The following is a 57,671-nucleotide window of genomic DNA, read 5'->3' as shown; positions in this document are numbered from 1 at the left end:
AGACCATCAACGATGAACAGATATTAAAGCTGAACCTGCTTCTGAACACACAGCTCAATGGCCTGACCATTGAAGAAATCAATCTTGGCATGATCAAGAAGATGAAAGAGCAGGCAGGCATCCACTCCGGCATCATCAGCAAAGTGGTCGATACCGTAGCGGAAGCCATCGCAGTCAGCGAAGAAGATGTGCCGGTGTACACCAGCGGCGCAACCAACATTTTCAAGTACCCTGAGCTTTCCGACAGCAGCAAAGCCAGCCAGCTGATCTCCACATTCGAGGAACGGCAGAAACTGGTCGATATGATCAAAGGAGCTGCCGAGGAGCAGGACGGAGAGGAAAATACCGGTATTCAGGTATACATCGGAAATGAATCTTCGATGGAACCCTTACGGGACTGCAGCGTGGTCACCACCACATACGATATGGGAAACGGTATGCGCGGAACAATCGGTATCGTGGGACCAAAGCGGATGGATTACGAAAATGTGGTAGATAACCTGAAAACATTAAAAGTTCAACTGGACGCCGTCTTCAAAAAGCCGGACACAGGTGAGTAGAAAGGTGGAATGATCAGTGAGCGAAGAAAATAGAAAGAAAGAGGAAACCATGGAAGAACCTACACGCGAGATGGAAAAAGAAACCGGAGCAGAGACCGATCTGCCGGAAACCGAACCGGCTGCGGAGCAGGAAGAAGCAAAGAAAGCAGCAGAGGCAAAAGAAGCGGAAGCTGCAGAAGAAACTGCTGAGGATGGCAAAGAACGAAAGTTCTTCAAAAAGAAAAAAGATAAAAAAGATGAGAAAATCGAAGAGCTGACTGACCGCCTGACCCGTCAGATGGCAGAGTTCGATAACTTCCGCAAACGCACCGAAAAAGAAAAAGCAAATATGTATGCCATTGGAGCAAAAGACATCATCGAGAAGATTCTTCCGGTTGTTGACAGCTTCGAGCGCGGACTTGCAACGGTGGAAAACCCGGAGGAAGATCCGTTCGCAGACGGCATGAATAAAGTATACAAACAGTTTACCACAGCACTCGATGAACTCGGTGTAACCGTGATCGAGGCCGTTGGAAAGGAATTCGATCCGAACCTGCACAACGCAGTGATGCATGTGGAGGATGAGGAAGCCGGCGAGAACATCGTCGTAGAAGAGTTCCTGAAGGGCTACATGTACAAAGGCTCCGTAGTCCGTCACAGTATGGTCAAGGTGGCTAATTAAGCCTTGAAGATAAATAAATAGAAATTAAACCATTTTTTAGCATAATTCATTGAGGAGGAAACAACAATGGGCAAAATTATTGGTATTGACTTAGGAACAACAAACAGCTGTGTAGCCGTTATGGAAGGTGGAAAACCAACCGTTATCGCAAACGCAGAGGGTGAAAGAACAACTCCATCTATCGTAGCATTCACAAAAACAGGTGACCGTCTGGTCGGCGAGCCGGCAAAACGTCAGGCTGTAACAAACGCAGACAGAACCATCCGTTCTATCAAACGTGAGATGGGTACTGACTATAAAGTAGACATCGAAGGAAAGAAATACTCTCCGCAGGAGATCTCCGCTATGATTCTTCAGAAACTGAAAGGTGATGCAGAGAACTACCTTGGTGAGAAAGTAACAGAAGCAGTTATCACAGTTCCGGCTTACTTCAATGACGCACAGCGTCAGGCAACCAAAGATGCCGGTAAAATCGCAGGTCTTGATGTAAAACGTATCATCAACGAGCCTACCGCAGCAGCTCTGGCATACGGACTGGACAACGAAAATGAGCAGAAGATCATGGTATACGACCTTGGCGGCGGTACTTTCGATGTTTCCATCATCGAGATCGGTGACGGCGTTATCGAAGTTCTTTCCACAGCAGGAAACAACCGTCTGGGCGGTGATGACTTCGACCAGAAAGTAACAGATTATATCCTTGCTGAGTTCAAGAAACAGGAAGGCGTAGATCTTTCCAATGATAAAATGGCTCTGCAGAGAATCAGAGAAGCAGCAGAGAAAGCAAAGAAAGAGCTTTCCAGCGCAACTACAACCAACATCAACCTGCCGTTCATCACTGCAACCGCAGATGGCCCGAAACATCTCGATATGAACCTGACAAAGGCTAAATTCGATGAGCTGACCCACGACCTGGTAGAGAAAACCGCAGAGCCGGTACAGAGAGCACTTTCTGATGCAGGCCTTCAGGCATCCGAGCTTTCCAAAGTCCTTCTGGTAGGCGGATCTACCCGTATCCCGGCTGTACAGGATAAAGTAAGACAGCTGACCGGACACGAGCCGAGCAAGAGCCTGAACCCGGATGAGTGCGTAGCACTTGGTGCTTCCGTACAGGGTGGTAAACTTGCAGGAGACGCCGGCGCAGGCGATATCCTTCTTCTGGATGTAACTCCGCTGTCTCTGTCCATCGAGACCATGGGAGGTATTGCAACTCGTCTGATCGAGCGTAACACCACAATCCCGACCAAGAAGAGCCAGATCTTCTCAACAGCAGCAGATAACCAGACAGCAGTAGATATCAACGTAGTACAGGGTGAGCGTCAGTTCGCGAAAGACAACAAATCCCTCGGCCAGTTCCGTCTGGATGGAATTCCGCCAGCAAGAAGAGGCGTTCCGCAGATCGAGGTTACCTTTGATATCGATGCCAACGGTATCGTAAATGTATCTGCAAAAGACCTTGGAACAGGAAAAGAGCAGCACATCACCATCACCGCAGGCTCTAACATGTCCGACAGCGAGATCGACAAAGCAGTCAAAGAAGCTGCTGAGTTCGAGGCTCAGGATAAGAAACGAAAAGAAGCAATCGACGCAAGAAACGATGCAGACTCCATGGTATTCCAGACCGAGAAAGCAATCGAGGAAGTCGGCGACAAGCTTGATGCAAACGACAAAACAGCAGTAGAAGCTGACCTGAACGCACTGAAAGATCTCATTGCAAAATGCAATCCGGAAGAAATGACCGATGCACAGGTAGCTGATCTGAAAGCAGCTCAGGAAAAACTGATGACAAGCGCTCAGAAACTGTTTGCAAAACTGTATGAGCAGCAGGGCGGAGCAGCAGGCGCTGGTGCCGGAACAGCAGGTGCAGGCCCGGATATGGGAAATGCAGGAGCAGCAGGCGGCCATGACGACGATGTCGTAGACGCTGACTACAAAGAGGTTTAATTTTCGGCATGTCACACTCCGTGAAAATACCGACTGTGAGTTGAAACAATAAGTAAATAAACGCAAAAAGCCCTGTGAGGCGAATGTTTGCAGGGGACGGAAAATACATTCCGCCCCCTGTATTTATGCTGGTATTGCTTTCGGAAAAGTGCTATACTGGAGCGTGCGGAAAAACATTTCTGCAAAGATGAAATTTGTGGAACAGAAATGAAAAGGTGAACATAAATGGCAGAAAAAAGAGATTATTACGAGGTCCTCGGCGTAGACCGCGGAGCGGACGATGCAACATTAAAAAAAGCATACCGTAAACTGGCCAAGAAATACCATCCGGATATGAACCCGGGCGACAAAGAGGCCGAGGCAAAATTTAAAGAGGCGACAGAAGCCTATGGCGTGCTGAGTGATCCGGACAAACGGCGTCAGTACGATCAGTTTGGCCACGCTGCATTTGAAAACGGCGGTGGCGGCGCAGGAGCCGGCGGATTCGGCGGCTTCGACTTTGGCGGCGGAGATATGGGTGATATCTTCGGCGATATTTTCGGCGACCTGTTCGGTGGCGGCGGAAGCAGAAGAAGAGCAAACAATGGACCTATGAAGGGAGCAAACCTCCGCGCTGTTGTCCACATTACGTTTGAGGAAGCTGTTTTCGGATGCCAGAAAGAGCTCGAGATCAACCTGAAGGATACCTGTACAACGTGCCACGGAACCGGCGCAAAACCAGGAACTTCACCGGAGACATGCTCCAAATGTAACGGAACTGGTCAGATTACGTACACACAGCAGACCATGTTCGGTTCTGTGAGAAACGTGACGACCTGTCCGGATTGTAACGGAACCGGAAAGATCATTCGCGATAAATGTACCGCATGCCACGGCACGGGCTATACATCCAGCAGAAAACGCATTCAGGTCAACATTCCGGCTGGAATCGACGATGGACAGAGCATCCGGATCCGTGAAAAAGGCGAGCCGGGTGTAAACGGCGGACCGAGAGGAGATTTGCTTGTCGAGGTTCAGGTAACCCGTCATCCGATCTTCCAGAGACAGGATATGAACATCTTCTCTACCGCACCGATTACATTTGCGCAGGCAGCGCTCGGCGGTGATGTGAAGATCAGCACCGTTGACGGAGACGTTCTCTACACTGTAAAACCGGGAACCCAGACCGATACGAAGATCCGTCTGAAGGGAAAAGGTGTTCCGTCCCTTCGCAACAGCAATGTGCGCGGTGATCACTACGTAACACTCGTAGTCCAGACTCCGACGAAACTGAATGAGAAAGCAAAAGAAGCCCTCCGCGCCTTCGACGAAGCCTGCGGAAACCGCCCGGCAGCAGAAGCAAAAGCAGCCGACGGCGAAACTGCAGAGCAGCCGAAGAAGAAAAAAGGCTTTATGGATAAAGTGAAAGAGGCCTTTGAGGACATCGATAAATAAAGAACGGCGGCAAGCCGGAAAAGAAAGAAGAATCTGTGGAAAAAGCAGGTTCTTCTTTCTTTTCTATGAAAGAACCATGAAAATTTGGTGAATTTATACACAGAATGGTCGGATTTTGATATAATGTGGAAAACTTAAGGGGAGAGAAAAGAAAGGAAACGGGGAAAATGAGATTTCGACCATGTATTGATATTCATAACGGAAAAGTAAAACAGATTGTCGGGGGATCGCTGAAAGATCAGGGAAATCAGGCGAGCGAGAATTTTGTCTCGGAGCAGGATGCGTCGTATTATGCGCAGCTGTACGAAGAGCAGGGTATTACGGGCGGCCATGTGATTCTGCTGAACAAGAAAGGTACCGAGTTTTACGAGGAGACGAAGCGCCAGGCATTGCTGGCACTCTCGACGTACCCGGGCGGCCTGCAGGTGGGAGGCGGCATTGATGCGGAGAATGCGTGCGAGTTTCTGACAGCGGGGGCAAGCCATGTGATTGTGACTTCGTATGTGTTCCGCGGCGGCCATGTGTTCTATGAAAATCTGGACAAGCTGGTGACGACGGTAGGAAAGCAGCGGCTGACACTGGATTTAAGCTGCCGGAAGCGGGACGGAAAATACTATATCGTGACGGACCGCTGGCAGAAGTTCACGGACGAAGAAGTGACAGAGGAACTGCTGCATCACCTGTCAGAATACTGTGATGAGTTCCTGATCCATGCCGTGGATGTCGAGGGAAAGGCTTCCGGCATTGAGACGGAGCTGGTGGAACTGCTTGCGAAGATGAAAGATTTTCCGGTGACGTACGCCGGCGGCGTGGGAAATTTTGAAGACCTGGAGCTGCTCAAAAAACTGGGAAACAACCACGTCGATGTGACAATTGGCAGCGCACTGGATCTGTTCGGCGGCAAAATGAAGTTTGAAGACGTGCTGGCAGTATGCCGCCGGTAAGCGGAAACGGACGTTCACCCGCGCCATTCGCAAAACCGCGCTTTCAGCGCTCTCCGCTGCTGCGCAGCTCCTTTTTGCTCATAACCAGGCGCTCCCTTTGTATCTTATTCTCGACAGATTTTCATGCGAGTATGAAATCTGTCAAAAATAAGATACAAGTGAACTGTAACAGAAAAAACTCTAAAATATTCATGAATTTTCTAAATACTATTGCAAATAGAGACAACTATTGCTATAATTAGAGTTACTTACAGGGGAAGTGAAGAGCCTGTAAAATTTGAGAGCAAAGGGGTTGGGCATAATGAAAATTACCATCAGCGGAAAAAATATTGACGTGACAGAGGGATTAAAAGCCGCGGTCAATGAAAAACTTGGCAAACTGGAGAAATATTTTACGCCTGACACAAATGTCATTGTAACCTTAAGTGTAGAGAAAGAAAGACAGAAAATTGAGGTTACCATTCCGGTAAAAGGAAACATCATCCGTTCCGAGCAGGTAAGCAACGATATGTACGTATCCATCGATCTGGTAGAGGAAGTCATCGAACGCCAGCTTCGCAAATACAAAAACAAAATTGCCGACAAACAGCAGGAAGCAGGAAACTTCCAGAAAGAATATCTGGAGCATGACTATCTGGAGGACGAAGACATCCAGATCATCCGTACGAAAAAATTCGGCATGAAACCAATGTATCCGGAAGATGCCTGCGTACAGATGGAACTTCTTGGACACACCTTCTTCGTATTCCGCAATGCAGAGACCGACGAAGTAAACGTCGTTTACAAGAGAAAGAACAACACCTACGGTCTGATCGAGCCGGAGTGCTGAAAAGTAAATAAAGAATGAACAGTCACCCTGTTTCCAGCTTAGAAAAGCTGTGAAACAGGGTGACTTTTTCGCGGAAAGGGCCGGAAAGTCCGGGAAAAGCCGTAAAAACAGCGGAAAACCGGGGAACGGCACCAAATGTTTACGAAAAATTCATTGTTATCTTGTGCCAGAAGTGGTAGAATAGTACCATATGTTAATATGGCAATTAATAGAGAAAGCAGGAGCAAACATTCTATGAAATTCACAGAAAAACTTTTTGGTACGCACAGTGAGCGCGAGCTGAAACGAATCTATCCAATTGTAGACAAAATCGAAGCTCTCCGCCCGACCATGCAGGCGCTGACCGATGAAGAGCTGCGTGCCAAGACAAAGGAATATAAAGACCGCTACAACGGAGGCGAATCCCTGGATTCCATTCTCCCGGAAGCATTCGCAACCGTCCGCGAGGCAGCAAAACGTTCCCTCGGTATGGAACACCACCGCGTACAGCTGATCGGTGGTATTATCCTCCATCAGGGCCGTATCGCCGAGATGAAAACCGGTGAAGGAAAAACCCTCGTTTCCACCCTTCCGGCTTACCTGAATGCACTGACCGGACGCGGCGTCCACATTGTTACCGTCAATGATTACCTGGCAAACCGAGATGCTGAGTGGATGGGCAAAGTCCACAGATTCCTCGGTTTGACCGTCGGTGTCGTTCTGAACGATATGAAGAACGATGAGCGCCGCCAGCAGTATGCATGCGACATCACCTACATCACCAACAACGAACTTGGTTTCGATTACCTGCGTGACAACATGGTGATCTACAAGGAGCAGCTCGTACAGAGAGAGCTTGCTTACTGTATCATCGACGAGGTCGACTCCGTCCTGATCGACGAGGCAAGAACACCTCTGATTATTTCCGGACAGAGCAGCAAATCCACCAAGCTGTACGAGACCGCAGATATTCTGGCACACCAGATGCAGCGCGGCGAGGCAAGCGGCGAGATGACCAAGATGACCGCGATCATGGGCGAGGAGATCGAGGAGACCGGAGACTTCATCGTCAACGAGAAGGACAAATTCGTTACCCTGACCGATGACGGTGTGAAGAAAGTCGAGAACTTCTTCCATATCGAGAATCTCTCCGATCCGGAGAACCTGGAGATCCAGCACAACGTGATCCTGGCGCTGCGTGCCAATTATCTGATGCACCGCGACAAGGACTACGTAGTCAAAGACGACGAGGTTCTGATCGTCGATGAGTTCACCGGCCGTATCATGCCGGGCCGCCGTTATTCCGATGGTCTGCATCAGGCAATCGAGGCAAAAGAGCACGTTAAAGTAAGAAGAGAGAGCAAGACTCTGGCAACCATCACGTTCCAGAACTTCTTTAACAAATACGAGAAAAAAGCCGGCATGACAGGTACTGCCCTCACCGAGGAGCAGGAGTTCCGTGACATCTACGGCATGGACGTTATCGAGATCCCGACCAACCGCCCGGTCATCCGTGTGGATATGGACGATGCCGTATACATGACGAAAAAAGAGAAATTCCACGCAGTCGTAGAGGAAGTCAAAGAGGCACATGCCGTGAACCAGCCGGTTCTGGTTGGTACCATCACCATTGAGACTTCCGAGCTGATCAGCAAAATGCTGCGCCGCGAGGGAATTCCGCATCAGGTCTTAAATGCGAAGTTCCATGAGCTCGAGGCAGAAATCGTAGCGCATGCCGGTGAGGCAGGAGCCGTTACCATCGCGACCAACATGGCCGGCCGTGGTACCGATATCAAGCTGGATGATGTGGCAAAAGCTGCCGGCGGCTTAAAGATCATCGGCACCGAGCGTCATGAGTCCCGCCGTATCGACAATCAGCTCCGCGGTCGTTCCGGCCGTCAGGGAGACCCGGGTGAGTCCCGTTTCTACATTTCCCTGGAAGACGATCTGATGAGACTCTTCGGTTCCGAAAAACTGATGGGCATTTTCAAATCCCTCGGCGTACCGGAAAATGAGCAGATCGAGCACAAGATGCTTTCTTCCGCCATCGAAAAAGCGCAGAAGAAGATCGAGGGCAACAACTACGGAATCCGTAAAAACCTGCTCGACTATGACCAGGTCAATAACGAGCAGCGTGAGATCATCTACAAAGAGAGACGCCGCGTTCTGGACGGCGAGAGCATGAGAGACACCATCTTCAAGATGATTGCCGACACCATCGACAATACTGTGGATCTCTGCATCGGCGAGAACACCGAGCAGTCCGAGTGGGATCTGACCGAGTTAAATGAGATGCTGCTCTCCATCATGCCGGTGAAGGCAGTGACAAAAGAGCGCGTAGAGAAGATTTCCAAAAACGAGCTGAAACAGCAGTTAAAAGAGGAAGCTGTTAAACTCTACGAGGAGAAAGAAGCAGAATTCCCGGAGGAGGAGCAGATTCGTGAGCTTGAGCGTGTCGTTCTTCTGAAGGTTATCGACCAGAAGTGGATGGATCATATCGATGATATGGATCAGCTCCGCGAGGGTATCGGCCTGCAGGCATACGGCCAGAGAGACCCGAAGGTTGAGTACAAGATGGCAGCTTACGACATGTTTAACGAAATGCTCGAGTCCATCCAGCAGGATACCGTCCGTCTCCTGTTCCATGTACGTGTTGAGCAGAAAGTAGAACGTGAGCAGGTAGCCAAAGTGACCGGAACCAACAAAGACGAGTCCGGCCCGAGAAAACCGGTACAGCGCGCAGAGCGTAAGATCTATCCAAACGATCCATGCCCGTGCGGAAGCGGCAAGAAGTACAAACAGTGCTGCGGAAGAAAACCGGTTTGATAAAAGCAGAACAGCAGTGAGACGGATGAGCACGATCCGTTTGACAAAGCACGCAGCTTCCCTACCAGAAGCTGCGTGTCATACAAAATATAAAACAGAAAGCAGGTGAAGCTTGTGGTAGTTGAATTAGACCAGTTCAAAATGGAACTTGGCACATACGATAAACCATTAGTGGAAGTGAGGGATTCACTTTGACCTCGCTAACAAAGAGCAGAGGATCGAAGAATTAGAGCGTAAAATGGAGGAACCCAATTTCTGGGACAACCCCGAAGAAGCGCAGGAGCAGATGAAACAGCTGAGCAGCATGAAAGAGGACAGAGATACGTATCAGAAACTGGTATCCGCCAAAGAAGATATGGAAACTCTGATCGAGATGGGACAGGAGGAGGATGACGATTCCGTTGTTCCGGAAATCGCGGAAATGATGGAAGAGTTCAAGGCATCCTTCGATGCCATCCGCATCAAAACCCTGCTGTCCGGCGAATTTGACAAGGACAATGCGATCATCAAACTGAACGCAGGTGCAGGCGGAACCGAGGCGTGCGACTGGTGCGGCATGCTGTACCGTATGTACACCAGATGGGCAGAACGCAAAGGCTTTACGATCGAGGAACTCGACTTTCTGGACGGTGATGAGGCCGGTGTGAAGTCCGTGACATTCCAGGTCAACGGCGAAAACGCTTACGGTTATCTGAAATCCGAAAAAGGCGTTCACCGTCTCGTCCGTATTTCTCCGTTCAACGCGGCAGGAAAACGCCAGACATCGTTCGTATCGTGCGATGTTATGCCGGATATCGACAAAGAGATCGATGTTGAGGTTCGTGATGAGGATATTCGTATCGATACGTACCGTTCCAGCGGTGCCGGCGGACAGCACATCAACAAGACGTCATCGGCGATCCGAATCACGCATATGCCGACCGGCATCGTGGTTACGTGCCAGAATGAGCGTTCCCAGTTCCAGAACAAGGACAAGGCAATGCAGATGCTGAAAGCAAAATTGTATATGCTGAAACTCCAGGAGCAGGCAGATAAGCTGAGCGACATCCGCGGCGAAGTAACCGAGATCGGCTGGGGCAACCAGATCCGTTCTTACGTTATGCAGCCATACACCATGGTCAAAGACCACCGTACCAACGCAGAGACCGGAAACGTCGATGCAGTCATGGACGGTGGAATTGATCTGTTTATCAACGCATATCTGAAGTGGATTGCCCTCGGAACCGGAGCGAAAGAGGAAGAAGCATAATTCGGCTGTGGGCAGAGCACAGTGACAAGTAAAATAAGGAGCATTTTCACCAACAGAGGACGGAAATGCTCCTTTCTGTTTTGAAGCCAAAGGCAAACAGGAGGTAAAAGTATGGGTATTATCAGAGCAGCAGTCAATGCAGTACACGGCAGTCTCGCCGATCAGTGGCTGGAGACCGTGGAACCGTATGAGATGGGGGAACATACGGTATTTACAGAGGGAATTCTGGTAAGAAAAGGCCAGAATAAAAAGGGAAGCCAGACGATTTCAAACGGTTCTGTGATCCATGTCTATGACAATCAGTTTATGATGTTGGTGGACGGCGGAAAGATTATTGATTACACCGCAGAGCCGGGCTACTTTACCGTAGACCAGTCATCGTCTCCGTCGATGTTCAGCGGATCGCTTGACGCAGCCGTAAAAGATACGTTTGAGCGCCTGAAATTCGGCGGCCAGACCCCGCATGAGCAGAGAATTTTCTATATTAATCTGCAGGAAATCAAGGGAATCAAATTCGGAACGAGAAATCCGGTCAACTATTTCGACCAGTTCTACAATGCCGAGCTGTTCCTTCGGGCACACGGTTCCTATTCCATCCGCATCGTCGATCCGCTCCGCTTCTACGCAGAGGCTGTGCCGAGAAACGCATCCCGCGTGGAGATCGAGGATATCAACGAGCAGTATATGAACGAATTTTTAGAGGGCCTGCAGTCCTCGATCAATCAGATGGCAGCCGACGGCATCCGCATTTCGTTCGCAGCATCCAAGAGCGCCGAGCTGTCCCGCTACATGGCAGATGCGATGGATGAGAGCTGGCGGGCAATGCGCGGCATGGAGATCCAGTCCGTGGCAATCGCAAGCCTTTCCTACGATGAAGCTTCCCAGAAACTGATCCAGATGCGCAACGAAGGTGCGATGATGTCTGATCCATCGATCCGTGAGGGCTATGTACAGGGAGCGATGGCACGCAGTATGGAGAAAGCAGCAGCCAACCCAAACGGAGCCATGAACGGCTTTATGGGTGTTCAGATGGGCATGAATGCCTTCGGTTCTTCGTTTGCATCGGCGTCCGCTTCGAATCAGCAGCAGATGCAGCAGCAGGCGGCAGCCAAGGCACAGCAGGAAGCCGCAAAAGGCGTATGGAAATGCTCCTGCGGAACGGAGAACACCGGCAATTTCTGCTCAAACTGCGGAAGTGCAAAGCCGATGGTGTGGATCTGCGGCAAGTGCGGAACGGAGAACAGCGGGAAGTTTTGTTCGAACTGCGGCAGCCCGAAACCGGAAGCGGCAGGAAAATGGGTCTGCGCATGCGGAACGGAGAATACCGGCAAGTTCTGCTCGAACTGCGGAAAACCAAGACAGTAAAAGAAAACAGATAACCATCCAATACAACAGCGGCTCCGGGGAAGGAGGGATAGAATATGGAGGTTATTACATACAAATGCCCGAACTGCGGAGGCGATCTGACCTTCGATCCGGCAAGCGGAAAGTATAAATGCGAGTACTGCCTGTCCTCGTTTACACAGGAAGAAGCCGAAAAGGCGAACCCGAAAGCAGCGGAAGCGCTGAACGGGGAGGACGATGCTGCCGGTGCACAGGAAGCATCCGATGCACAGAAGGAAAGCAGTACGGAGGAAACAAAAGGGGAAACAGAGCAGGGCGAAGCAGTTGTCTACACCTGTCCGAACTGCGGCGCCGAGATTGTGACCGATGCGACGACGGCAGCGACATACTGTTTCTACTGCCACAACCCGGTGGTGCTTTCCGGCCGGCTCTCGGGAGAATATATGCCGGATTTCGTGTTGCCGTTTAAGATCAGCAAGGAGCAGGCAATCGAGAAATTTTTGTCATTTGCGCGGAAGAAACGCTTTATTCCGAAGGACTTTTTCGAGAAAAACCAGGTACAGAAGATGACGGGTGTCTATTTCCCGTACTGGATTTACGGCGGAGACTTTGAGACGGATTACATGGCACGCGGCCGGAAGGTGAGAGTCTGGCAGACCGGTGATGTGGAGTACAAAGAGACCAGCATCTACGATGTCCGCCGGGAGGGCGAGGTCCGCGTGGACGGTCTGTCGCGCAATGCACTGAACAAGGCCGACCGCGATCTGATCGAATGCGTGCAGCCCTATCGTCTGGAGGAGATGCAGCCGTTTTCTATGGGCTATCTTTCCGGATTTCAGGCGGAAAAACGTGATATCGAACAGGCGCAGATCGCACCGGAACTGAAAAAAGAACTGGAGACGATGGCGCGCGGCGCAATGCGGAACGAGGCGAACGAGTATCTCTCCCTCGAGCAGGAGAAAATGAAGCTTTCTCCAAAGCGGGAGAACTGGCGTTACGTCCTGTTTCCCGTCTGGACGCTGACGTATCCGGGAAAGGACGGGAAGGTTTACTACTATGCGATGAACGGCCAGACCGGAACGATCAACGGCGATTTTCCCTATGAGCGGAAGAGAGCCCTTCTGACGTCGGCTGTGAGTGCTCTTCTGGTCCTGATTGTGATGCTGATAGGAGGGTATTTCGCATGAGAAGAATGAAAAAAGCAGGACAATATCTGCTCGGAATTTTTGCGGCCCTTCTGCTGTGCGGAGTTTTTTCTGTGAATATTGTAAAAGCCGAATCCCAGTATGTCTACGACAATGCATCACTTCTTTCCGATGAGGAGGAGCAGGACCTCGAGAGATCCTGTACAGAGTTCGAGCGCAATACAAAGCTCCATATGGTCATCCTGACCGAGCGCAGCAGTGGTTCCGAGGACTGTCAGGCGATTGCAGATGATTTTTATGACAAAAAGTATCCGAAAGAGCCAAACGGTGTCTGCTTCCTCATCGATATGGGACAGCGCCAGATTGTGATTTCGACATCTGGTATTATGCAGTATTACATGTCCGATGCGGAAATTGATGATATCCTGCAGGCGGCGCAGGGCTACGCGAAAGACGGCGACTATGCGGGAACCTTTGCAAAAATGATTACGATGACGCAGGAATGCTTCGACCGAGGCGTTTCCGATGCGGACTATCTGATTACAGAAGATGGTTCCATTATTCATTACCGTAAGATCAACAGCACGGAGGCTCTTATTGCTGTTATCGCAGCTGCTGCGACAGGAATTCTTGTTTATTTTGGAATTTGGAAAAGCTATCGACGAAAGAAAAACCGTGGTGCAAAGAGTTATGCGGATCTGAAGCGCGTGAAAATCAGAGACCGCAGGGATGCACTGATCGATCGCCATGTATCGATGCACAAAATCCAGAAGGATGATGGCAACCACGGCGGAGGCGTTTCTGGCGGCGGAGGTGGCGGTGGAAGCACCGTTCACACTTCGTCAAGCGGAAACAGCCACGGCGGCGGAAGCATTGGCTTCTGAAAAGCGATTCGAAAAAATTCCTTGCGTATTGTGTCGGAATATGGTACGATCTTTCCTGTGAAAACAAATGTATTTCCTGGAAAGAGTATAAAGGTAGAGGATTGCCATGAGAGAAGAAAAAACAAAGTACTATGTAATCAAAGAAAAAGCGGTTCCCGAGGTCCTTTTGAAGGTCATCGAGGCCAAACGGTTGATGGATATGCAGGAGCTTACCGTGCAGCAGGCAACGGAAAAAGCGGGAATCAGCAGAAGCTCTTTCTATAAATACAAAGATGATATTCTTCCTTTTCATGACAATGCAAAAGGAAAAACGATTACGTTTATTCTGCAGATGGACGATGAGCCGGGACTGCTTTCCGATGTGCTGAAGATTATCGCCGAGTTTCACGGAAACATTCTGACCATTCATCAGACGATTCCGTTAAACGGCGTGGCGTCACTGACAATCAGCGTGGATATCGCGGAAGACCGGGGAGACGCCTCGGAGATGATCAACGAGATTGAGTCCAGACAGGGAGTTCATTATTTTAAAATCTTAGGACAGGAGTCCTGAAAAAGAAAAAGCAAGAGAGGGACAAAAGAGATGATTCAGATTGCAGTATTAGGATATGGCACCGTTGGTTCCGGCGTGGTAGAAGTCATCAACACGAACCATGACAGCATCAACAAGAGAGCAGAGAACGAGATTAATATCAAATACGTTCTGGATTTAAGAGATTTCCCGGGAGATCCAGTGGAAAAAGTGCTGGTACATGATTACGAAGTGATCGCAAACGATCCGGAGGTTGATATTGTTGTCGAGGTCATGGGCGGCGTTGAGCCGGCTTACACCTTCACAAAACGTGCGCTGGAGGCTGGAAAGAGCGTCTGCACATCCAACAAAGAGCTGGTGGCAAGACACGGTACCGAGCTTCTTGCAATTGCAAAAGAGCACGGCGCAAACTATCTGTTTGAGGCAAGCTGCGGCGGCGGTATCCCGATCATCCGTCCGTTAAACTCCTCCCTGACTGCAGATGAGATCGATGAAGTAACGGGTATCTTAAACGGTACGACAAACTACATCTTAAGCAAAATGGCAAGCGACGGTTCCGATTTTGCCGATGTGTTAAAAGAGGCACAGCGCCTTGGCTACGCAGAGCGCAACCCGGAAGCAGACGTAGAAGGCTACGATGCCTGCCGTAAAATTGCGATTCTTTCTTCTCTTGCCTATGGAAAAGAAGTCAATTACGAAGAGGTTTACACCGAGGGAATCACAAAGATCACCGCAGAGGATATCAAATATGCGACCTCGATGGGAACCGCAATCAAACTGCTCGCAACAAGCCGCAAGGTGGGTAATCAGTATTACGCCATGGTAAGCCCGGTGATGATTGACGCGAAAAACCCGCTGTACAGCGTAAACGGTGTCTTCAACGCCATCTTCATCCACGGAAATGTACTGGGTGATGCGATGTTCTACGGAAGCGGAGCAGGAAAGCTTCCGACCGCAAGTGCCGTTGTAGCCGATGTCGTAGACTGCGCAAAGAACAAAGGCAGAAACATCATGATGAGCTGGAGCGAGGAAAAACTGGACCTGCTGCAGATCGATGATGTAAAGAGCCGCTTCTTCGTCCGCGTGTCCGGCCACGCCGCAGAGCGCCAGAGTGAGATCGAGGAGCTGTTCGGAAAAGCAGAAATCGTAGCAGTTCCAAGTCTGTCCGAGGAGTTCGCATTCATCACAGGCGAAATCACAGAGCAGGAGTACAGAGAAAAAGCAGAGAAACTCGACGGAATCCAGAGTAGAATCCGCGCGAGAATTTAAGATCTCGAAATAGACATAACTAAAAAGACGTTTCACAGCCGTAAAGCAAGGGGTGTGAAACGTCTTTTTAGTTATCTTAAAATTTATTTTTAAAGATCTGTGCCGGATCCAAAGGAATCCGTATCATATCCCACCGGTTCCGATGCCGGATACAGGACATCTTTCCGTTCCTGATAGAACGCAGCCATCGTGATCTGCATATAGGGCATTACCCACAAAAAGCCGATGGCACAGGAACAGGATGCGAGAATCTCAAGCCCTAAGAAACTTAAGAGAAGCAGAATGTAGCGGAAAAAGTTCTTCTTCATCATCGCAAAGCTCTGACGGATCGCCTGGATCGGGCCGATGCCGGGAGCGTCGTTCATCACAAAGGTGGAAAGGGAAAACGGAACCAGCACCAGCGTGGAAACGAGAGAGCCGATCAGCTTGTAAACGTAAACGTTCATCAGAGAAGAAAGCTCGGCTTCGATGGAAAGTGCTGTTCCAAGCGTCAGTTCCGCACTCGGGGAGGAAAGATACTGGAAGCCCGGAATGCTGGAAATCAGGGCGATCACGGAGCTGATGCCGTTGATGATAAGGAACATCAGCACGTACTGGTCCGGGTGGTGATAGAAAGCGTAGAGCATATCACCGACGGAAATCGGTTCCCCGCGCAGCGTTGAGAGGCAGATCTTTAAGTAGCCCGCCTGAAAGAGGCTGAGGAGCAGGGAAAACAGGAACAGCGTCAGATTCAGGAAAATGATATCGTACAGCGTTGTGCCTGAAAAAATCAGCGTCGGGATGAGGGAGCAGGAGAAGGTGAGAAACAGGTTGATCGCGGTTGCGCCCACCAGCGTGCCGCATCGGCCTGCCATGGCCTCACGGGCCTGCTTTTTCAGTTCTGAAAATTTCTGTTTTTGTCCGTTCATGAAAAATCCTTTCTGGTACCTAGATGGTATTTCCGTCGGTGGTTGTTCCGTTATCCGGTGTCATCTGGTATTCCTGCATGTACTGATTGTAATACCGCTCAAGCAGGTTGGTGCTGCCGCCGCTGACCATGTTGAAAAGCAGGAAAGCATACATGCAGATACCGACAATTATGCCGATGGTACAGCCCGCCAGACCGGCTTTTGCCGTGCCGCTCATGCGTCCTGCGCCGCGGCTTAAAAGGGCGAAGATCACGCCGAGCGAGCCGAAAAACAGGGAACCCATGTTGAGCATGAACAAAAAGGAGCAGATCGCCATGACCATCGAAGCGGCCGCAAGGGCCTGCGAACCCGTCCTGCGCGGCGGCTGTACGGGAGGCTGCTGCTGGTAATGCTGATACGGTCCGGGACGCTGGCCCTCAGGCACGCCGTACGGATGGGAGGACTGATAGGAATCTCCGGACTCATTGGTGTTTGGATCGTAATTTTCTGGTGTCATAAAATGTCCTTTCTTCTGCAAAAAAGCGCGGTTTCACACGCAGTCTGTCAAAAAAGCTATAGTAAAGATTTTATCATGTAAGGTTGACAAAAACAAGACCTATTGATAAGGTAATAGAGTGGCTGTTCCGCCAAGGGTCCCGCTTTTTATGCGGGAAAAACAGAGAAGGAACAGCGTGTTTTGGAAGAGACAACAGGAGGAATTTACCTATGGATATGAATCAGGTATTGGCAGCCGAGCTGAACGTCAAACCGTGGCAGGTAGAAGCTGCAGTGAAACTGATTGACGAGGGAAACACGATCCCTTTTATTTCACGATATCGAAAAGAAGCAACAGGTTCCTTAAACGATGAGATACTGCGAAATCTGTACGATCGTCTGATGTACCTGCGCAGTTTAAATGACCGCAAGGCCGTTGTCCTTGCGAGCATCGAGGAGCAGGGCAAGCTGACCGCAGAACTGAAAAAATCCATCGAAGAGGCCGCAACTCTCGTGGTCGTAGAGGATTTATACCGCCCGTACCGTCCGAAACGCCGGACGCGTGCGACGATCGCAAAAGAAAAAGGACTGGAGCCGCTGGCGAATATCATTCTTCTGCAGATGACAAAAGAGTCGCTCGAAAAAGAGGCAGAGGCTTTTGTTTCAGAAGAAAAGGAAGTCAAAACGGCAAAAGACGCCATTGCTGGTGCCTGCGACATCATCGCCGAGAGCATTTCCGATGAGGCCGATTACCGTATGGAGATCCGCCGCAGAACCGAGGCGAAGGGCCTGATCGTCTCGACAGCAAAGGATGAGAAAGCAGAGTCCGTTTACGAGAATTACTATGAGTTTTCCGAGCCGGTATCGAAAATTGCCGGACACCGTGTGCTGGCACTGAACCGCGGTGAGAAAGAAAAATTCCTGAACGTCAAAATTGAGGCGCCGACGGAAGAAATCCTGCGTTATCTCGAGAAAAAAATCATCACCAAAGAGAATCCGCAGACAAAGCCGGTTCTGCAGGCGACCATCGAGGATGCCTACAACCGTCTGATCGCTCCGGCCATCGAGCGTGAGGTCAGAAACCAGCTCACCGAAAAGGCAGAGGATGGTGCGATCAAGGTCTTTGGAAAGAATCTTGAGCAGCTTCTGATGCAGCCGCCGATTGCAGGCCAGGTTGTCCTTGGATGGGACCCGGCGTTCCGTACGGGATGCAAGCTGGCCGTTGTCGATGCGACCGGAAAAGTGCTCGACACCACCGTGGTTTATCCGACCGCGCCGACGAACGAGAAGAAGATTGCAGCAGCAAAAGCGACCGTAAAAGATCTGATCCACAAATACGGCGTCACCCTGATTTCTGTCGGAAACGGAACTGCAAGCCGTGAGTCCGAGCAGATCATCGTCGAGATCTTAAAAGAGATCCCGGAGAAGGTTGCGTATGTGATCACAAACGAGGCGGGAGCGTCCGTTTACTCCGCAAGCAAGCTGGCAACCGAGGAATTCCCGAACTTTGATGTCGGACAGCGAAGCGCCGCTTCCATCGCACGCCGTGTGCAGGATCCGCTGGCAGAGCTCGTCAAAATTGATCCGAAATCGATCGGCGTCGGCCAGTATCAGCACGATATGAACCAGAAGAAGCTCGGCGAGGCGCTCGGCGGTGTCGTTGAGGACTGCGTGAATAAAGTCGGTGTCGATCTGAACACGGCATCCGCGTCGCTGCTGGAATACATTTCCGGTGTCAGCAAGGTGATAGCAAAAAACATCGTGGCATACCGCGAGGAGAACGGCCGTTTCGAGAGCAGAAAAGAGCTCCTGAAAGTGGCAAAACTCGGACCGAAGGCGTTTGAGCAGTGCGCGGGTTTTATGCGCATCACCGGCGGCAAAAATCCGCTGGACGGCACAAGCGTTCATCCGGAGAGCTACGAGGCAGTCGAGAAGCTGTTTGCAAAGTTAAATATGAAGACAGAGCAGATCAGCGAGGGACCGACGGCGTTCTTCATCAAAGATTACAAGAAGATGGCAGAGGAGATCGGTGTCGGCGAGATTACGCTGCGCGATATCATCAAAGAGCTGCAGAAGCCTGGCCGTGACCCGCGTGACGAGATGCCGCGCCCGATCCTGCGCACCGACGTGCTCGATATGAAGGACCTGAAGGTCGGCATGATCTTAAAGGGAACCGTGCGCAACGTCATTGACTTCGGTGCATTCGTCGATATCGGCGTGCATCAGGACGGACTCGTCCACATTTCCCAGATGACGAAACGCTTCATCAAGCATCCGCTGGAGGCTGTGAGCGTCGGCGATATCGTGGAAGTGAAGGTCATCAGCCTTGATCTGGCGAAGAAGCGGATCGGGCTGTCGATGCTGCTGGATAAATAAAGTGTGATACGTGGGCTGCCCGAAAGAAAACAGGGGCAGCCCGCGGTGTATCAAAGGGGGATTACCATGAATGAGGAAGAAGTGCTGGTCGGACGGATTCAGGATCTGGCAGAGCAGTGTTATCACAGGGATGTTCCGTCACACACGGAGTTTCTGACGCTGGCGGAGCAGGATCTGTTCTACCGTACGGTAAATAAAATCCCGGGCGTGCGTTACGTGCTGTCCGGCGGATACGAGGCGGCAGAGCGGAAAGCGGCGCTGTTTCTGCCATCCTATGCAGAGGACGGTGATGCGTCGATGCTTCCGATCGCAGTCGTGCGCATCAGCCCGCTGAATGAAAAATTTGCGGATGCGCTGTCACACCGTGATTTCTTAGGATCACTGATGAATCTCGGCGTTGAGCGGTATAAGCTGGGAGACATTCTGATCGATGGAAACCAGGCGTATCTGATCTGTATGGCGGATATGGCGGACTACATCTGTGCGGAGCTGAAAAAAGTGCGCCATACGAGCGTGTACTGTGAAGTCGAGGCGGGACTGCCGGAGGAGCTGACGGAGCCGAAAACCGAGCGGAAAGAAGGCTCCGTCGCTTCCGTGCGGCTCGATGCGGTGCTGTCGCTGGCGTTCAACAGTTCGCGGAGCAAAATGGTGCCGCTGATCGAGGGCGGCCAGGTGTTTATTAATGGAAAACTGGTGACGTCGCCGAGCGCGTCATTAAAAGAGGACGATCTCGTGACCGTGCGCCATATGGGAAAATTCCGCTATGTTGGCGTGCAGAATCAGACGAAAAAGGGAAGGCTGTACGTGGCTGTTGAACGATTTGTCTCATAATAGATATTTTGAGGGATTTTACCGGAAAAGACCATTGACAGTGTTTGTAAAAAGACGGTATTATAGAGGGTATGTAGAAGGTCCGCAGTTATGAGAATTTTCATGAAATTTTTCATACAGAAGCGGACTGCGAAGATTACGTATCAGGAAGGCAGGAAGAAAAATGGGAAAAATTATACTGACCGGTGACAGACCGACCGGCAAGCTGCATGTAGGACATTACGTTGGTTCACTGCGCCGCCGCGTAGAGCTGCAGAACTCCGGTGAATTCGATAAAATTTACATCATGATTGCAGACGCACAGGCGCTGACCGACAATGCGGACAACCCGGAGAAGGTGCGCCAGAACATTCTGGAGGTAGCACTGGATTACCTTTCCTGCGGACTTGATCCGGAAAAGAGCACCATCTTTATCCAGTCTCAGATTCCGGAACTGTGTGAGCTTTCTTTCTATTATATGAATCTCGTTACGGTTTCCAGACTGCAGAGAAACCCAACCGTAAAATCGGAGATCCAGATGAGAAACTTTGAGGCGAGCATCCCGGTTGGATTCTTCACCTACCCGATCAGCCAGGCAGCCGATATCACTGCATTCAAGGCAACGACCGTTCCGGTTGGAGAGGATCAGATGCCGATGATCGAGCAGACACAGGAGATCGTCCACAAATTCAATACGGTTTATGGCGAGGCACTTGTGCAGCCGAAGATTATGCTGCCGGAGAATGATTCCTGCAGACGTCTGCCGGGTATCGACGGAAAAGCGAAGATGAGTAAATCACTTGGAAACTGCATTTACCTGTCCGAGGAGCCGGATGAGATCAAGAAAAAAGTCATGAGCATGTACACCGACCCGGATCACATCAAGATCACCGACCCGGGCAAGATCGAGGGAAATACCGTATTTACTTATCTCGATGCATTCTGCCAGCCGGAGCACTTCGAGCGCTATCTGCCGGATTACGCAAATCTCGACGAGCTGAAAGCACATTACCAGAGAGGCGGCCTTGGCGATGTCAAAGTGAAGAAGTTCCTGAACAATGTACTGCAGGAGACCTTAGAGCCGATCCGCAATCGCAGAAAAGAGCTGGAAAAAGACATTCCGGCGATCTACGAGATGCTGAAAAAAGGCAGCGAAGAGGCAGAAAAAGTTGCCGCTCAGACACTGGCGGATGTCAAAGCAGCCATGAAAATCAACTATTTTGATGATCTGGACCTGATCCGTTCCCAGGCAGAGCGTTACGGCAAATAATTACCAATAGAAGATAAATGGAAAAAGCGGACATTATGGTTCCGCTTTTTCTGTTGCAGGGCGGACGAAAGTTCGGAGTCCTGCGGTCAGAGAGGATAGCATATGGTCATACATGGATTTCAAAAGCTGACGCTGCTGGATTACCCGGGCAAGGTGGCGTGCACATTGTTTTCGGGCGGATGTAATTTCCGCTGCCCGTTCTGCCAGAACGGAAATCTCGTGCAGCATCCCGAATGGGAGCCGGTGATTCCGGAGGAGGAGATTTTTGCAGTGCTCGAAAAGCGGCGCGGCGTGCTGGACGGCGTCTGCATGACGGGCGGTGAGCCGACGCTGGATCCGGATCTGGAGCAGTTCGTGACGAAAATTAAGGAACTGGGATATCTTGTGAAGCTCGATACGAATGGATACCGGCCGGAGATTTTGAAAAAGCTGGTGGAAGAGAAGAAAATCGACTACGTCGCCATGGACATCAAAAACGCGCCGTCCCGGTACGGCGAGACGGCGGGCGTGAAAAAGATCGATGTGATGCGGATCAATGAGTCGGTCGAGTTTTTAAAGAGCGGCGTGGTGGACTATGAGTTCCGGACAACGCTCTGCAAGGAGCTGCATGGAAGGGAAGAGATCGAAGCGATCGGAAAGTGGCTTTCCGGGGCAAAACGGTACTTCCTGCAGAATTACCGGGAATCGGATTATGTGATTGATCCGAGGTTCTCGGGGTATGCGAGGGAGCAGCTCGAGCGGTTCTGCGAGATCCTGCGCGGAAAGATTGAGACGGTGGAGATCCGCGGCGTGGATTAAAAAACGCTTTAAAGCGTGCGGTACCAGTAGCCGAAGCGGGCATCGGGCGCGAGCTCGGAGGGGCGCATCGCCTGCCTGAAGTGGAAAAAGCCGAAGAGGCTTGCCATGAACTGCTCATTCGGCGTGTAGACGCCGGGGACGCCGAAATACCAGAGTTCCTGCTGGTCGCGGTTCCGGGCGAGGAGCAGATGGCGATAGGACGAGGAGCCATGGAGGACGAAGCGGTTCGCATCCACCGAAAGACCGACGGCGCGGAGCTGTGGAAGATCGTCGAGTGAGAGGCGCAGGCAGTCGGTCAGATCATCATCTGGGAACGGGTGGAACTCCGGGAACTGGTCCTGAAGCTGGAGATAGAGAGCAGCGCGGGACGGCGGCACGGCTGCTGCGGCGGGAAAATCGGCGGAAGTCATATGTAGCGGCTGGGCGGCAGAATCCGGGATGGGCTGCGGCGGTTCCGGGTTGGCAGAGGGATAGCTTTCTGCGGTTTTCACAGATTCCGCGGATGCGGGATGGAGTGTGTTGGCGGATGATTGCGTGATCCGGTCTGCAGGAACGGTGTTTACCGTGTCAGTTGATGTGGATTCTGTGGAGACGGTGGATTCCGGGCTGGAATTTTGTGGATAAAGTTCGGAATTGCTGCTGAATTCTGTGGAAAGTTCATCGAACTGTGCTTTGGAAGCGTCTGATGATGGCAGGGACTGCGCAGGTACGGCGGGATCCAGAGGTTCGGGTGTTTCGGCAGTTTTCTCTTCGGTCGGTCTGGCACCATTGTCTGCGGATGCTTTGGGCTCCTGCGGGAGCGTGGGAGCGAAAAACTCCGGCTGAATCGGAAGATCGTCCCACTGGGTGGCGATGACGCCGGTCTGGCGGCAGAGCAGGATCAGACCGCCAAGCTCGTCGAGCGTGACATCCGTCTGCCCAATGGCATCGGAGTGCGTGAAGAGTTTTCCACTCGTAGAAGAGCGCCCCGCAAGGAGATTTCCGAGCGGAATGCCGTACATCCGCCCTGACCGGCGGATAAAACCGTAGACCGTGACCGAGGTCTCCGGCGGAAGAGACGGCGATTTGATCTGGAAGTCCATGCGGCAGAAGCCGTTCTGCGACTCCACGCGGACAAAGCCGCAGCATCCGCCCTTGCGGTTGTTCGGGTATTCGTATAGATAGGCAATGAAACGCCGGTAATCAGACATAAAAACCTCCTGCATAGAAGTAAAAAGAGTAGAAAAAGATACTGCGCTACAGTTCACGATATGCGGGAAGGACAGAAAATATACGCAGAGAAGAAAGGAAGTGCACAATGGAAGAAGAAACAAAGCTGGAAACGCCGGAGGAAAAAGCGCACCGGAAAGAACGGGAACGCTTCATGCGCCAGGCGATTACGCAGGCGAAGAAAGCAGAAAAGCTGATGGAAGTGCCGATCGGCTGTGTGATTGTGTATGAGGGAAAGGTGATTGCGCGGGGCTATAACCGCAGAAATACGGATAAAAACACGCTGTCCCACGCGGAACTGAATGCGATCCGGAAAGCAAGCAAAAAGCTCGGCGACTGGCGGCTGGAGGGGTGTACGTTGTATGTCACCCTGGAACCGTGCCAGATGTGCGCCGGTGCGATCGTACAGGCGAGAGTCAGCGAAGTCGTCATCGGCAGCATGAACCCGAAGGCGGGCTGCGCGGGATCGATCTTAAATATGCTGGAAATGCACGAGTTTAACCATCAGGTGAAGGTCGAGCGCGGCGTGCTGAAAGAAGAGTGCTCGGAGATGCTGAGTGCGTTTTTCCGGAGACTGCGGGTGGTGAAAAAGAAGAAAAAAGAAGAGAGGAAGAGGGCGGAAGAAGGGAAAGAATAAAAGAAGAGGCAGCATCGGGATGGGATGCTGCCTGAGGAAGATTATTTGTTTGAGTAAGTTGCACTTTCGAATATTTCCGTAAAAAATACAATCCCCGTATTTCCATCGGAAACCATCGAAAAAATCATTGACGAATCCCGAAAAAAGCACTATAATATATGATGTATTTGACAAAATACGGAGAAGTACCCAAGAGGCTGAAGGGTCTGGCTTCGAACACCAGTAGGTCGGAAACGGCGCAAGGGTTCAAATCCCTTCTTCTCCGCTATGCAAAAAAGAGACAGCAAAAAGATTGAAAAATCGAAAAAGCTGTCTCTTTTTCTGTGAGAAATTATGAAATAGATGCAAAACAAAAGAAACAAAGACAGAAAAAGCATCGCCAGTTCACGAAAAGGGACCGATGCACAACAAAGCAAAATAAAAAGGAGAGACAATACATGGCGCAGTTACCACAGGAATTTCTGACCCGCATGCAGGACATGCTGGGCGATGAATTTGATGCATTTTTAACTTCCTACGACGCACCCCGCACAGCAGGCTTGCGTGTAAATACAAAAAAATGCCGGACCGAAGATTTCCCGCCGCTTGTTCCGGGAACGTGGAAGAAAATTCCGTGGATTCCAAACGGCTATTTCGTGCCGGACGGCATGCGCATGGGCCAGTCTCCGCTGTATGCGGCAGGCGTCTTCTATCTGCAGGAGCCAAGCGCCATGACCCCGGCGTCCCGCCTCCCGATCGAACCGGGTGAGCGTGTGCTCGATCTCTGCGCCGCACCGGGCGGCAAGGCAACCGAGCTGAATGCGCGCCTGAAAGGAACCGGCCTTCTTGTCGCCAATGACATCAGCAACGCCCGCGCCAAAGCACTGCTGCGCAATCTGGAGCTGTTCGGAAGTGAAAACGTGCTTGTCACCAATGAGACACCGGCAGGCCTTGCAGACGTCTTCCCGGGCTTCTTCGATAAAATCCTCGTGGATGCACCGTGCTCCGGCGAGGGCATGTTCCGGAAAGATGAGGCAGTCATCGGCACCTGGACCCCGGAGCGGCCGGATTTCTTTGCGGATCTGCAGCGCGAGATCACCTCGAATGCTGTCAAAATGCTGCGTCCGGGCGGCCTCATGATGTATTCGACGTGTACCTTCGCCCCGCAGGAGGACGAGGGAACCGTTTCTTTCCTTCTGGAAAACTTCCCGGAAATGGAACTGATCGAGATGGAAGGCTACGAAGGTTTTTCAAAAGGCAATCCAGTCTGGGGAAACGGCGATCCGGAGATCGAAAAGACCGTGCGCATCTGGCCGCATAAAATGAACGGCGAGGGCCATTACCTTGCCCTGTTCCGCAAAAAAGGCGAAGCCATTCCTTATGAGACAGAAGAAAAACCGATCGAAAAGAAAAACAAAAAACAGAAAAACCGGAAAAAAGACCGTGGAACGGAAGCACCGGGTCCGTCGAAAGCAGAAAAACAGATCCTTTCCGATTTCCTGTCCCGGATGACAGCACCGATCCCGGTGGAGGAACTGGAAGTCCGCGCCGGAAAAGTATACCATTCCCCGTCCCTGCCGGATGGCGTGCGGAATCTTCATTTCCTGCGGAACGGTCTGTATCTCGGTGAACTGAAAAAAGACCGTTTCGAGCCGTCACAGCCGTTTGCCGTGACACTCTCCGCGGACAAGTTCAAAGATTACATGAATTTAAAGGCAGATGACGAGCGTACCGAAAAATATCTTCACGGTGAGACAATTTCCGTAGAGCCGGGAGAGACCGCATCGCCGTCGGGCTGGAAGCTGGTCTGCGTCGATGGATTCGGCCTTGGATGGGGCAAACTGGTCAATGGAACCTTGAAAAATAAGTACCCTGTTGGATGGAGAAAGTAGAAAAATCATGCCAGTTTTTGCAGGAAAAACGTCGAAATATTACAAAGTTATTAACAGAAATTAAAAAAGACTTTCATTTCAGACATACTTGTGTTATAATGGCAAAGTACGGCGGGAAAAAAGGCCCATTTTCCGCAGTAACTTGGAGTGACAATCAGCAACAGAACGTAATAAGTATGAGGTGTACGACATGAAAAAAAAGAAATTATTCAGCCTGGTTTTGGCCACAGTGCTTACGGCAGCAACCGTTCTGCCATGCTATGGTGCCAGTACAAAGGAGAAAATTTCAAATGCTCAGGCAGAACAGGCTGCCGCACAGTCTCAGCTTGACAGCATACAGAGCAGGATTGACGAACTCAATTCCAAAAAGGGACAATCAGAAGAATATCTTTCCGAACTGAACCAGCAGCTGGACGATCTGCAGAACCGTCTGCAGGAGCTTCAGGATCAGTATGATGCGAAGCAGAACGAACTGGTACAGATTCAGGCAGATCTGGAAGATGCAAAAGCAAAAGAAGAAGAGCAGTACGAGGCGATGAAGCTCCGTATCCAGTATATGTATGAAAATTCCTCCGGAAACGGATACATGGCAATGCTCTTTTCTTCCAAAAGCATTTCAGAGCTGATCAGCCGGGCAGAATACATACAGAAAATTTCCGATTTCGACCGCGATCTTATGCAGGAGTATGAGGACACGGTAGACCAGGTAAAAGAAAAAGAAACACAGGTGCAGGAAGAGCAGGCAGCGATCGTAGAACTGCAGCAGCAGAGCAGCGATCAGCAGGAAGCCATTCAGGAGCTGTACGCAGCAGCTTATCAGGAACTCCGTACCTACTCCGCAGAGCTGGACGATGCAAAATCCAGCGAGAGTGCACTGGTAGATGAAATCAACAGCAAAGCAGATGCAATCAACGACCTGATCCGTCAGGCGAAAGAAGAGGAGATTGCAGCGCAGAAGAAAGCAGAAGAGGAAGCAGCCGCCGCACAGCAGGCTGCCGCAGAAGCTGAGGCAGAGGCCGCCAGAAAACAGGCAGCCGAGGCCGCAAGAGTCGCAGCCGCAGAAGCAGCAAATGCCGCAGCGAAAGCAGATACCGATACAAGCAGCAGCTCCGGAAGCAGTTCTTCGGACAGCAGCGCATCCTCCACGACAACGGGGAGTCCATCCGCGTCAGATACTTCCAGCAGCTCCTCCAGCGGAACATACCTTGGAAGATTTAAACTGACAGGCTATTGCTCCTGTTCCATCTGTACCGGACAGTGGTCCGGCGGATCCACCGCGAGCGGAACCACACCGACCGCCGGCAGAACGATTGCCATGGGCGGTGTACCATTCGGAACGAAACTGATGATCAACGGCCAGGTTTACACGGTAGAAGACCGCGGAACCGCTTACGGCCACGTAGACATCTTCTGCAGCAGCCATTCCGAGGCGCTGAGCTTCGGCGTGCAGTATGCAGATGTATATCAGCTGAGCTGAGAAACAAAGATAAGAGATATGCCGGAACAGAACTTCCGGCATATCTCTTTTTTTGACTTTCTCAGAAACTGTCATTCTAAAAGAACACCAAAAAGGCCGCAAACCCGTGTGAAATGTACCTTTTGAAGCAATAATAAAAAAAATTAAAAAAATTTCAAAAAAGGTGTTGACATTCCTATAGACATCATATATAATAGCTATTGTTGACGGACGAGAGTTCAGAAAACAAATAAAATCGAAGCGTGGCTCAGTTTGGTAGAGCGCTGCGTTCGGGACGCAGAGGTCGTGGGTTCGAATCCCGTCGCTTCGACTGGAATGAAAATGCCGAAAGCCTTGACAATCAAGAGCTTCGGCATTTTTTCGTATGTCAGAAAGAGAACAGGAAACAGTACACGAGGAGGAAATTTTTGTGAAAGCATTATTTTTTGATATTGATGGAACGTTACTGAGTGAGATTACAAAAGAAATTCCGCAGAGCGCGCTCGATGCATTGAAAAAGACAGCGGAAAAAGGAAATCTTACGTTTATTAATACCGGCCGCACCTGGTCGGAGCTGCCCGAGGAGCTGAAAAAGCTTCCGTTTTCCGGATTTCTGTGCGGCTGCGGGACCTATCTGCGCCGGGACGGCGAAATTCTGATGCATCAGACGATTCCGAAAAAGCGCTGTGAGGAAATCCCGGTTATTTTAAAGGCGTGCAGGATCGGCATGATTCTGGAGGGAACGGATAATGTTTATTTTTCGTCGGAGGTATCCCGTTTTCGGGAGGTCGAGCAGACCCGTGCCTATTTCGCTGCTGTCGGAATCGGACTCGCGGAGACAGCGGAGACAAAAGGAATCATTTACGATAAATTTTGTATCGTAACCGATGCACAGTCTGATATAGAACGTATGTACCGTGAATTTGAGCAGGAGTTTGATATCATGGATCGCCGCGGCGGTGTATACGAAATCGTTCCGCACGGCTGCAGCAAAGGAACAGCTGTGGACTATGCGCTGAAACAGTTTCAGCTGGAGAAAGAAGATGCATACGTATTTGGCGACAGCAGCAACGACCTTACCATGTTCCGGTGCGGCGCACACACCATTGCGCTTGGAAAACATGATGAGATTCTGGATCCGTACACAGAGTATGTAACCGATACCGTCGAGCGGGACGGCGTGGCAAAGGCGATGGAGCATTACGGATTGATCTGACAGAAAAAAAGAAAGCGAAGGGGCGCATTTGAAAAGAAATTTTCAGGTGCGCCCCTTTGGTTGCAATTTTCTGAAAAAGGAAACAAGAAAAGCAGCGTCTGAAAAGGTATGTGCATTGCAAAGTAAAAAATTTCATGGTAATATAAAAATGAGTTTTTATGTATATTTGTAATGATACCAGGAGGTGAGCGTTCAGAAGTTCCATGGAAACAGAAAAAAATCAGATAAATAAAAAAAGCCTCAGATACCGTTTTACAGCAGGAACGATCGGAGTAAGTGTCTGGCAGCAGGAATGAATGCTCACTTGGCAAAGCCTATAAAAATTGAAAACATAAAGAGAATTTTGTGTGAATATTGTGTGTAGCGGCTGCAACTTCTCAAATCCGTATACCTGTTTTTCACGTTTTGTAGGATATTATAACGTAAATGTAAAACTGGCAGGGACAGGTTCTCTGTATACAGATAAAAGCAGGATAATGAAGTATAAAACAGAGAGAGGATTTTTATAAAATGGAAAAGTATGAAGACAAAATATATTCTTTAGGTGAGGCTGTAACGGGACAGACACAGGCTATGTCACAGGCCGTACAGAAAACACTGGAAAATAATGGCGGGGTAGGTATAATGACAGGATCTTATGACCAAAACCTGTCTATTTTGTCTGTGAATAATCTGCTGTTGCATAGTACAGGATATACATTCGATACTTTCATGGAACAGACAAAAGGCTCATTGAGAAACTTCTTTTATGACGAGGAAGATAGACTGGAGCGAGACCGTTTTTTGCAGCTTCACGGAACAGGGGAAGCACAGATCCTTACAGCAGACGGTACAGTGAAAAATGTACGGCTTTGTAAAGAGGATGCGACAGATGAGGCGGGCAGACAGATCTGGGTTATGTCCGTACAGGTCAACTGGGATCATGTAAATTTGACACTGCTCAATGAGGCTATCTGTTCCGGCTTCTGGTATTTTGACTGTGACGAAAACAGTGAGATTGTGAATGCAAACTGGAGTCATGAATTCCGAAAAATGCTTGGCTATCATGACACTCTGGACTTTCCGAATAAACTGGAATCCTGGTCAGATCTTCTGCATCCACAGGATAAAGAAAGAGTAATGGTGCAGCTTCAGGCGGCAATTAAGGATAAGACGAACCAGATAAAATACCAGGTAGAGTATCGTATGAGAATGAAGGATAATCAATACCAGTGGTTTCGGGCATCGGCAGAAGTAATACGCCGTCTGGATGGTTCTGCCAGCAGGATTGCCGGGATTTTTATTAATATTGATGCGGAAAAAAAAGAGGCCATGCAGGCACAAAAATCTGCTGCTTTCCACCGGGCTTTTACGAAAGCAGACCTGTGTGAGTATTATGTAAATCTGGAAGCGAATACTTTTGATACCTTTAAGGTTGAACCGTCCCTGATGACAGTCTTTGAACAGAGTCATACATGGGATGAACTGATCCGTCATTTTGTGGATTCCTATGTTGTGGAGACAGATAAGAAGGCGGTATCCTCTTTTTACGACCGTGGTTATATTGCAGAAAGGCTGAAGGGTCTGGAAACCGAATTGGCTTTAGAGTGCCGTATCACTCTGAATGGAGAAGAACGATGGGTCCGCAATGTGGTCATACGTGGCGAAATAGAGGATTCAGAATATGCCATGATCTTTCTGCGTGATATCACAGAGACAAAGGTAGAGAGCGCACGGCATCTGCAGATGGCAGCGGATAATGCTTCCATGGAGCAGATAATTCAGAGTATTGTGCGTCTGGTTGACCGCTTTGTTGTCTGTGATCTGGAAAATGACAGATATGAATTCTATAACCTGAATGGACAGATGATATATAAACCTTTGGGATTCTATCATGATTTTCAGATGCAGGTTCTTGAAAAATATAAGACACTGGAACCATTGGAAACTATGGACATCCTGATCGCACCGGAAAATATCCGGAAGAATCTGAAAAGTGAAAATGATATTTATAAGTTTGAGTATTGCAGCCTGGATGAAAAGACTTATAAGATCGCTTCTTATATTCCTTTGGAATGGAAGAATGGAAAGCTGGAAAAGGTATTGCTGGCATCCATGGATGTGACACAGGAGAAGAAAGCAGAGATTGAATCCCGTCAGGCACTGAAAGAGGCTTACCGGTCTGCAGAAAATGCAAACCGTGCGAAAACAGAATTCCTTTCCAATATGTCACACGATATCCGGACACCGATGAATGCCATTGTCGGCCTGACAGCAATTGCAGGAGCAAATATTGAGAGCCAGGACAGAGTCATTGAATGTCTCAGCAAAATTACAAAATCAAGCCGTCATCTGCTGGGGCTGATTAATGAAGTGCTGGATATGGCACGTATTGAAAGTGGAAAAATGACGCTGGCACAGGAGGATTTCAATCTGCCAGATTTGGTGGATAATCTTATAACACTCACAAAACCGGTGATTGATGAACATAAACACAATTTAGATATACACATTAATCACATTGAACATGAGAGTGTCTGTGGTGACAGCCTGAGAATCCAGCAGGTATTTGTGAATCTGATGAGTAATGCGGTTAAGTATACACCGGATGGCGGGAATATTACTTTTTCTATAGAGGAAAAGCCAAACGGATTTTCGGAACTTGGATGCTATGAATTTACGATTGAGGATAATGGGATCGGTATGTCACCGGAATTCCAGAAAATCATGTTTGATCCTTTCAGCCGCGCAGATGACCATCGGACAACCAGAGTCCAGGGAACAGGTCTGGGAATGGCAATCAGCAGAAATATTGTGAACCTGATGAATGGTAATATTAAAGTGGAAAGCACCTTACATAAGGGAACTAAAATTACAGTAACAATTTATCTGGAACTTCAGGAAAAAGAAAAAGAACAGGACAGAAATCTGATGAATCTACCTGTTCTGGTTGTGGATGATGATAAGACATGTTGTGAAAGTACAGTTGCCACATTGAAGGAGATTGGGATTACAGGCGAATGGGTTCTCTCCGGCAGAGAAGCCGTTGAGCGCTGTTATGCACATCATGAGCTAAAAAATGATTACTTTGCTGTTATTTTAGATTGGAAAATGCCGGATATGGACGGAATTGAAACAGCCAGACAGATCCGGAAACGGATAGGGAAAGAGATTACCATTATTGTACTGACATCTTATGAATTCAGCGAGATCGAAGAAGAAGCAAAGGCTGCAGGCGTAGATGCTTTTATTGCAAAACCGCTGTTCCGTTCCCGTTTGGCGGCTACATTGCGGCAGTTTACTTCTGGCAGAAAAGAAAAAACAGCAAGAAATTATCTGGATGAGCTGTCTGAAGCAGATTACACAGGAAAAAGAATTCTGCTGGTCGAGGATAATGAGTTAAACAGAGAAATTGCTGTTGAAATTCTGCAGATGACCGGGGCGGAAGTGGAAACGGCAGAAAATGGAAAAATTGCAGTTGAAAAAGTAGAAGCTTCTCCGAAAGGCTTGTATGACCTTATTTTTATGGATATCCAAATGCCTGTCATGAATGGTTATGAGGCAACCGCAGCAATCAGGAGCCTTCCGGGTGAACAGGGAAAACTACCGATTGTTGCCATGACAGCAAATGCTTTTGCAGAAGATGTACAGCTGGCAAAAAATACAGGCATGAATGGACATATCGCGAAACCGCTGGATATGAATAAGCTGAATGATGTTCTGGAAAACTGGCTGTAATTGTTTCCCAATTATTGAATTAATGATTTTATCAGGAAAGAATGAGGAAAATACGAGGATGAAAAAGGCAAAACAATGTCTGATAGCATTACTGCCAGGTGTGCTTTTAACAATTACTGTTTTGTCTGGCTGTGGACAATCTCAAAAAGCAGTATCTAAAAATGACGATCACCTTACCGTGTATCTGTGGGAAAATCGTTTAATGAAAAATATTGTACCCTATATCCATGAGCAGTTTCCAGATCAGGATATTGAGTTTATTACCGGTAACAATGATACCGATTTATATAGCTATTTTGAGGAACATGGTGAACTGCCGGATATCATAACCGTACGTCGATTTTCTGGAAAAGATGCACAGGATCTAGAGCCATATCTAATGGATTTTGCTTCTTATGACGTGGTTTCCAGGTATTACTCCTATGCATTGCAATATTATAAAAATTCAAAAAATGAGATTCAGTGGCTTCCTATCTGCGGTATACCGCAGACGATTATTGCCAACAAGACATTGTTTGAACAGTATGGAATCAAGATACCGAAAAACTATAAGGAATATGCACAGGCATGTCAGCAATTTTATGATAATGGTATAAAACCGTATTCCCTGGATCTTGCAGAAGACTGGTCTGCTCATGAGGTGATTCAGACAGGTGCAATTAGGGAATTCATGAGTCTGGATGGAATCGAATGGAGAAGCTCAGCTGAAAGTGCATCAGGGGATATCGCATTTGATGATGCGTTATGGAAACGTATTTTTTCAGAAACCAATACATTCTTGAAGGACTCACATTTTACAAGTGATGATATCAGCGTCGATATTAATACTGCAACGCAGATGTTCCTTGAGGGAAAAGCAGCAATGTTTCATGGTTATCCGGCACTTATGCAGGAATTTCAGGAACAGATGGATGCAGAATTAACTCGTATACCGTTTTTTTCACAGATTTCGGATGAAGCTTTTATAAATATGACCCCTTCTCTGAATATTGCATTTAACAAAGAACTGGAAAAAGATCAGGAAAAACTGGACCTGGCATTCGATGTCCTGGAGTGTATGATTTCAAAAGAAGGACAAACATTGATCGCAGATGGAAAGGGTGTAATTTCATTAAATGTAGATGTTCCAAACATGATGGAAGATGTACCTGGACTGGAAGATGAAATTAATAATAATTCTGTTTATATCCGATATTCTGCTCAAAAATCATTTTATGCCAGTCTTGAGGCTGTTCACGGATTATTGTCAGGGGAAATGGATGAAACACAGGCTTATGATGCTTTTCGCAGCACAATGAACAGTAAGGATTCAAAAGAAGAAACCACAGTTAATTTTGAAAATGAATATTCCATTTCGCTAAATGATAAAAACGGTCGTGATGCGGCATCTTCTATTTTAACTACGATTAGAGAAGAAAAGGATGCTCAGCTGGCTTTGGCACCATATTATTATTTTACTTCCTCCATTTACAAAGGGGAGTGTACCTGCAGCCGGGTTGGTCTGATGACAGCAAAGAGTTTAGATACACCATTATACCTGGCAAAAATCAATGGCAAAGAGATTTATGAACTTGCGGAGAAATATCTTGCTGATTCTGATGAGAAATTCCATATAACCAATAAATATGAATTACCAATTGCATCCGGTATGAAAATAATCGTCAGGCAGGAGGAAAATGGATTCTCATTAAAGGACATAGAAGTAAATAAGAAAAAAATCGACAAAGAAAAGGAGTACTCTATTCTTCTTACAGACACCACAATGTCTGTTTTGAAAAAAATAAATCCGGGATGTGAGATCGAGCAGATTAAGGACACAACATTATCAAGTGCATGGACCGCAGCAATGGAAAACGGACAGCAGCCGTCAGCACCGGAAGATTATATAGAGGTTGAAAAATAAAAGTGGGAACAGAACAGGCGAAAACAAAAAGAAAAAAGATGATAGTACCATTGTTCTTTTTAATTCTTATCTTTTTAAACTTAATTTTTGTAAAGCTCCTTTTGAACAGGATGAACAGCTATATCGCAGAAAACGGGAAAAGCAGTATGGGAGCAGTTGTTGAACAGATACAGCAGACCTATGATCTGCAGGTGAATGGATACTACAGTCGGCTGCATATGCTTGAGGATTTTCTTACTCAAGAGGGAGTGAGATCTATTGAACTGGATAGAAACAAGAAGTTCTTTGAGGCATGGCAGAAAGAATCTGAAAGTACACTTATATTTCTCCAGGAAAATGGAAAGGCAATAACCACTGATGGAACAAAACTTCGGGTTGACATGCCAAGTAAACTTTTGTTGGATTTGAGGAACGGATATAATATTGGAAAATTGGTTTCTCTTGATTACAACCAGAAGAAAAAAGATGGTTATCTGGTTGCAATTCCATGTCAGGAATATACGATTAAGGGGGAAACTTATACGGCAATTGGAACCTTGTATGATCATTCAAAATTAGATTCCATGTTAAGTGTGAAAAGCTATAACGGGAATGCGTATCTGTTTATGCTGGATAACGACGGAAATATTACTTATACAAATCAGAAAGAAGATAAATTTTTCAGGAACTATTTCTTGTTAAAGCATTTAAAAGGAGATCAGGCTATCACTGAGGAAGAGGCTGATTCTCTTCAAAAAAAGCTGGATGGCAGAGAACAGGGGGTAGAACTTGTGGAAAGTGACAAACCTTACTATCTGGGATACTGTCCGATAGAAAATAATAACACCATGCTGATTTGTATTGTAGAAAAAAGTGTTGTAGATAATGTACTAAGAGATTATCAGAAAACAATAGTGTTTGAAACAATACTCATGGCAGGTTTTATACTTTTGCTTTTTGCCGGATTATTCTACAGTATTTCCAGACGCAGTCTTGCTGAGCAAAAAGCTGAATACGAAAAAAGAAATAATGAGATTCAGACGCAGGCAATGAAGGATATGGAGGAGTCCAATAAAAAACTGAAAAAAGCAAAGGACATTACAACGGAAGCCTTGCAGACCGCTGAAAATGCAAATAAGGCGAAAACGGATTTCCTGTCCAATATGTCACATGATATTCGTACACCAATGAATGCAATTATCGGCATGACATCATTGATCAGACATGATGCCGGTAATAAAGCGAAAGTAATAGAGTATGCAGATAAAATAGACATTTCATCACAGCATCTGTTAGGAATTATTAATAATGTTCTGGATATGAGCAAAATTGAGGCAGGAAAAACAGTTTTTAAGTATACCGATTTTTCCATCTTGGATTTTATTACAGAACTCAATACCATATTCCATTCACAGATAGACGAAAAAAATCAGACTCTTACAATCATAAAAGAAAACATCCGGCACGAGTGGGTGAACGGAGATCAGGTTCATCTGATGCAGATTTTCAGCAACTTGGTTTCTAATGCAGTGAAGTACACGCAGGAAGGTGGAAAAATTCAGTTTCTGGTAGAAGAATGTGAGACAAAATCATCTGTCTACGCAAAGTACCGTTTCTTAGTCAGCGATAATGGCATGGGAATGTCGGCAGATTTCAAAGATACAATTTTTGATGCTTTTACTCGTGCTGAAAGTTCTATGACGAATAAGATACAGGGAACTGGTCTTGGAATGGCTATTACTAAAAATCTGGTTGAAGCAATGGGAGGCACCATTGATGTGGAGAGTGAACTGGGCCAGGGAAGCTGCTTTGAGGTTCTTATAGATCTGAGAATAGCAGAAGATAGATTTGTTTCTTCAGCAGAACAGGCAGAAAAGGATGAACCGGCTGGCAATGTCCTGAAAGAAATGAGGTTTCTGTGTGCAGAGGACAATGAGCTGAATGCAGAAATCCTGATGGAATTGTTAAAGATTGAGGGTGCAGAGTGTACAATCTGTGAAAATGGTAAAAGGGTCTTAGAGGCATTTGAGCAGTCTGCTCCGGGGGATTATGACATGATCCTGATGGATGTACAGATGCCGGTTATGAATGGTTATGAGGCAACAAAAGCAATCCGAAGAAGCTCCCATGAACTGGCAAAGACAATTCCAATCATTGCTATGACCGCCAATGCGTTTTCTGAGGATATCCAGCATTCTCTGGCAGCCGGTATGAATGCCCATGTTTCAAAACCGGTTGAGATGAAGGTACTGGAAAAGACGATCAGAAGCATAAAATCCGGCGGGGGGCACCGAAATGCAGCTCATTGAACAGTGACAAATGGATATGGAAAAGAGCTGATGAAAGAATCTGGCATTGCCAGAACTTTCAATCAGCTCTTTTTTAGCATCAGTTCCCTCTTGACATTTTTTCATTTCCTGCTATACTTATCAAAAGTAATTACTAAAGATAACTAATTTTTAAACAGAAAGGAACCTTTTCCATGACACAGGAAAAATTAAAGCAGTTCCTGGATGCGTGTTTTGATGCAAAGCGTCTGATCGAGAAGCTCCCGGACCTGCCGGACGGTATGAAGCCGCGGCAGGTGCATGTGCTGGATGCGGTGAATGAGATTCAGAAAAAGCAGGGCTTCTGCCGCGTCAGCGACATCAGCAGCTATATGAACACAACGCTGCCGAGCATCACCAAGCTGGTGCAGGAACTGGAGGAGAGAAATCTTCTCGTGAAACAGGCGGATGAAAAAGATAAGCGCGTGATCAACCTGACACTGACCGAAGAGGGAAAAGAGTTTGTGGAACTCCGCGTGACGCACTTTCACGGGGAATGGGCATCCCGCCTGCCAGATCTGGACGACGCGGTGGTGGACGAATTTGTGTATGCAATCACACGGATGCAGGAAACGATGCCGGGAATAAAAGGAGTGAAAAACAATGGCAAAAGAAAATAAGAAAGAAATATCGTTTGTAGAGGGACCGATTTTCCAGTCCCTGATCCGCTTTGCGCTGCCGGTGCTCGGCGCGCTGATTCTGCAGGCGGCTTACGGTGCGGTCGACCTTCTCGTGGTCGGCTGGTTCGGCGATGCGTCGAGTATTTCCGCTGTCGGAACCGGAAGCAACTTCATGCAGATGGTAACACTTATCATCACCAGCCTTGCGATGGGTTCGACCGTTATGATCGGCCAGCACATCGGCGAGGGCAAGCCGGATAAGGCCGGCAAAACCGTGGGAACCTCGATTGTTCTGTTCGCCATCATCGGTGTCGTCATGACGGTGATTCTGGAGCTGTTCGCAGGCCCGATCGCCAATATTTTACAGGTCCCGGCGGAGTCTTTTGACAAAACCGTCCTCTACCTGCGGATCTGTTCCGGCGGTATTCTGATCATCATCGCGTACAACGTCATCAGCAGCGTGCTTCGCGGAATCGGTAATGCAAATCTGCCGCTTTTATTCGTCGGCATCGCCTGCGCAGCCAATATTGCCGGAGATCTGTTCTTCGTCGGTGTGCTGAAACTGGACGTTGCGGGAGCAGCGCTTGCGACGGTTCTGGCGCAGCTGATTTCTGTCATCGCCTCCATGGGTGTGTTGAAAAAAGGCAATCTGCCGATTGAATTCAAAAAAGAAGACTGCCGCATCGACCATGACGAGCTGAAGAAAGTCCTGAACGTCGGTGTGCCGATCGCGCTGCAGGAGACGACCGTACAGATTTCCTTCCTTGTGATCAACTCGATCATCAACGGCATGGGCCTTATGCCGTCCGCCGGATACGGTGTGGCGCAGAAGCTGACCTCATTCATCATGCTGATCCCGTCCTCTGTGATGCAGTCTGTGTCAGCATTCGTGGCACAGAACACCGGAGCCGGAAAGAAAGACCGCGCGTGGAAGGGCTTCCTCACCGCAATCGCAACGGGCTGCTCTCTTGGAGTTGTGATTTTCTGCATCGGTTTCTTCGGTGGAAGTGTCATCTCCAGAATCTTCACGAGCGATCCGGCCGTTATCGAGCAGAGCGCCGCTTACCTGCGCGGTTTCGCACCGGAATGTATTCTGACCTGTGTGCTGTTCAGCAGCATCGGATACTTCAACGGCCGCGGCATCAGCATCCCGGTTATGATCCAGGGAATCACCTCCGCCTGCCTGATCCGTATTCCGCTGGCGCTGTTCTTCTCACACCTGCCGAATACGAACCTGACCTTCGTCGGCATGTCCACCCCGATCACAACCGTATACGGCATCTGCTTTTTCATGATCTGTTTTACACGGTTAAAGAAAAAAGGGCAGATGTAATTGAATCAAACATAACAGAACTGCCTAGGAAACGGCACGGAGCGATCCGCCGTTTCCCAGGCAGTTTTTGGTATTGTTTGTCTGGAACTTTTTTGATACAATACAGACAGAAAGAGCGGAACCCTGTTCAGAAGGGACAGAACAGACGGAAAGGGGAAGAGGAGTGGATAACAGAGAAATCATCAATGAGACACTGGTCCATCTGTTTCACGAGATACAAAAACTGGAAGAAGAGGCGATCATCACCGAGGATTTCAAGGATCTGACGAACAACGATATGCACATCATAGAAGCCGTCGGCCTGGAGGGCGGCAATATGTCATCGATCGCGGCAAAGCTCGACATCACGGTCGGATCGCTGACAACGTCGATGAACAGTCTGGTGAAAAAAGGCTACACCGAGCGGGAGCGCAGCGAGAAGGACCGCCGGATCGTCTACATCCACCTGACCGGAAAGGGACGGCAGGCATTCCATCATCACGCAAAATTCCACGAGCAGATGACGGATGCCGTGATGGCGGAACTCGGAGAAGAGGAAGTGCAGGTGCTCGGGAAAACGCTGAAAGCGCTGACGGACTTCTTTCGGTCGTATAAAAAATAGAAACAAAAAGGCTTTTGCAGCCGGGACAGAATCAGAAAAATCTGTCCGGTATGCAAAAGCCTTTTTCGCATGGAAACGCATAGAAAAATGCTATTTTTCTACGCCGTTCTTCTCACAGATATCCGCGAGCACACACCGTTCACAGTGCGGTGTCGTCCGCGCAGTACAGACCTCGCGTCCGTGCTCCACAAACCGGTGGCAGAGCGAGCTTCCTTCTTCCGGCGGCACAATTTTCCAGAGTGCCATCTCCACCTTCTTCGGATCCTTGCAGTCATGCACGAGCCCGATGCGGTTGCACAGTCGGATGCAGTGCGTATCCGTCACAATCGCAGGCTTTTTGAATACATCGCCCATAATCAGGTTCGCACTTTTCCGTCCCACGCCCGGGAGCTTCAAAAGTGCGTTAAAGTCATCCGGCACCTGGCTGTGGTACTCGTCGCGCAGCATGCGCATGCAGGCGTTGATGTCGCGTGCCTTGCTCTTTCCAAGACCGCACGGCCGCACAATTTCCTCGATTTCCTCCGGTGTCGCGTTTGCCAGCGCATCGATATCAGGATACTTTGCGTAGAGATCCTCCACCACAACATTGACCCGCGCATCGGTGCACTGTGCGGCCAGGCGGACACTGACGAGCAGCTTCCACGCCTGGTCATAGTCAAGCGTACAGTCGGCGTCAGGATATTCTTGTTTCAAACGTTCAATGACGGCAAGCGCCAGTTTTTCTTTTGTCATCGTGTTAAACTCCCATTCTCAAAGATATTAAAACAGCGAAAGCTATCAGGATCCTTTCTCGCGTGCTGCCTTCCGAAGCTGCAGCGGCGTCGTGTGAAACCGCTCGCGGAAGAGGCGGTGAAATAGCTTATCGTTTGTAAAACCATGCTTTTCCGCGAGCGTGCCGACCGGCAGATCCGTGGCGATCAGGTCGCGGTAGATGCGGGAAAGACGGTAGGAATTCAAGTATTCCAGATACGTCGTTTCCATGTTCTGGCGGAAGAACCGGCAGAAATATTCCGGCTGCAGCGAGACAACATCGGCAGCCTCCTTCAGCGTAATCGGCCGCTGGTAATTTTCCTGCGTGTACGTCAGAATCGTATCGAGCCGTGTCTGCGTCCGGGAGCTCATCGGGTGGTGCGCAAGCGGGCTCTTCTCGGAAAATTTCGTGTAGAGCAGATCGAGAAACGTAAAAAGCTCCCGCTGGAACGTCAGCAGATAGCCGTCGGGCATTTCGTCATGAAGCTGCATCATCGAAAGCAGAAGACGCCGGAGCTGGCTGATATTTTTCTGCACTTCCGGATTCGTACTGTCGTAGTCAATCGAGAACCAGAGCTGTGACGGATCAGGCAGATAGTTCGCAAGGAACGCATCCGGAATCTGCATCAGAATCGAGCGGTTTCCCGTGGACGGACAGCGCGCCGTGTGGATACGCCCGGAATTGATCAGCAGAAATTGACCCGGAAGGACGGTCTTTGTGCGGTCCGAGAGCGTGACAATGGAGGAACCCTCCAGAATATAAATAATTTCCAGCGCGTCGTGCCAGTGCGGCGGCGAAAAACTGCCGAAATCGTCGGTTACACGAAATTCGATGCTGCGGTTCGGCTGCAGCGTGATGTGTTCCTGGCGTGTCTGGCGCGGCAGATGATCTTTGCGTGGCATAAAAAACTCCTTTTTTGTTCAACTTAGTGTATCACTATCTTATCACGAAACCCCCGAATTGGGTATAGCAATTTTTGTATGAAGTTGTTATAATAAATGAACACAAAGCCACGTCACATACGGCTTCGTGCAAACTCAATCTAAAGAAAAGTGAAGGAAGAAAACGTATGTATCAAGTATGGAGTAATTTTTTAAATCCCGGCCAGATCGCCATGCTGGGAATCGTGGTCACCTTTCTGCTGACCTTTCTGGCGTTAAAGCATCCATTTTCCTTTCTGCCGAGCGATCACGGCAGAGAATTTGCCGTAAACGGCGGCCTCTCCCGCGGAAAACTGCGCGGCGTCGGCCTTGTGATCGTCATCTGTTTCCTGATCGGAAGCGTTCTGTTCCTGCCTCTTGGCGCCGAGTATGTGATCTACGCGATCCTGCTCGTCTGCATCATGCTGAGCGGCTACCTCGATGATGCATCCGAAACCCCGTGGAGCGATTACAAAAAAGGCGCGATTGACCTCGTCATCTCCATTGTGACCGTCATCACCTTTGTGAATTACAATTCCACCACGATCTACTTCGGAAGCATGTCCCTTACCATTCCGAAAGTGGTCTACATAATCCTCGGCATCATCCTGATCTGGATTTCGATCAACGTTACAAACTGTTCCGACGGTGTCGACGGACTCTGCGCGAGCCTTTCCTGCGTGGTTATCTTCGCGTTCAGTATGATTTTCCACGATGTCCTTGGAAGCTTCACCGTAGCCAATTACCTGTTCGTGGCAGCGCTTCTCGCGTACCTGTATTTCAACACCTCGCCGAGCAGCATGCTGATGGGAGACGCCGGTTCGAGAGCACTTGGCTTCTACATCGCCATCCTTGCCATGCAGTCCCGCCATCCGTTTTTATATCTGTTGATGGCAGGCGTGATGATCGTCGACGGAGGAATCGGCCTTGTCAAAGTATTTTTACTCCGTTTCCTGAAAATCGCGATCCTCAAAAATACAAGAACACCGCTGCATGACCATGTCCGCCTGAAATACAAATGGTCCGACAGTCAGGTTGTGATCCGCTTTGTGATCCTGCAGATCCTGCTGGCCGTCATTGCGTATCTGATTGCAGCATAAGAAAAAACAGAAGAGAAACGGGAGTGTGTCTTTTGCAGACGTCTGCGGGGCACACTCCCGTTTTGCATCCCAGCCCCCCGAATACACCAAAAAGATAGAAAAAGATAATATCGCCGTATTTTTTCACAGAATCCGCCCTGTTTTCGAAAGCAAGAGTGTGGTAGTATAAAATTACCAAAAAACGTCAGCTTGAAACAATAATTTTGTAAAGATTGATGAAAGGAAAGTGCTTTCAGCTATCTGTTTCAGGCTCATCCAATCAGGAGGTAATGAAAAGATGAAATTCACAGAAGGTTACTGGCTTCCGAGTGAAAAAGCAAATGCATCCCATGCAATGCAGGCTTATGAAGTAGAGCAGATCCCAGGCGGTATGCGTATCCTGGCTACCACCCGCCCGATCGAGCACAGAGGTATGACCCTGAACCTGCCGACCATCACCGTTGAGTTCGTGGCACACACACCGGATACCATCTCCATGGAAGCATGGCACTATGAAGCATACGACAACAAAGTTCCGTCCTTCGACAAAACAGAGAGCGTATACGAGGACGTAACCGTTACCATCAACGACGATGAGGCAGTTCTCGACACCGGAAGCGTACTGGTACGCGTACAGAGAAAAGGAATCTTCGCTTACACCTTCGAGGCAGACGGAAAAGTCCTGACCGGAAGCGGATTCCGCAACCTTTCCTATATCAGATGGGAACGCAAGCAGAGCACCATGCTGCCGGCACCGAACTACATGACCGAAAAATATCAGCCATACATGGTAAGTGAGCTGTCCCTTGGCGTAGGTGAGTGCGTATACGGCCTTGGCGAGAGATTCACCCCATTCGTGAAAAACGGACAGGTTGTTGATACCTGGAATGAAGACGGCGGTACTGCATCCGAGATCGGATACAAATGCGTACCATTCTATATGACAAACAACGGCTACGGTATTCTCGTTGACAGCACCGACAACGTTTCCTTCGAAGTAGCAAGCGAAAAAGTTGAGTATGTCGGCTTCTCCGTACCGGGCGAGAGAATCAAATATTATCTGTTCCACGGCCCGTCACCGAAGAAGATCATGAACGAGTACACCGCACTGACCGGACGTCCGGCACTTCCTCCGGCGTGGTCCTTTGGTCTGTGGCTGTCCACATCCTTTACCACAAACTACGACGAAGAGACTACCACATCCTTCATCGAGGGAATGGAGAAGAGAAATATTCCGCTGAGCGTATTCCATTTCGACTGCTTCTGGATGCATGAATTCCACTGGTGCGATTTCGAGTGGGATAAGAAATGCTTCCCGGACATCCGTGCAACCTTAAAGAAATATCATGACAAAGGCCTGCACATCTGCGCATGGATCAACCCGTACATCGCACAGGGAACCGCGTTCTTCAAAGAGGGTGCAGCAAACGGCTATCTCCTTCAGAGAGCAGACGGCAGAGGCGTATGGCAGACCGACAACTGGCAGGCTGGTATGGGTCTGGTAGACTTCACCAACCCGGATGCCGTAAAATGGTACACGGATAAACTGAAAACCGTTCTGGACTGCGGCGTAGACTGCTTCAAGACCGACTTCGGCGAGAGAATCCCGGTTGATGTTGTATACCACGACGGAAGCGATCCGCAGGCAATGCACAACTACTATACATACCTGTACAACCAGGCAGTATTCAACCTGTTAAAAGAAGTAAAAGGCGAGAACGAGGCAGTTCTGTTTGCGAGAAGTGCAACAGCAGGAAGCCAGAAATTCCCGGTACACTGGGGCGGCGACTGCTCTGCAAACTATCCGTCCATGGCAGAAACCCTGCGCGGCGGTCTTTCCTTCGCGATGAGCGGCTTCTCCTTCTGGAGCCATGATATCTCCGGATTCGAGAGCACCGCAACACCGGATCTGTACAAGAGATGGTGCGCATTTGGACTCATGTCTACCCACAGCCGTCTGCACGGATCAGGAAGCTACCGTGTGCCGTGGCTGTTCGATGACGAAGCATGCGATGTTGTAAAATTCTTCACCAACCTGAAATGCTCGCTGATGCCGTACATCTTCCAGAAATCTGTAGAGGCACACGAGGAAGGAACCCCGGTTATGCGCCCGATGGTATTCGAGTTCATGAACGACCCGGCCGTTCCATATCTGGATCAGCAGTACATGTTAGGTGATGCCCTTATGGTTGCACCGGTATTCCGCGAGGATAAAGTTGCACAGTACTACCTGCCGGAAGGCACCTGGACCGAGCTTCTGACCGGCGAGACAAAAGAGGGCGGCAGATGGTATCAGGGAACCTACGACTACTTCTCCATGCCGCTGTATGTAAGAGAGAACAGCATCGTAGTAAGAGGAAACTGCGACACCAAACCGGATTACGACTACGCTGACCACGCAACTGTTTGCGTATATCAGTTAAAAGACGCAGCCGAGACAAAAGTTCCGGATATCCACGGAAACAATGTATTCACCGTAAAAGCAGTGAAAGACGGCGACACAGTGAAAGTATCCGTAGAAGGCGCACATACCGAACTGAAAGTAGAAGTCTTCGTCGGAAATGAAAAGAAAGAAGCTGTTCTGGCAGCAGATGCAAGCGAAGTTGTTGTTGCATAAACATCGGAATGTAAGAATATAGGGAGAGGCACGGAAAAGCAAATTTTTCTGTGACCTCTCTTTTCAAAAAAGGAGAATAAAACAATGCGTTTTCAGACAGAAAATGGTGTGTTAATTGCACAGGTAAACGGAGAAACACTGCGGATTGAGCCGTGGGGAAAAGATTCCTTACGTGTCCGCGCAACCATGCTTCCGGAATTTTCCGGAAAAGACTGGGCGCTGATCGAAGTGCCGGAAAAAACAGAGGCAAAAGCAGAGCAGTTTGCGGTCGATCATCTGGAAATCGACGGAGCGATGGGAAAAAGAACCAGCGCATCGATCACCAATGGAAAAATCCGTGCTGTAGTCAACTTTGCAGGAGTTATCACCTTCTACAAAGAAGAACAGGAAATTTTAAGAGAATATCACCGTTGCTACGACGGAACGATCAGCAAAGAGAGCCGCTGCTTAAAAACGGTCAACCGTGAGTGGAAAGGTGTGATCGGCGGAAGCGAATACAGCCTGAACCTGAAATTTGAGAGCAACGACGAAGAGAAAATTTTCGGAATGGGCCAGTATCAGCAGAAATACATGGATCTGAAGGGATGCACCCTGGAGCTGGCGCAGCGGAACTCCCAGATCAGCGTACCATTCGCCGTATCCAGCTTAGGATATGGTATGCTGTGGAACAATCCGGCTGTCGGACAGGTAACCTTCGGAAAGAACTACACCGAATGGACTGCACGCTCGACCAAAGATATGGACTACTGGCTGACCGCAGCCGATACACCGAAAGAGATCCTGGAAAATTACACCGCAGTGACCGGCCGCGCGCCGAAATTCCCGGAGGACCGTATGGGCCTGTGGCAGTGCAAGCTGCGCTACCGTACGCAGGAGGAAGTGCTTGAAGTGGCACGCCGCTACCAGAAGGAAGGCATCAAAATCGATCAGATTGTCATCGATTTCTTCCACTGGACCGTACAGGGCGACTGGAAATTCGATGAAAAATACTGGCCGGATCCAAAAGCCATGGTGGACGAACTGCATTCCATGGGAATCAAAGTTATCGTTTCCGTATGGCCAAGCGTAGACCGGAAGAGCGAGAATTTCTGGCCGATGCTGGACCGCGGCCTGCTGATTAAAACAGAGCGCGGCGCCCTGCAGACGTATGATTTCCAGGGGGACTGCGTGGAAATCGATGTGTTCAACCCGGAAACCAGAAAATACGTCTGGGAAGTCTGCAAGAAAAACTATTATGATTTTGGAATCGATGCCTTCTGGCTGGACAACTCAGAACCGGATTTCGGCGTTTACGATTTCGATCATTACCGCTATATCGACGGACCTGCTCTTTCCTGCAGCAATATCTATCCGCAGCTGTACAGCCGTGTCTTCTATGACGGCATGAAAGCAGAAGGAGAAGAAAATATTGTAAACCTGCTTCGCTGCGCCTGGGCCGGAAGCCAGAAATACGGAAATGTTGTATGGTCCGGCGATGTGCCGAGTACCTTTGAAGCCTTCTATGATCAGCTCCAGGCCGGCCTTAATATGGGTCTTGCCGGCATTCCATGGTGGACAACCGATATCGGCGGCTTTATGACAGATGATGTCAACGACCCGGATTTCCAGCAGCTTCTGATCCGCTGGTATGAGTTTGCCGTTTACTCTGCTGTTTTCCGTATGCACGGCGACCGCGGACCGCACAACATTCCACCGCTCGATGACCGTGATTTTGGCGGCGGCTACCTGTATACCGGCCAGTCCAATGAACTGTGGAGCTATGGAGAAGAAAATTACCGGATCATGAAAAAATATTACGACATCCGCATCAGCATGCACGATTACATCAAACAGCTGTATGACGAAGCATCCGAAAACGGTTCTCCGCTGATCCGTACCATGTTCTACGAGTTCCCGGATGACAAAAAATGCTGGGAGCTGCAGGATCAGTATATGTTCGGAAGCGAATACCTGGTAGCGCCGATTTTCCATCTGAACGAGTTCGAGCGTGAAGTATATCTTCCGGCAGGACGCTGGGAAGACACCAGAGACGGAAAAGTGTACGAAGGCGGACAGACTATCCGTGCCGCTGCACCGATCGATTCGATTCCGGTATTTAAGAAAATGGCATAAGATCGTGTAAAAAGGTCAAAAAAGAAAACAGTACAGAAGACACACACAGCGTGGGGACTTTTCTGTACTGTTTTCTTTTCGACTCTAACTGCGCATCAGATATCCATATTTGCGCATCTGTCGGCGTATGATCTGCTCAACACGCTGGCGGATTTCCAGAGGATAGTAATCGGCCGGAGAATCCAGTTCCGTGCAGACATCTTTTGCAGTAAAGGAAAAGTGAAGCTGGATACCGTATAATTCCTCCGCAGCATCCAGCTGTGTATCAAAATCAGAGCTGAAAGGTTTGGCTTCGATGCGTTCTATACAGACATCCATCGGCAGATCCAGAGGATAGTCATTGCTAATGTCTGCAAACAGGCATAAACCCTGATCGAACAGAGGACTTGGAGAATATTGCTCTGTTTCTGTATCATATAGAACAGCGATGTTGTTGGTGTGCCGGTCTTCGTTTAGAAAGAAGGCATCAATTTCCAGCATAGCGGTCAGATATGCACCGAAATTCTGAATTCCCGTCATGTGTTCCATCTGATCTGCCAGAAAACGAATGCGTTCCGCCGGTTCTGAAAAAGCAGCAAGCGTGATTGCCAGACTGTCTCCGGTATTCTGGCGGTACAGTTTTTCCAATGGGATCAGCATCTGATTTGCTTTTAGAAAATCAGGACTGGAACAGCCACTGCGGAGAGTGCCGCGGTATGCAATCCGAACAGGCTGATACAGGACAAACGGGTGGGAAAGAGTGCTTTTTTGCAGTAAATGAGACACCAGTGTCTCCGAGAGTCCCTCATATCCCATATAGTCGGATTTGTACCAGATATTACCGATTTTCCACTTGAGCTGGTCCCCTTTTGAGGTGTGATCTGTTTTTTTGACAGGCAGCTGATGATCAAGACGGATCTGTTCCATGGCGTGCCTCCTTATTCTTCAGAATCAGGATCCATTGCTCGTCACCGGCCATTCGCCCATCTGTTTTTTCAATGATAAGCAGCGGATCATAAAAGGGAAGTCCCATTTCTTTTAAAATATCTTTGGCATGATCGCGTGTTTTGGGAAAACAGCGGCTTTCCAGAAACCAGGTAAAATCATCCCAGGTCGGATGCTCCACAACGCCAAAGGCACGAAGCGGAATTTTTTTTGTGTAATTCTGGATTGCAATTTTCTCATGACGGAAGTCGATATCAATCGTTGTGCAAAGCTGATCGCGGTAAAGAAAACACATCCGCGTTTTGACATCGGGATCCGTGCTGAAACAGTGAGCACGGGCAATTTGATTGTATACCGTCTGCCTGCTGACCTGAAAGGTGCGCGCGATCTCGGCAATACTTTTTCCCTGCTGCTGCATGGCAGCCATCTGAATGATTTGCGGCAGCGAAAAAGCAGGTTTTCTTCCAGCTGCATGGCGCAGGGCTTCTTTTTGGGCTAACTGCTGGTATTGTTCCGCGTCCTTGGAAAGCCTGCGCAGCTCCTTCAGATCTGTTGTTCCAAAGATCTCATAAATCTGCTGCTCAAATGTGTTTTTCATGCAATCACCTCGTTTCTGCCATTACTGTATCACAGAGATCTGAAAGCGTCAAGAAATCATTTATTGACAAAAAACGAACTGATTGAGAAAAGTTACGGCTCGCAGATGTCTGAGAACAGCAATCATGGCGATGAAAGAACTTCCCTGCAGTGCAGGCAAAAGCTTGACAGAAAAAAGAAAAGTAGCGTAAAATAAAGAAGCAGTACAGAGAGGCACGCAAACCGTGGGATTTCTGTGCTGTTTTTTTAGCAAAAAGGGAGGTTGTCAAAATGAATGAACTGGTTGAACTGTTAGACGAACTGCAGAAAAAAGCAAAAGCAGACTCTATTCTGCGTGAAAAACTGCTTCAGACAAGGAAAAATCCGAATCCAATCCACGCATTCTGCGAAATCTGCCATGCCTATGGCGTTTCCATCTATGAAATGGATCTTGCCATGGCAGGTGAAGAATTTTACGCAGAAATCAAACGCAGCACCAATGGCGGCGGAGAAAATTCCCCGGCGCTTGAAGGGGAAGATGACTTCTATGAGCTGTTTCTGGCAGCGTTAGAAAATATATGATTTTTTGCGAAGAATGTAAGTATTGATGAGTGTAGAAAGCTGCATGGACAGTGCCTGATGAACCTGCGAAGGGCTTGCCATGTCGTAGATGACACCGTCAAAAACTTCGAAGCGTTTCTCTTCTGGAAGCATTTCATACTGTTCCAGCGTGACTTTTTCGAGCTGTGGTTGAAGAACTGGCGTCATAAAATACACATCTTTTCCCAAAAATGAAATGAAATCGCTTAAAATTCTTTCTTTAAATGTTCTGCGAGAATCGTATCGTAATCGCCTTCGATTTCCTCATCGCGCCCTGCATACCGCAGATTGGTCTCCACGCCGACCGGCTCCACATCGTCTGCAAATTCCCAGATATGATACCGCAGACCGCGGTGCTCAAAGTCGATGCTTCCGCAGTTGTCCTCTTCCGTATAGGAAAACGTGATTTTTTTCTCGTTTAAGACAGATTGAATTTGTGTCATATGCATAAAGCGTGATACCTCCGATTTTGTAGTTATCTGGAATAAAAAACAGCTACATTTGTTTACATTAGTATAGAACAGGGCGGGAGAAAATTCAATCGAAATTCTGGTCAGAATCATCGCAGCAGCTCTCACACGCGGTGTGCAGAGACAGCACGGGGTCGGAACGACCATCAAACATTACGCCTGCAACAATCAGGAAGAAAACCGCCGCGGCGTATCGAGCATCGTCTCCGAGCGCGCTCTGCGTGAGATCTATCTGAAGGGCTTCGAAATTGCAATCAAAGAATCCCAGCCAAAGGCGATCATGACCTCCTACAACAAGGTAAACGGTGTCCACACCGCCAACAGCTACGATCTGTGCACGACCGCTGCAAGAAAGGAATGGGGCTTTGCGGGCATCATCATGACCGACTGGACCACAACAAACGCTGATGGAGGCTCCTCCGCCGCAAAATGCATCGCTGCCGGAAACGATCTTGTGATGCCGGGAACCGACACCGACCGCCGCGAAATCCTGGATGCGCTGAGTGCCGAAAATGACCAGTATCTCGAGGAAAAAGACCTGACCGCCTGTGCCCAGAGAATCCTGGAAATGATTTTTACTTCCAATTCATATGAATAATGCGGCGTTTTCAGGGATAAAATAACATCAGAAATAGCTGCCGCCACTTCGCAAAGCAAAATTTTCCATGCGGGCTTTGAATATTACAGTTCGCTGAGATGCAGTGAACTGTAACATTCAAATAGTTGGGCAATTTCACGATTGAAATTTCCCATAACATGTATTAGAATATAAATGATATCAATAAATACGAGGACGTGAAAAGAATGTCAGGATTAAGTAACACACAATATTTTAAAGTAAAAACAGAGCCGGAGATTCAGGTAAAAGAGGTACTCGAAACCGTTTACAACGCCATGGTAGAAAAAGGGTATAATCCAGTCAACCAGATCGTAGGCTATATCATGTCAGGCGACCCGACGTACATCACAAGCTTTAAGGGAGCCAGAAGCCTGATCATGAAAGTAGAGCGTGATGAACTGGTAGAGGAACTGTTAAAAGAGTACATCAAAAATGAATCCTGGAAGTGAGCGTAATTACTATGAGAATAATGGGATTAGATTACGGCTCAAAAACAGTAGGGGTGGCAGTCAGCGACGCCCTGGGTCTTACTGCGCAGGGAATCGAAATTGTCCGCAGAAAATCGGAGAATAAGCTGCGTCAGACGCTGGCCCGGATTGAAGAGATAGCAAAAGAGTACGGCGTGGAAAAAATCGTACTCGGCTTCCCGAAACATATGAACAACGACATCGGAGAGCGGGCCGAAAAATCTCTCGAGTTCAAAGAAATGCTGGAGAGACGGACAGGTCTGCCCGTTGTCATGTGGGACGAGCGGCTGACAACGGTCGAAGCAGACCGCACCATGATGGAAACCGGAATCCGCAGGGAAAACCGCAAGGAGTACGTAGATATGATTGCAGCTGTTTTTATCCTGCAGGGATATCTGGACTATCTTTCCCATCAGAAGGAATCACAGGAAAACTAAACAAAGGAATATTGTATGGAAAAAATAACATTTGTAACAGATGATGGCGGCAAAGAAGAATTTTACGTGGAGGAGCAGACCAGAATTAACGGAGTCAACTATATTCTGGTATCCGATTCAAAGGACGACGAGGCAAATGCCTATATTTTGAAGGATATCTCCACCGACACCGACGCAGAGGCAGAGTATGTTATGGTAGAAGACGACACCGAATTCGATGCCGTTTCCGGCGTATTTGCTTCCATGTTGGATGACGAGGCAGACATCACCTATTGAACCAGCCGTTTTGAAGCCATACCGGGACGCAGACGAAGCGGGACCGGGACAGCGCTTTAAAGGGCAAATCCTGCAGGTGCGGGACATGCTCCATCAGCCTGAAGTGACGCTCAGGGGATGCGTGCGTGAAGCCGTACCGGTAACGGAATCGTTTGGAAAACATGCGCGGAGGTGCTATTTGAAAAAGAATAATGGAAGTAAATTAAAAATTATACCGCTTGGCGGTCTGGAACAGATCGGTATGAACATCACCGTTTTCGAGTATGAGGACAGTATCATCGTCGTAGACTGCGGACTTGCATTCCCGGAAGACGACATGCTCGGTATCGACCTGGTCATCCCGGATGTAACATATCTGAAAGAAAACATCGACAAAGTCAAAGGCTTCGTCATCACCCACGGCCACGAGGACCATATCGGAGCTCTGCCTTACATCTTAAAAGAAGTGAACGTGCCGGTCTACGCCACCAAACTGACGATTGGCCTGATCGAAAACAAATTAAAGGAGCACAACCTGCTCCGTACCACAAAACGGAAAATCATCAAACACGGACAGTCCATCAACCTGGGCGCATTCCGCATTGAGTTTATCAAAACAAACCACAGTATTGCAGATGCAGCAGCACTGGCAATCTACTCCCCGGCTGGCATCATCGTCCACACCGGAGACTTCAAAGTCGACTACACACCAGTCTTTGGTGATGTCATCGACCTGCAGAGATTCGCAGAGATCGGAAAGAAAGGCGTTCTGGCACTGATGTGCGACAGTACCAATGCAGAGCGGCCTGGCTTTACCATGTCCGAGCGGACCGTAGGAAAGACGATCGACGGCCTGTTTGCCGAGCATCAGAATTCCCGAATCATCATCGCAACCTTCGCATCGAACGTCGACCGTGTGCAGCAGATCATCAACTCTGCTTATAAATACGGCCGTAAAGTTGTCATCGAAGGCCGCAGTATGGTCAACATCATCTCCATCGCGCAGGAGCTGGGCTACATCAATATCCCGGAAAATACCCTGATCGATGTGGAGCAGATGAAAAACTACACCGGCGAGCAGCTTGTCCTGATCACCACCGGAAGCCAGGGCGAGTCCATGGCAGCACTGTCCCGTATGGCGGCACACCTGCACAAAAAGATCTCGATCCTGCCGGGCGACACCGTGATCTTCAGTTCCCACCCAATCCCGGGAAATGAAAAAGCCGTTTCGAACGTCATCAACGAACTGTCTGCACAGGGTGCCAACGTCGTATTCCAGGACGTTCACGTATCCGGACATGCCTGCCAGGAGGAAATCAAACTGATCTACTCCCTGGTAAAACCGAAATACGCCATTCCGGTACACGGCGAGTACCGCCACTTAAAAGCACACGCAGAAGTAGCACAGAGCCTCGGCATCCCGAAAGAGAACATCTTCCTCATGTATTCTGGTGATGTCATGGAACTCGATGAGGACGGCGCAGCAGTAACTGGCAAAGTCCACACCGGAGCCATCATGGTCGACGGACTCGGCGTTGGTGATGTAGGAAATATCGTCCTGCGTGACCGCCAGCATCTGTCCGAGGACGGAATCATGGTCGTTGTACTGACTCTCGAAAAGAGAACGAACCAGCTTCTGGCCGGCCCGGACATCGTATCCCGCGGTTTCGTCTATGTACGCGAATCCGAGGATTTGATGGGCGAGGCAAGAGAAGTTGTAGAAGAGGCGCTGGATGGCTGCCTTTCCAAAAATATCTCCGACTGGGGCAAGATCAAATCCACGATCAAAGATGCCCTCGGCGATTATGTATGGAAGAAAACAAAGAGAAGACCGATGATCCTTCCGATCATCATGGAGGCATAAATACCATGGACAAAGTAACAGAATGTCTGGATGCGCTCATCGAAGAAATGAGGGAGAGCAGGGCATATCAGAATTACTTGTGGATGGAAGAGGAACTTGAAAAAGACTCGGACTTAAAAAGCCGGGTCGACGACTATCGAATCCGCAACTACCGACTGCAGCAGTCCGAAAACGTAGACCTTTACGATGCGGTAGATTCCCTGGAGCGGGATTCCTACGCACTACGCAAAAGCGAGAAGGCAAACGCTTATCTTGAGGCGGAGCTTGAGGTCTGTAAGATGGTACAGAAGGTGCAGGACCGTATTTCAGAAGAAATCCGCATCGGCGTACCGGAAATCTAAAACCGAAAATCAAAAGGAGAGCGCCCATGTCCGAAAAGAAAAGGGATGCCGGATACCGCGCAGCGCTGACAGGTGCGAAAGGAACCGTGCGCCTGCTCATTTACGTCTGCGTGATTCTTGTGATCATTCTGGCAGCGAAAACTTCATATCAGTTTGGACATGACGTGTTTGCTGAGGAGCCAGTCGCATCCAGAGGAAAAGAAAAGGAAGTCACCGTACAGGTGCGTTCCGGCATGGAGGCGAAAGAACTTGGCGAACTCCTGAAAGACAACGGACTGATCGACGAAAGCCTTCTGGTTTTCGAAGTCCAGTACCGCCTGTCCGGCTACTACGGCGGAATCAAGGACGGTTCCTACGTGCTGAACACCGCGCAGACCGTCGATGAAATGCTGGAAATTCTGGCGGGCGTCAACACCGAAGGACAGCCGTCCGCGGAATAACGCACGTTTGCAAAACAAGAGGAATCTTACATGATAATAGACGAACGAATGGTAACCTACATCAATTCCCTGGACACCGGCCACACCCCGTTTCTGGAAAATCTGGAGCGGACGGCCAAACAGACAAAAGTGCCGATCATTCGCCGTGAAATGCAGAGCTTTTTAAAAGTATTCTTAAAGATGAAACAGCCAAAGAGAATCCTGGAGGTAGGAACTGCCGTAGGATTCTCTGCTGTTTTCATGGCACAGTACGGCGAACCGGATGCAGAGATTACCACAATAGAAAATTACGAAAAACGCATCCCGATCGCACGGGAGAACTTCGAAAAATCCGGCTTCGCCGACCGCATCACGCTGATCCCGGGAGACGCTGCAGAAGTCTTAAAAACCCTGGACGGCCCGTACGATTTTATCTTTATGGACGCCGCTAAGGGACAGTACATCCACTTCCTGCCGGAAGTCCTGCGTGTCCTTGATAAGAACGGCGTACTGATCACCGACAACGTGCTGCAGGACGGCGATGTCATCGAATCCCGCTTCGCCGTGGAACGCCGGAACCGCACGATCCACAAACGGATGCGGGAATACTTATTTGAACTGACACACAATGAAGGGCTGCTGACATCGGTCGTGCCGCTGGGAGATGGAATCGCGATCACGATGAAAAGCCATGAGAAGAGAGAGGAAACAACATGAGAAAACCGGAATTACTGGTTCCAGCCAGCAGTCTGGAAGTATTAAAAGTAGCAGTGATCTTCGGCGCAGATGCCGTATATATCGGCGGAGAAGTCTTCGGACTCCGCGCGAAGGCGAAGAACTTTTCGATGGAAGATATGAAAGAAGGTGTGGAGTTTGCGCATGAGCATGGCGTAAAGGTCTATGTCACCGCGAATATTCTGGCACATAACCAGGATCTTGAGGGCGTGCGGGCTTACTTTGCCGAATTGAAAGAGATCGGACCGGATGCACTCATTATTTCGGATCCGGGAGTGTATCGGATTGCGATGGAAGTGTGCCCGGAGATTGAGCGGCATATCAGTACACAGGCGAATAATACGAACTATGGAACGTATCAGTTCTGGTATGAACAGGGGGCGAAGCGCGTCGTGACAGCGCGGGAGCTGTCGCTGGCGGAGATCAAAGAGATTCGGGAGCATATTCCGGAGGAGATGGAGATCGAGACATTTATTCATGGGGCGATGTGTATTTCGTACTCGGGGAGATGTCTGCTGTCCAATTATTTCACGGGAAGAGATGCGAACCAGGGGGCTTGTACACATCCGTGCCGGTGGAAGTATGCGGTCGTGGAAGAGTCCAGACCGGGGGAGTATCTGCCGGTGTATGAGAATGAGAGAGGAACGTATATCTTTAACTCGAAAGACCTTTGTATGATTGAGCATATCCCGGATTTGTTGGATGCAGGGATTGACAGTTATAAGATTGAAGGAAGAATGAAGACGGCGCTGTATGTGGCGACGGTGGCAAGGACGTATCGGAAGGCGATTGATGATTATCTGGAGAGCCCTAAGAAGTATGAGGAGAATATGGAGTGGTATCGGGATCAGATCTCGAACTGTACGTACAGGCAGTTTACTACGGGATTTTTCTATGGAAAGCCGGATCATGAGAGCCAGATTTATGATAGTAATACGTATGTGAAGGAGTATACGTATCTGGGGATTGTTGGGGAGAAGAATGAAAAAAGCAGATATGCGATTGAGCAGAGGAATAAGTTTTCGGTTGGGGAAGAGATTGAAGTGATGAAACCGGATGGGGAGAATGTCTGCGTTACGGTGAAGGGGATTTGGGATGATGAAGGGAACCAGATGGAGAGTGCGCCGCATCCGAAGCAGAAATTGTGGATTGATCTTGGCGTGGAATTGGATAGGTTTGATATTTTGAGAAGGAAAGAAATGGAATAGGATAGGAAAACAAAAGGGATTAGGAACGTGTCATTTTCGAAAGGTTGCTAATCCTTTTTTGTGCGAATAGAGATTATGTAAAGCAATGGTAATGATAAAAGAAACAAATAGGAAAAAGTTCGACATTCTGTGAAGAAAGTTGCTTCATAATGTTTACAAACTGGAGCAAATAAGCTAGAATGTATATGATGTTATTGGGCTAAGGCTAAATGCTGTTTTAATAGGCCGTAAGTCACAAAAATATGGTAAGTATCATTACAAACGGAATGTATATAACTGGCAATGTCTACTCAACAAACCATATTGACGTAGCATCGTCGAAAAGAACCTGTTTTGCACACTATATAGGGTGCTGAAATTGGTTGCATTTCACAGCTATATGAACTGAAAATACAAGATATTTGTACAAAACGCTGGAATTTTAGCCCCTGTGGCACAAAATTGGCACAATTTTTTCAGAAGAATCATAGAAATGGCGGAAAACAGGAGAAAACAACAAAAATCCATGAGTTTATCATTAACGTCTGAAACTGCTGTTGAGTACACTATCTGACCCGCTAATGACACCTACATCATAACGGTTTGTTGAGTCATGAAAAATGGAGAAAAACAGATGATTTCTACTTCATAAAACAGCTGTTGAGTAGAGCATGAATGTTGATGATAATTACATGTTTTGAGTGGTTAAAGTGAATGATTTGTTCATAACGAACAATGAATGGTAAGAATTGGACTGGATGATATATACAGTTTTAACAAAACTCATGCGCCGACAGGGTTCGATTCAATAATCCAACACTTAGAAAAACGTCATTGCAGGGTATACGGGGTTCGACCGTACAAATCAACACTTCGGCTATAGAGAAATAGAAACGAGTGTACTCAACGGATGTTTTATGAAGTAGAAACCAAGGGAAATATGATTGCTGGGGTAGTTGGATACGACAGTATAAGAAAACACTTAGCCGACTGTGTGATGAACACACGGGGGATTGGAAGGAAATACCATCCATATGGATGTGTACATAGAAAATTAGAGGATATGCCCGATGAGGGCCGGAGGAGTAAATAACATGAAGAATTACAAAATCGCCGTTGCGGGCACTGGTTATGTTGGTTTGTCAATTGCAACCCTGCTTTCTCAGCACCATCAGGTGACCGCAGTTGATATTGTTCCGGAGAAGGTTGAGATGATCAACAATCGCAAGTCTCCAATTCAAGATGACTATATTGAAAAATATCTGGCAGAAAAGGATCTGAATCTGACTGCAACCTTGGATGCAAAGGCTGCATACTCGGATGCGGATTTTGTTGTAATCGCGGCTCCTACCAACTATGATAGCAAGACCCAGCACTTTGATACTTCTGCGGTTGAGGCTGTGATTAAGCTGGTTATGGAATATAATCCGAATGCTATTATGGTCATCAAATCTACTATCCCTGTTGGATATACCGCTTCTGTGCGTAAGAAGTTCAATACCAAGAATATTATCTTCAGCCCGGAGTTCCTGCGTGAATCCAAAGCTCTTTACGATAACCTGTATCCTTCCCGTATCATCGTTGGTACTGACTTGAGTGATGAACGTCTGGTGGAAACTGCGCATGAGTTTGCTGGTCTGCTGCAGGAAGGTGCAATTAAAGAAAATATCGACACCCTGTTTATGGGCTTCACTGAGGCCGAGGCAGTCAAGCTGTTTGCCAATACTTATCTGGCTCTGCGCGTTGCTTACTTCAACGAGCTGGACACCTATGCAGAGAGCAAGGGCCTTAACACTCAGCAGATCATCGACGGAGTCTGCCTCGATCCTCGTATCGGCAGCCACTACAATAACCCGTCTTTTGGTTACGGCGGCTACTGCCTGCCAAAGGATACGAAGCAGCTGCTGGCTAACTATGCCGATGTACCGGAGAACCTGATCGAGGCTATTGTCGAGAGTAACAGAACTCGTAAAGACTTCATCGCCGACCGCGTCCTAAAGCTGGCTGGTTATTATGGTTATGACGAGGATAACGAGTACGACAAGGAACAGGAAAAATCTGTGACCATCGGTGTGTACCGTTTGACCATGAAGAGCAACAGCGATAACTTCCGCCAGAGTTCTATTCAGGGCGTTATGAAGCGCATCAAGGCCAAGGGCGCAACGGTAATCATTTACGAGCCGACTTTGAAAG

The 57,671-nt window shown here is 48.6% G+C and carries 50 protein-coding genes and 2 tRNA genes (2 of these 52 running past the window's edge); 43 read left to right on the top strand and 9 right to left on the bottom strand.

Features of this window, described 5'->3' with window-relative positions:
* The 13 genes from hrcA to DW642_RS06010 all read left to right on the top strand — a co-directional run.
* Nucleotides 1–560 carry the 3' portion of a heat-inducible transcriptional repressor HrcA gene (gene hrcA, locus DW642_RS06070; protein WP_022461073.1) on the top strand. 499 nt of this gene lie to the left of the window's left edge, so 560 of the gene's 1,059 nt are visible here — the last part of the coding sequence; its start codon lies off the left edge, out of view; the stop codon is at nt 558–560.
* A 49-nt stretch (nt 561–609) separates the two neighbouring features.
* The gene (grpE, locus tag DW642_RS06065) at nt 610–1,221 is read left to right on the top strand and encodes a nucleotide exchange factor GrpE (RefSeq protein ID WP_055218747.1); all 612 of its coding nucleotides are present in this window, start codon (nt 610–612) and stop codon (nt 1,219–1,221) included.
* 66 nt (nt 1,222–1,287) lie between these two features.
* On the top strand, nt 1,288–3,165 hold the full coding sequence (gene dnaK / locus DW642_RS06060) for a molecular chaperone DnaK (protein ID WP_117509603.1): 1,878 nt from the start codon (nt 1,288–1,290) through the stop codon (nt 3,163–3,165).
* Between the two features lie 225 nt (nt 3,166–3,390).
* A complete protein-coding gene (gene dnaJ, locus DW642_RS06055; protein WP_055265114.1) occupies nt 3,391–4,599 on the top strand; it encodes a molecular chaperone DnaJ in 1,209 nt (402 codons plus the stop codon).
* Between the two features lie 167 nt (nt 4,600–4,766).
* Nucleotides 4,767–5,543, top strand: coding sequence for a phosphoribosylformimino-5-aminoimidazole carboxamide ribotide isomerase (hisA, locus tag DW642_RS06050; protein WP_117509602.1), 777 nt, complete (start codon nt 4,767–4,769; stop codon nt 5,541–5,543).
* Nucleotides 5,544–5,844: 301 nt separating this feature from the next.
* The gene (hpf, locus tag DW642_RS06045; RefSeq protein WP_055218411.1) at nt 5,845–6,372 is read left to right on the top strand and encodes a ribosome hibernation-promoting factor, HPF/YfiA family; all 528 of its coding nucleotides are present in this window, start codon (nt 5,845–5,847) and stop codon (nt 6,370–6,372) included.
* 234 nt (nt 6,373–6,606) lie between these two features.
* Nucleotides 6,607–9,177 carry a preprotein translocase subunit SecA gene (secA, locus tag DW642_RS06040; RefSeq protein WP_055218413.1) on the top strand — a complete coding sequence of 857 codons (2,571 nt, stop codon included), beginning with the start codon at nt 6,607–6,609 and terminating at the stop codon, nt 9,175–9,177.
* A 141-nt stretch (nt 9,178–9,318) separates the two neighbouring features.
* Nucleotides 9,319–10,426 (top strand): peptide chain release factor 2 gene (prfB, locus tag DW642_RS06035; protein ID WP_117509617.1). Its coding sequence is split into 2 segments (ribosomal slippage): nt 9,319–9,369 and nt 9,371–10,426, totalling 1,107 coding nucleotides; the frame shifts between segments, so codons are not numbered across the junction.
* Nucleotides 10,427–10,537: 111 nt separating this feature from the next.
* The gene (locus DW642_RS06030; RefSeq protein ID WP_117509601.1) at nt 10,538–11,791 is read left to right on the top strand and encodes an SPFH domain-containing protein; all 1,254 of its coding nucleotides are present in this window, start codon (nt 10,538–10,540) and stop codon (nt 11,789–11,791) included.
* Between the two features lie 56 nt (nt 11,792–11,847).
* Complete coding sequence (locus DW642_RS06025; protein WP_117509600.1) at nt 11,848–12,957, top strand: TFIIB-type zinc ribbon-containing protein; 1,110 nt, start codon at nt 11,848–11,850, stop codon at nt 12,955–12,957.
* A complete protein-coding gene (locus DW642_RS06020; RefSeq protein WP_117509599.1) occupies nt 12,954–13,799 on the top strand; it encodes a TPM domain-containing protein in 846 nt (281 codons plus the stop codon). The genes DW642_RS06025 and DW642_RS06020 overlap by 4 nt, the downstream gene beginning before the upstream one ends.
* Nucleotides 13,800–13,905: 106 nt before the next feature.
* Entirely contained in the window at nt 13,906–14,352 is a 447-nt protein-coding gene (locus tag DW642_RS06015) for an ACT domain-containing protein (protein WP_022461318.1), read from the top strand.
* Between the two features lie 30 nt (nt 14,353–14,382).
* Complete coding sequence (locus DW642_RS06010; protein WP_117509598.1) at nt 14,383–15,600, top strand: homoserine dehydrogenase; 1,218 nt, start codon at nt 14,383–14,385, stop codon at nt 15,598–15,600.
* An 89-nt stretch (nt 15,601–15,689) separates the two neighbouring features.
* Here DW642_RS06010 and DW642_RS06005 read toward each other — a convergent pair whose 3' ends face one another.
* Both DW642_RS06005 and DW642_RS06000 read right to left on the bottom strand, forming a co-directional pair.
* On the bottom strand, nt 15,690–16,508 hold the full coding sequence (locus tag DW642_RS06005; protein WP_055265104.1) for a DUF975 family protein: 819 nt from the start codon (nt 16,506–16,508) through the stop codon (nt 15,690–15,692).
* 19 nt (nt 16,509–16,527) lie between these two features.
* Entirely contained in the window at nt 16,528–17,004 is a 477-nt protein-coding gene (locus DW642_RS06000; protein WP_022461315.1) for a DUF4190 domain-containing protein, read from the bottom strand.
* A gap of 209 nt (nt 17,005–17,213) precedes the next feature.
* Here DW642_RS06000 and DW642_RS05995 point away from each other — a divergent pair, with 209 nt between their 5' ends.
* From DW642_RS05995 to DW642_RS05980, 4 genes are all read left to right on the top strand, one after another.
* Nucleotides 17,214–19,358 (top strand): Tex family protein, encoded by a 2,145-nt coding sequence (locus tag DW642_RS05995; RefSeq protein ID WP_117509597.1) that lies wholly within the window; start codon nt 17,214–17,216, stop codon nt 19,356–19,358.
* A 66-nt stretch (nt 19,359–19,424) separates the two neighbouring features.
* Nucleotides 19,425–20,189 (top strand): YlmH family RNA-binding protein, encoded by a 765-nt coding sequence (locus DW642_RS05990; protein WP_117509596.1) that lies wholly within the window; start codon nt 19,425–19,427, stop codon nt 20,187–20,189.
* A 163-nt stretch (nt 20,190–20,352) separates the two neighbouring features.
* The gene (trpS, locus tag DW642_RS05985; protein WP_022461312.1) at nt 20,353–21,438 is read left to right on the top strand and encodes a tryptophan--tRNA ligase; all 1,086 of its coding nucleotides are present in this window, start codon (nt 20,353–20,355) and stop codon (nt 21,436–21,438) included.
* A gap of 102 nt (nt 21,439–21,540) precedes the next feature.
* Nucleotides 21,541–22,236, top strand: a complete 696-nt coding sequence (locus DW642_RS05980) for an anaerobic ribonucleoside-triphosphate reductase activating protein (protein WP_117509595.1) — start codon at nt 21,541–21,543, stop codon at nt 22,234–22,236.
* 8 nt (nt 22,237–22,244) lie between these two features.
* Here the strand turns inward: DW642_RS05980 and DW642_RS05975 are convergent, their stop codons facing one another.
* Nucleotides 22,245–23,426, bottom strand: coding sequence for a DUF6128 domain-containing protein (locus DW642_RS05975; protein ID WP_117509594.1), 1,182 nt, complete (start codon nt 23,424–23,426; stop codon nt 22,245–22,247).
* A 107-nt stretch (nt 23,427–23,533) separates the two neighbouring features.
* On the opposite strand from DW642_RS05975, the gene tadA reads away from it, so the two are divergent.
* The 12 genes from tadA (at nt 23,534) to DW642_RS05910 (ending at nt 39,105) form a co-directional block, all read left to right on the top strand.
* Nucleotides 23,534–24,082 carry a tRNA adenosine(34) deaminase TadA gene (gene tadA / locus DW642_RS05970; protein WP_117509593.1) on the top strand — a complete coding sequence of 183 codons (549 nt, stop codon included), beginning with the start codon at nt 23,534–23,536 and terminating at the stop codon, nt 24,080–24,082.
* Nucleotides 24,083–24,261: 179 nt separating this feature from the next.
* A tRNA-Ser gene (locus tag DW642_RS05965) sits at nt 24,262–24,347 on the top strand.
* A gap of 172 nt (nt 24,348–24,519) precedes the next feature.
* The gene (locus DW642_RS05960; RefSeq protein ID WP_117509592.1) at nt 24,520–25,953 is read left to right on the top strand and encodes an RsmF rRNA methyltransferase first C-terminal domain-containing protein; all 1,434 of its coding nucleotides are present in this window, start codon (nt 24,520–24,522) and stop codon (nt 25,951–25,953) included.
* 190 nt (nt 25,954–26,143) lie between these two features.
* Nucleotides 26,144–27,430, top strand: coding sequence for a PcsB-like coiled-coil domain-containing protein (locus DW642_RS05955; protein ID WP_117509591.1), 1,287 nt, complete (start codon nt 26,144–26,146; stop codon nt 27,428–27,430).
* A 236-nt stretch (nt 27,431–27,666) separates the two neighbouring features.
* Nucleotides 27,667–27,740, top strand: a tRNA-Pro gene (locus DW642_RS05950).
* 99 nt (nt 27,741–27,839) lie between these two features.
* Nucleotides 27,840–28,625, top strand: coding sequence for a Cof-type HAD-IIB family hydrolase (locus DW642_RS05945; protein ID WP_242991137.1), 786 nt, complete (start codon nt 27,840–27,842; stop codon nt 28,623–28,625).
* A gap of 510 nt (nt 28,626–29,135) precedes the next feature.
* Nucleotides 29,136–32,342 carry a response regulator gene (locus tag DW642_RS05935; protein WP_117509590.1) on the top strand — a complete coding sequence of 1,069 codons (3,207 nt, stop codon included), beginning with the start codon at nt 29,136–29,138 and terminating at the stop codon, nt 32,340–32,342.
* Nucleotides 32,343–32,400: 58 nt separating this feature from the next.
* Nucleotides 32,401–34,245: an ABC transporter substrate-binding protein gene (locus tag DW642_RS05930; protein ID WP_117509589.1), complete on the top strand. Its 1,845-nt coding sequence runs from the start codon at nt 32,401–32,403 to the stop codon at nt 34,243–34,245.
* 2 nt (nt 34,246–34,247) lie between these two features.
* On the top strand, nt 34,248–36,533 hold the full coding sequence (locus tag DW642_RS05925; RefSeq protein ID WP_242991136.1) for an ATP-binding protein: 2,286 nt from the start codon (nt 34,248–34,250) through the stop codon (nt 36,531–36,533).
* A 173-nt stretch (nt 36,534–36,706) separates the two neighbouring features.
* Nucleotides 36,707–37,171 (top strand): MarR family winged helix-turn-helix transcriptional regulator, encoded by a 465-nt coding sequence (locus DW642_RS05920; RefSeq protein ID WP_117509588.1) that lies wholly within the window; start codon nt 36,707–36,709, stop codon nt 37,169–37,171.
* Nucleotides 37,155–38,504 carry an MATE family efflux transporter gene (locus DW642_RS05915; protein WP_117509587.1) on the top strand — a complete coding sequence of 450 codons (1,350 nt, stop codon included), beginning with the start codon at nt 37,155–37,157 and terminating at the stop codon, nt 38,502–38,504. The genes DW642_RS05920 and DW642_RS05915 overlap by 17 nt, the downstream gene beginning before the upstream one ends.
* Before the next feature lie 163 nt (nt 38,505–38,667).
* Complete coding sequence (locus DW642_RS05910) at nt 38,668–39,105, top strand: MarR family winged helix-turn-helix transcriptional regulator (protein WP_022463033.1); 438 nt, start codon at nt 38,668–38,670, stop codon at nt 39,103–39,105.
* Nucleotides 39,106–39,195: 90 nt separating this feature from the next.
* Here DW642_RS05910 and DW642_RS05905 read toward each other — a convergent pair whose 3' ends face one another.
* Together DW642_RS05905 and DW642_RS05900 are read right to left on the bottom strand one after the other, a co-directional pair.
* A complete protein-coding gene (locus tag DW642_RS05905) occupies nt 39,196–39,837 on the bottom strand; it encodes an endonuclease III domain-containing protein (RefSeq protein WP_117509586.1) in 642 nt (213 codons plus the stop codon).
* Nucleotides 39,838–39,882: 45 nt separating this feature from the next.
* Nucleotides 39,883–40,758, bottom strand: a complete 876-nt coding sequence (locus DW642_RS05900; RefSeq protein ID WP_117509585.1) for an AraC family transcriptional regulator — start codon at nt 40,756–40,758, stop codon at nt 39,883–39,885.
* 167 nt (nt 40,759–40,925) lie between these two features.
* On the opposite strand from DW642_RS05900, the gene DW642_RS05895 reads away from it, so the two are divergent.
* The 3 genes from DW642_RS05895 to DW642_RS05885 all read left to right on the top strand — a co-directional run bounded on the left by DW642_RS05895 (nt 40,926) and on the right by DW642_RS05885 (nt 46,584).
* Nucleotides 40,926–41,876, top strand: coding sequence for a phospho-N-acetylmuramoyl-pentapeptide-transferase (locus DW642_RS05895; protein ID WP_055265074.1), 951 nt, complete (start codon nt 40,926–40,928; stop codon nt 41,874–41,876).
* 277 nt (nt 41,877–42,153) lie between these two features.
* Nucleotides 42,154–44,472 (top strand): alpha-xylosidase, encoded by a 2,319-nt coding sequence (gene yicI, locus DW642_RS05890; RefSeq protein WP_117509584.1) that lies wholly within the window; start codon nt 42,154–42,156, stop codon nt 44,470–44,472.
* 84 nt (nt 44,473–44,556) lie between these two features.
* Nucleotides 44,557–46,584, top strand: coding sequence for a glycoside hydrolase family 31 protein (locus DW642_RS05885; RefSeq protein ID WP_117509583.1), 2,028 nt, complete (start codon nt 44,557–44,559; stop codon nt 46,582–46,584).
* A gap of 84 nt (nt 46,585–46,668) precedes the next feature.
* Here DW642_RS05885 and DW642_RS05880 read toward each other — a convergent pair whose 3' ends face one another.
* Entirely contained in the window at nt 46,669–47,490 is an 822-nt protein-coding gene (locus tag DW642_RS05880; RefSeq protein WP_117509582.1) for a hypothetical protein, read from the bottom strand.
* The gene (locus tag DW642_RS05875) at nt 47,471–48,106 is read right to left on the bottom strand and encodes a helix-turn-helix domain-containing protein (RefSeq protein WP_117509581.1); all 636 of its coding nucleotides are present in this window, start codon (nt 48,104–48,106) and stop codon (nt 47,471–47,473) included. Before DW642_RS05875 ends, DW642_RS05880 begins: the two co-directional genes overlap by 20 nt.
* Before the next feature lie 269 nt (nt 48,107–48,375).
* Between DW642_RS05875 and DW642_RS05870 the strand changes: the two genes are divergently transcribed.
* Nucleotides 48,376–48,666 (top strand): hypothetical protein, encoded by a 291-nt coding sequence (locus tag DW642_RS05870; RefSeq protein ID WP_117509580.1) that lies wholly within the window; start codon nt 48,376–48,378, stop codon nt 48,664–48,666.
* Here the strand turns inward: DW642_RS05870 and DW642_RS05865 are convergent.
* Both DW642_RS05865 and DW642_RS05860 read right to left on the bottom strand, forming a co-directional pair.
* Nucleotides 48,652–48,852 (bottom strand): Uma2 family endonuclease, encoded by a 201-nt coding sequence (locus tag DW642_RS05865; protein WP_117509614.1) that lies wholly within the window; start codon nt 48,850–48,852, stop codon nt 48,652–48,654. The two genes, DW642_RS05870 and DW642_RS05865, sit on opposite strands and share 15 nt — an antisense overlap.
* Before the next feature lie 38 nt (nt 48,853–48,890).
* Nucleotides 48,891–49,133 carry a hypothetical protein gene (locus DW642_RS05860; RefSeq protein ID WP_055265060.1) on the bottom strand — a complete coding sequence of 81 codons (243 nt, stop codon included), beginning with the start codon at nt 49,131–49,133 and terminating at the stop codon, nt 48,891–48,893.
* A gap of 136 nt (nt 49,134–49,269) precedes the next feature.
* On the opposite strand from DW642_RS05860, the gene DW642_RS05855 reads away from it, so the two are divergent.
* The 10 genes from DW642_RS05855 to DW642_RS05805 form a co-directional block, all read left to right on the top strand.
* Nucleotides 49,270–49,752: a glycoside hydrolase family 3 N-terminal domain-containing protein gene (locus DW642_RS05855; protein ID WP_416388114.1), complete on the top strand. Its 483-nt coding sequence runs from the start codon at nt 49,270–49,272 to the stop codon at nt 49,750–49,752.
* 206 nt (nt 49,753–49,958) lie between these two features.
* Nucleotides 49,959–50,222 (top strand): IreB family regulatory phosphoprotein, encoded by a 264-nt coding sequence (locus DW642_RS05850; RefSeq protein ID WP_022461716.1) that lies wholly within the window; start codon nt 49,959–49,961, stop codon nt 50,220–50,222.
* Between the two features lie 11 nt (nt 50,223–50,233).
* Entirely contained in the window at nt 50,234–50,677 is a 444-nt protein-coding gene (gene ruvX / locus DW642_RS05845) for a Holliday junction resolvase RuvX (protein ID WP_022461717.1), read from the top strand.
* 15 nt (nt 50,678–50,692) lie between these two features.
* Complete coding sequence (locus tag DW642_RS05840) at nt 50,693–50,953, top strand: DUF1292 domain-containing protein (RefSeq protein ID WP_022461718.1); 261 nt, start codon at nt 50,693–50,695, stop codon at nt 50,951–50,953.
* Nucleotides 50,954–51,131: 178 nt separating this feature from the next.
* Nucleotides 51,132–52,796: a ribonuclease J gene (locus DW642_RS05835; protein WP_055218756.1), complete on the top strand. Its 1,665-nt coding sequence runs from the start codon at nt 51,132–51,134 to the stop codon at nt 52,794–52,796.
* Between the two features lie 5 nt (nt 52,797–52,801).
* Nucleotides 52,802–53,137 (top strand): YlbF family regulator, encoded by a 336-nt coding sequence (locus tag DW642_RS05830; protein ID WP_158554984.1) that lies wholly within the window; start codon nt 52,802–52,804, stop codon nt 53,135–53,137.
* Between the two features lie 26 nt (nt 53,138–53,163).
* The gene (locus DW642_RS05825) at nt 53,164–53,577 is read left to right on the top strand and encodes a solute-binding protein (RefSeq protein WP_117509577.1); all 414 of its coding nucleotides are present in this window, start codon (nt 53,164–53,166) and stop codon (nt 53,575–53,577) included.
* Between the two features lie 30 nt (nt 53,578–53,607).
* Nucleotides 53,608–54,273: an O-methyltransferase gene (locus tag DW642_RS05820; RefSeq protein WP_022461075.1), complete on the top strand. Its 666-nt coding sequence runs from the start codon at nt 53,608–53,610 to the stop codon at nt 54,271–54,273.
* A complete protein-coding gene (locus tag DW642_RS05815; protein ID WP_117509576.1) occupies nt 54,270–55,499 on the top strand; it encodes a peptidase U32 family protein in 1,230 nt (409 codons plus the stop codon). Before DW642_RS05820 ends, DW642_RS05815 begins: the two co-directional genes overlap by 4 nt.
* Nucleotides 55,500–56,572: 1,073 nt before the next feature.
* A protein-coding gene (locus DW642_RS05805; protein ID WP_117509575.1) for a nucleotide sugar dehydrogenase crosses the window boundary here: on the top strand, nt 56,573–57,671 show its 5' portion. The gene runs 149 nt beyond the window's last position; 1,099 of the gene's 1,248 nt are visible here — the first part of the coding sequence; it begins with the start codon at nt 56,573–56,575; its stop codon lies off the right edge, out of view.

Origin of the sequence: Blautia sp. AM23-13AC (assembly GCF_003435675.1) — a bacterium.
Taxonomy (GTDB): domain Bacteria; phylum Bacillota; class Clostridia; order Lachnospirales; family Lachnospiraceae; genus Fusicatenibacter; species Fusicatenibacter saccharivorans.
The sequence above is the reverse complement of the archived record's forward strand: the minus strand, read 5'-3'. Positions and strand labels throughout refer to the sequence as shown.

What these genes read in the sequence shown, in the direction of transcription:
- grpE (WP_055218747.1), top strand. Translation starts at nt 610, where the DNA reads ATGGAAGAACCTACACGCGAGATGGAAAAAGAAACCGGAGCAGAGACC.
- dnaK (WP_117509603.1), top strand. Translation starts at nt 1,288, where the DNA reads ATGGGCAAAATTATTGGTATTGACTTAGGAACAACAAACAGCTGTGTA.
- dnaJ (WP_055265114.1), top strand. Translation starts at nt 3,391, where the DNA reads ATGGCAGAAAAAAGAGATTATTACGAGGTCCTCGGCGTAGACCGCGGA.
- hisA (WP_117509602.1), top strand. Translation starts at nt 4,767, where the DNA reads ATGAGATTTCGACCATGTATTGATATTCATAACGGAAAAGTAAAACAG.
- hpf (WP_055218411.1), top strand. Translation starts at nt 5,845, where the DNA reads ATGAAAATTACCATCAGCGGAAAAAATATTGACGTGACAGAGGGATTA.
- secA (WP_055218413.1), top strand. Translation starts at nt 6,607, where the DNA reads ATGAAATTCACAGAAAAACTTTTTGGTACGCACAGTGAGCGCGAGCTG.
- DW642_RS06030 (WP_117509601.1), top strand. Translation starts at nt 10,538, where the DNA reads ATGGGTATTATCAGAGCAGCAGTCAATGCAGTACACGGCAGTCTCGCC.
- DW642_RS06025 (WP_117509600.1), top strand. Translation starts at nt 11,848, where the DNA reads ATGGAGGTTATTACATACAAATGCCCGAACTGCGGAGGCGATCTGACC.
- DW642_RS06020 (WP_117509599.1), top strand. Translation starts at nt 12,954, where the DNA reads ATGAGAAGAATGAAAAAAGCAGGACAATATCTGCTCGGAATTTTTGCG.
- DW642_RS06015 (WP_022461318.1), top strand. Translation starts at nt 13,906, where the DNA reads ATGAGAGAAGAAAAAACAAAGTACTATGTAATCAAAGAAAAAGCGGTT.
- DW642_RS06010 (WP_117509598.1), top strand. Translation starts at nt 14,383, where the DNA reads ATGATTCAGATTGCAGTATTAGGATATGGCACCGTTGGTTCCGGCGTG.
- DW642_RS06005 (WP_055265104.1), bottom strand. Translation starts at nt 16,508, where the DNA reads ATGAACGGACAAAAACAGAAATTTTCAGAACTGAAAAAGCAGGCCCGT.
- DW642_RS06000 (WP_022461315.1), bottom strand. Translation starts at nt 17,004, where the DNA reads ATGACACCAGAAAATTACGATCCAAACACCAATGAGTCCGGAGATTCC.
- DW642_RS05995 (WP_117509597.1), top strand. Translation starts at nt 17,214, where the DNA reads ATGGATATGAATCAGGTATTGGCAGCCGAGCTGAACGTCAAACCGTGG.
- DW642_RS05990 (WP_117509596.1), top strand. Translation starts at nt 19,425, where the DNA reads ATGAATGAGGAAGAAGTGCTGGTCGGACGGATTCAGGATCTGGCAGAG.
- trpS (WP_022461312.1), top strand. Translation starts at nt 20,353, where the DNA reads ATGGGAAAAATTATACTGACCGGTGACAGACCGACCGGCAAGCTGCAT.
- DW642_RS05980 (WP_117509595.1), top strand. Translation starts at nt 21,541, where the DNA reads ATGGTCATACATGGATTTCAAAAGCTGACGCTGCTGGATTACCCGGGC.
- DW642_RS05975 (WP_117509594.1), bottom strand. Translation starts at nt 23,426, where the DNA reads ATGTCTGATTACCGGCGTTTCATTGCCTATCTATACGAATACCCGAAC.
- tadA (WP_117509593.1), top strand. Translation starts at nt 23,534, where the DNA reads ATGGAAGAAGAAACAAAGCTGGAAACGCCGGAGGAAAAAGCGCACCGG.
- DW642_RS05960 (WP_117509592.1), top strand. Translation starts at nt 24,520, where the DNA reads ATGGCGCAGTTACCACAGGAATTTCTGACCCGCATGCAGGACATGCTG.
- DW642_RS05955 (WP_117509591.1), top strand. Translation starts at nt 26,144, where the DNA reads ATGAAAAAAAAGAAATTATTCAGCCTGGTTTTGGCCACAGTGCTTACG.
- DW642_RS05935 (WP_117509590.1), top strand. Translation starts at nt 29,136, where the DNA reads ATGGAAAAGTATGAAGACAAAATATATTCTTTAGGTGAGGCTGTAACG.
- DW642_RS05930 (WP_117509589.1), top strand. Translation starts at nt 32,401, where the DNA reads ATGAAAAAGGCAAAACAATGTCTGATAGCATTACTGCCAGGTGTGCTT.
- DW642_RS05920 (WP_117509588.1), top strand. Translation starts at nt 36,707, where the DNA reads ATGACACAGGAAAAATTAAAGCAGTTCCTGGATGCGTGTTTTGATGCA.
- DW642_RS05915 (WP_117509587.1), top strand. Translation starts at nt 37,155, where the DNA reads ATGGCAAAAGAAAATAAGAAAGAAATATCGTTTGTAGAGGGACCGATT.
- DW642_RS05905 (WP_117509586.1), bottom strand. Translation starts at nt 39,837, where the DNA reads ATGACAAAAGAAAAACTGGCGCTTGCCGTCATTGAACGTTTGAAACAA.
- DW642_RS05900 (WP_117509585.1), bottom strand. Translation starts at nt 40,758, where the DNA reads ATGCCACGCAAAGATCATCTGCCGCGCCAGACACGCCAGGAACACATC.
- DW642_RS05895 (WP_055265074.1), top strand. Translation starts at nt 40,926, where the DNA reads ATGTATCAAGTATGGAGTAATTTTTTAAATCCCGGCCAGATCGCCATG.
- yicI (WP_117509584.1), top strand. Translation starts at nt 42,154, where the DNA reads ATGAAATTCACAGAAGGTTACTGGCTTCCGAGTGAAAAAGCAAATGCA.
- DW642_RS05885 (WP_117509583.1), top strand. Translation starts at nt 44,557, where the DNA reads ATGCGTTTTCAGACAGAAAATGGTGTGTTAATTGCACAGGTAAACGGA.
- DW642_RS05880 (WP_117509582.1), bottom strand. Translation starts at nt 47,490, where the DNA reads ATGGAACAGATCCGTCTTGATCATCAGCTGCCTGTCAAAAAAACAGAT.
- DW642_RS05875 (WP_117509581.1), bottom strand. Translation starts at nt 48,106, where the DNA reads ATGAAAAACACATTTGAGCAGCAGATTTATGAGATCTTTGGAACAACA.
- DW642_RS05870 (WP_117509580.1), top strand. Translation starts at nt 48,376, where the DNA reads ATGAATGAACTGGTTGAACTGTTAGACGAACTGCAGAAAAAAGCAAAA.
- DW642_RS05865 (WP_117509614.1), bottom strand. Translation starts at nt 48,852, where the DNA reads ATGACGCCAGTTCTTCAACCACAGCTCGAAAAAGTCACGCTGGAACAG.
- DW642_RS05860 (WP_055265060.1), bottom strand. Translation starts at nt 49,133, where the DNA reads ATGCATATGACACAAATTCAATCTGTCTTAAACGAGAAAAAAATCACG.
- DW642_RS05850 (WP_022461716.1), top strand. Translation starts at nt 49,959, where the DNA reads ATGTCAGGATTAAGTAACACACAATATTTTAAAGTAAAAACAGAGCCG.
- ruvX (WP_022461717.1), top strand. Translation starts at nt 50,234, where the DNA reads ATGAGAATAATGGGATTAGATTACGGCTCAAAAACAGTAGGGGTGGCA.
- DW642_RS05840 (WP_022461718.1), top strand. Translation starts at nt 50,693, where the DNA reads ATGGAAAAAATAACATTTGTAACAGATGATGGCGGCAAAGAAGAATTT.
- DW642_RS05830 (WP_158554984.1), top strand. Translation starts at nt 52,802, where the DNA reads ATGGACAAAGTAACAGAATGTCTGGATGCGCTCATCGAAGAAATGAGG.
- DW642_RS05825 (WP_117509577.1), top strand. Translation starts at nt 53,164, where the DNA reads ATGTCCGAAAAGAAAAGGGATGCCGGATACCGCGCAGCGCTGACAGGT.
- DW642_RS05820 (WP_022461075.1), top strand. Translation starts at nt 53,608, where the DNA reads ATGATAATAGACGAACGAATGGTAACCTACATCAATTCCCTGGACACC.
- DW642_RS05815 (WP_117509576.1), top strand. Translation starts at nt 54,270, where the DNA reads ATGAGAAAACCGGAATTACTGGTTCCAGCCAGCAGTCTGGAAGTATTA.